The sequence below is a fragment of the Alishewanella sp. BS5-314 genome, assembly GCF_025377695.1.
Taxonomy (GTDB): Bacteria; Pseudomonadota; Gammaproteobacteria; order Enterobacterales; family Alteromonadaceae; genus Alishewanella; species Alishewanella aestuarii.
Genome location: NZ_JACEHJ010000002.1, coordinates 1633347 through 1690557, shown reverse-complemented (window position 1 = coordinate 1690557; position 57211 = coordinate 1633347). Strand labels below are relative to the sequence as shown.

Annotated in this window: 51 protein-coding genes and 4 tRNA genes (2 of these 55 only partly in view); 34 read left to right on the top strand and 21 right to left on the bottom strand. The window is 51.1% G+C overall.

What is annotated here, in order from left to right; genetic code table 11:
- Positions 1–1777: the 3' portion of a methyl-accepting chemotaxis protein gene (locus H1D31_RS12275; protein WP_261259164.1), read on the top strand. 152 nt of this gene lie to the left of the window's left edge; the window shows 1777 of its 1929 coding nt (coding positions 153–1929); its start codon lies off the left edge, out of view; the stop codon is at positions 1775–1777.
- 224 nt (positions 1778–2001) lie between these two features.
- A complete protein-coding gene (gene adk / locus H1D31_RS12270; protein WP_261259163.1) occupies positions 2002–2646 on the top strand; it encodes an adenylate kinase in 645 nt (214 codons plus the stop codon).
- Between the two features lie 48 nt (positions 2647–2694).
- Here adk and tpx read toward each other — a convergent pair whose 3' ends face one another.
- Positions 2695–3312: a thiol peroxidase gene (gene tpx / locus H1D31_RS12265; RefSeq protein ID WP_261259162.1), complete on the bottom strand. Its 618-nt coding sequence runs from the start codon at positions 3310–3312 to the stop codon at positions 2695–2697.
- Positions 3313–3375: 63 nt separating this feature from the next.
- Here tpx and H1D31_RS12260 point away from each other — a divergent pair, with 63 nt between their 5' ends.
- Both H1D31_RS12260 and H1D31_RS12255 read left to right on the top strand, forming a co-directional pair.
- Entirely contained in the window at positions 3376–4395 is a 1020-nt protein-coding gene (locus tag H1D31_RS12260) for a response regulator (RefSeq protein WP_261259161.1), read from the top strand.
- The gene (locus tag H1D31_RS12255) at positions 4392–5360 is read left to right on the top strand and encodes a diguanylate cyclase (RefSeq protein WP_261259160.1); all 969 of its coding nucleotides are present in this window, start codon (positions 4392–4394) and stop codon (positions 5358–5360) included. Before H1D31_RS12260 ends, H1D31_RS12255 begins: the two co-directional genes overlap by 4 nt.
- Before the next feature lie 10 nt (positions 5361–5370).
- Here H1D31_RS12255 and H1D31_RS12250 read toward each other — a convergent pair whose 3' ends face one another.
- The 4 genes from H1D31_RS12250 to H1D31_RS12235 form a co-directional block, all read right to left on the bottom strand.
- The gene (locus H1D31_RS12250; RefSeq protein ID WP_261259159.1) at positions 5371–6882 is read right to left on the bottom strand and encodes a SpoVR family protein; all 1512 of its coding nucleotides are present in this window, start codon (positions 6880–6882) and stop codon (positions 5371–5373) included.
- A gap of 14 nt (positions 6883–6896) precedes the next feature.
- Entirely contained in the window at positions 6897–8162 is a 1266-nt protein-coding gene (locus tag H1D31_RS12245; protein ID WP_261259158.1) for a YeaH/YhbH family protein, read from the bottom strand.
- Positions 8163–8175: 13 nt separating this feature from the next.
- Positions 8176–10098, bottom strand: coding sequence for a PrkA family serine protein kinase (locus H1D31_RS12240; protein ID WP_008951430.1), 1923 nt, complete (start codon positions 10096–10098; stop codon positions 8176–8178).
- 300 nt (positions 10099–10398) lie between these two features.
- Positions 10399–10983, bottom strand: a complete 585-nt coding sequence (locus tag H1D31_RS12235) for a Fe-Mn family superoxide dismutase (RefSeq protein ID WP_008607450.1) — start codon at positions 10981–10983, stop codon at positions 10399–10401.
- Between the two features lie 227 nt (positions 10984–11210).
- On the opposite strand from H1D31_RS12235, the gene H1D31_RS12230 reads away from it, so the two are divergent.
- Complete coding sequence (locus tag H1D31_RS12230) at positions 11211–11555, top strand: Grx4 family monothiol glutaredoxin (protein ID WP_008607452.1); 345 nt, start codon at positions 11211–11213, stop codon at positions 11553–11555.
- Positions 11556–11581: 26 nt separating this feature from the next.
- Here the strand turns inward: H1D31_RS12230 and rnt are convergent, their stop codons facing one another.
- A complete protein-coding gene (gene rnt, locus H1D31_RS12225) occupies positions 11582–12304 on the bottom strand; it encodes a ribonuclease T (RefSeq protein WP_261259156.1) in 723 nt (240 codons plus the stop codon).
- Positions 12305–12429: 125 nt separating this feature from the next.
- Between rnt and H1D31_RS12220 the strand changes: the two genes are divergently transcribed.
- Positions 12430–13311 carry a flagellar protein MotY gene (locus tag H1D31_RS12220; RefSeq protein WP_261259155.1) on the top strand — a complete coding sequence of 294 codons (882 nt, stop codon included), beginning with the start codon at positions 12430–12432 and terminating at the stop codon, positions 13309–13311.
- Positions 13312–13388: 77 nt separating this feature from the next.
- Here H1D31_RS12220 and H1D31_RS12215 read toward each other — a convergent pair whose 3' ends face one another.
- Genes H1D31_RS12215 through H1D31_RS12205 form a run of 3 tightly spaced genes read right to left on the bottom strand, consistent with a single transcriptional unit; the run spans position 13389 to position 15862 of the window.
- Positions 13389–13733: a hypothetical protein gene (locus H1D31_RS12215; RefSeq protein ID WP_008607455.1), complete on the bottom strand. Its 345-nt coding sequence runs from the start codon at positions 13731–13733 to the stop codon at positions 13389–13391.
- A 52-nt stretch (positions 13734–13785) separates the two neighbouring features.
- Positions 13786–15687, bottom strand: coding sequence for a bifunctional tRNA (5-methylaminomethyl-2-thiouridine)(34)-methyltransferase MnmD/FAD-dependent 5-carboxymethylaminomethyl-2-thiouridine(34) oxidoreductase MnmC (gene mnmC / locus H1D31_RS12210; protein ID WP_261259154.1), 1902 nt, complete (start codon positions 15685–15687; stop codon positions 13786–13788).
- The gene (locus H1D31_RS12205) at positions 15653–15862 is read right to left on the bottom strand and encodes a hypothetical protein (RefSeq protein ID WP_261259153.1); all 210 of its coding nucleotides are present in this window, start codon (positions 15860–15862) and stop codon (positions 15653–15655) included. Before H1D31_RS12205 ends, mnmC begins: the two co-directional genes overlap by 35 nt.
- Positions 15863–15896: 34 nt before the next feature.
- On the opposite strand from H1D31_RS12205, the gene fabB reads away from it, so the two are divergent.
- The 10 genes from fabB (at position 15897) to purF (ending at position 28146) form a co-directional block, all read left to right on the top strand.
- Entirely contained in the window at positions 15897–17111 is a 1215-nt protein-coding gene (gene fabB / locus H1D31_RS12200) for a beta-ketoacyl-ACP synthase I (RefSeq protein WP_008607458.1), read from the top strand.
- 156 nt (positions 17112–17267) lie between these two features.
- Positions 17268–18380 carry a 4-phosphoerythronate dehydrogenase gene (locus tag H1D31_RS12195; RefSeq protein WP_261259152.1) on the top strand — a complete coding sequence of 371 codons (1113 nt, stop codon included), beginning with the start codon at positions 17268–17270 and terminating at the stop codon, positions 18378–18380.
- A gap of 16 nt (positions 18381–18396) precedes the next feature.
- Entirely contained in the window at positions 18397–19416 is a 1020-nt protein-coding gene (locus H1D31_RS12190) for an aspartate-semialdehyde dehydrogenase (RefSeq protein WP_261259151.1), read from the top strand.
- Between the two features lie 220 nt (positions 19417–19636).
- On the top strand, positions 19637–22261 hold the full coding sequence (locus H1D31_RS12185) for a FimV/HubP family polar landmark protein (protein WP_261259150.1): 2625 nt from the start codon (positions 19637–19639) through the stop codon (positions 22259–22261).
- Between the two features lie 52 nt (positions 22262–22313).
- On the top strand, positions 22314–23102 hold the full coding sequence (truA, locus tag H1D31_RS12180) for a tRNA pseudouridine(38-40) synthase TruA (RefSeq protein ID WP_261259149.1): 789 nt from the start codon (positions 22314–22316) through the stop codon (positions 23100–23102).
- A 150-nt stretch (positions 23103–23252) separates the two neighbouring features.
- A complete protein-coding gene (gene accD, locus H1D31_RS12175) occupies positions 23253–24113 on the top strand; it encodes an acetyl-CoA carboxylase, carboxyltransferase subunit beta (protein WP_008607463.1) in 861 nt (286 codons plus the stop codon).
- 16 nt (positions 24114–24129) lie between these two features.
- Positions 24130–25410, top strand: a complete 1281-nt coding sequence (gene folC / locus H1D31_RS12170) for a bifunctional tetrahydrofolate synthase/dihydrofolate synthase (RefSeq protein ID WP_065955168.1) — start codon at positions 24130–24132, stop codon at positions 25408–25410.
- Positions 25407–26069, top strand: coding sequence for an SPOR domain-containing protein (locus tag H1D31_RS12165; RefSeq protein WP_065955167.1), 663 nt, complete (start codon positions 25407–25409; stop codon positions 26067–26069). Before folC ends, H1D31_RS12165 begins: the two co-directional genes overlap by 4 nt.
- A gap of 59 nt (positions 26070–26128) precedes the next feature.
- Positions 26129–26617, top strand: a complete 489-nt coding sequence (locus H1D31_RS12160) for a CvpA family protein (protein ID WP_065955166.1) — start codon at positions 26129–26131, stop codon at positions 26615–26617.
- Between the two features lie 17 nt (positions 26618–26634).
- Positions 26635–28146 (top strand): amidophosphoribosyltransferase, encoded by a 1512-nt coding sequence (gene purF / locus H1D31_RS12155; RefSeq protein WP_065955165.1) that lies wholly within the window; start codon positions 26635–26637, stop codon positions 28144–28146.
- A 79-nt stretch (positions 28147–28225) separates the two neighbouring features.
- Here the strand turns inward: purF and H1D31_RS12150 are convergent, their stop codons facing one another.
- Entirely contained in the window at positions 28226–28825 is a 600-nt protein-coding gene (locus H1D31_RS12150) for a Yip1 family protein (RefSeq protein WP_008607470.1), read from the bottom strand.
- 204 nt (positions 28826–29029) lie between these two features.
- On the opposite strand from H1D31_RS12150, the gene miaE reads away from it, so the two are divergent.
- On the top strand, positions 29030–29842 hold the full coding sequence (gene miaE / locus H1D31_RS12145) for a tRNA isopentenyl-2-thiomethyl-A-37 hydroxylase MiaE (RefSeq protein ID WP_261259148.1): 813 nt from the start codon (positions 29030–29032) through the stop codon (positions 29840–29842).
- Here the strand turns inward: miaE and H1D31_RS12140 are convergent.
- The 3 genes from H1D31_RS12140 to H1D31_RS12130 form a co-directional block, all read right to left on the bottom strand.
- Positions 29803–30738 (bottom strand): sensor domain-containing diguanylate cyclase, encoded by a 936-nt coding sequence (locus H1D31_RS12140; RefSeq protein ID WP_261259147.1) that lies wholly within the window; start codon positions 30736–30738, stop codon positions 29803–29805. The two genes, miaE and H1D31_RS12140, sit on opposite strands and share 40 nt — an antisense overlap.
- Before the next feature lie 62 nt (positions 30739–30800).
- Positions 30801–31547: a UDP-2,3-diacylglucosamine diphosphatase gene (locus H1D31_RS12135; protein WP_261259146.1), complete on the bottom strand. Its 747-nt coding sequence runs from the start codon at positions 31545–31547 to the stop codon at positions 30801–30803.
- Between the two features lie 15 nt (positions 31548–31562).
- Positions 31563–32060 carry a peptidylprolyl isomerase gene (locus tag H1D31_RS12130; RefSeq protein ID WP_261259144.1) on the bottom strand — a complete coding sequence of 166 codons (498 nt, stop codon included), beginning with the start codon at positions 32058–32060 and terminating at the stop codon, positions 31563–31565.
- Between the two features lie 135 nt (positions 32061–32195).
- Between H1D31_RS12130 and cysS the strand changes: the two genes are divergently transcribed.
- Positions 32196–33575, top strand: a complete 1380-nt coding sequence (cysS, locus tag H1D31_RS12125) for a cysteine--tRNA ligase (protein ID WP_065955174.1) — start codon at positions 32196–32198, stop codon at positions 33573–33575.
- Between the two features lie 72 nt (positions 33576–33647).
- Here the strand turns inward: cysS and folD are convergent, their stop codons facing one another.
- Positions 33648–34508, bottom strand: a complete 861-nt coding sequence (folD, locus tag H1D31_RS12120) for a bifunctional methylenetetrahydrofolate dehydrogenase/methenyltetrahydrofolate cyclohydrolase FolD (protein ID WP_008951449.1) — start codon at positions 34506–34508, stop codon at positions 33648–33650.
- Positions 34509–34706: 198 nt separating this feature from the next.
- Here folD and H1D31_RS12115 point away from each other — a divergent pair.
- The 12 genes from H1D31_RS12115 (at position 34707) to H1D31_RS12060 (ending at position 46990) form a co-directional block, all read left to right on the top strand.
- A tRNA-Pro gene (locus H1D31_RS12115) sits at positions 34707–34783 on the top strand.
- Between the two features lie 122 nt (positions 34784–34905).
- Positions 34906–34982 (top strand) — tRNA-Arg (locus H1D31_RS12110).
- A gap of 25 nt (positions 34983–35007) precedes the next feature.
- Positions 35008–35083, top strand: a tRNA-His gene (locus H1D31_RS12105).
- 13 nt (positions 35084–35096) lie between these two features.
- Positions 35097–35173 (top strand) — tRNA-Pro (locus tag H1D31_RS12100).
- A gap of 772 nt (positions 35174–35945) precedes the next feature.
- The gene (gene proB, locus H1D31_RS12095) at positions 35946–37067 is read left to right on the top strand and encodes a glutamate 5-kinase (RefSeq protein WP_065955160.1); all 1122 of its coding nucleotides are present in this window, start codon (positions 35946–35948) and stop codon (positions 37065–37067) included.
- Positions 37064–38317 (top strand): glutamate-5-semialdehyde dehydrogenase, encoded by a 1254-nt coding sequence (locus H1D31_RS12090; protein WP_261259142.1) that lies wholly within the window; start codon positions 37064–37066, stop codon positions 38315–38317. Before proB ends, H1D31_RS12090 begins: the two co-directional genes overlap by 4 nt.
- A 255-nt stretch (positions 38318–38572) precedes the next feature.
- Positions 38573–39883 carry a trigger factor gene (gene tig / locus H1D31_RS12085; protein ID WP_261259141.1) on the top strand — a complete coding sequence of 437 codons (1311 nt, stop codon included), beginning with the start codon at positions 38573–38575 and terminating at the stop codon, positions 39881–39883.
- Positions 39884–40016: 133 nt separating this feature from the next.
- Positions 40017–40622, top strand: a complete 606-nt coding sequence (gene clpP, locus H1D31_RS12080; RefSeq protein WP_008607512.1) for an ATP-dependent Clp endopeptidase proteolytic subunit ClpP — start codon at positions 40017–40019, stop codon at positions 40620–40622.
- 50 nt (positions 40623–40672) lie between these two features.
- Positions 40673–41953, top strand: a complete 1281-nt coding sequence (gene clpX, locus H1D31_RS12075; protein ID WP_008951451.1) for an ATP-dependent protease ATP-binding subunit ClpX — start codon at positions 40673–40675, stop codon at positions 41951–41953.
- Positions 41954–42061: 108 nt separating this feature from the next.
- A complete protein-coding gene (gene lon / locus H1D31_RS12070; RefSeq protein WP_261259140.1) occupies positions 42062–44458 on the top strand; it encodes an endopeptidase La in 2397 nt (798 codons plus the stop codon).
- 210 nt (positions 44459–44668) lie between these two features.
- Entirely contained in the window at positions 44669–44941 is a 273-nt protein-coding gene (gene hupB, locus H1D31_RS12065; protein WP_008607515.1) for a nucleoid-associated protein HU-beta, read from the top strand.
- Positions 44942–45082: 141 nt separating this feature from the next.
- Positions 45083–46990, top strand: a complete 1908-nt coding sequence (locus tag H1D31_RS12060) for a SurA N-terminal domain-containing protein (protein ID WP_261259139.1) — start codon at positions 45083–45085, stop codon at positions 46988–46990.
- Positions 46991–47048: 58 nt separating this feature from the next.
- Here H1D31_RS12060 and H1D31_RS12055 read toward each other — a convergent pair whose 3' ends face one another.
- From H1D31_RS12055 to pspF, 7 genes are all read right to left on the bottom strand, one after another.
- Positions 47049–48242, bottom strand: coding sequence for a PDC sensor domain-containing protein (locus tag H1D31_RS12055; protein WP_261259138.1), 1194 nt, complete (start codon positions 48240–48242; stop codon positions 47049–47051).
- A 105-nt stretch (positions 48243–48347) separates the two neighbouring features.
- Complete coding sequence (locus H1D31_RS12050) at positions 48348–49112, bottom strand: ATP-binding cassette domain-containing protein (protein ID WP_261259137.1); 765 nt, start codon at positions 49110–49112, stop codon at positions 48348–48350.
- A complete protein-coding gene (locus tag H1D31_RS12045; RefSeq protein ID WP_065955153.1) occupies positions 49109–50104 on the bottom strand; it encodes an oligopeptide/dipeptide ABC transporter ATP-binding protein in 996 nt (331 codons plus the stop codon). Before H1D31_RS12045 ends, H1D31_RS12050 begins: the two co-directional genes overlap by 4 nt.
- The gene (locus H1D31_RS12040) at positions 50104–50997 is read right to left on the bottom strand and encodes an ABC transporter permease subunit (protein ID WP_008607520.1); all 894 of its coding nucleotides are present in this window, start codon (positions 50995–50997) and stop codon (positions 50104–50106) included. The genes H1D31_RS12045 and H1D31_RS12040 overlap by 1 nt, the downstream gene beginning before the upstream one ends.
- A 1-nt stretch (position 50998) precedes the next feature.
- Entirely contained in the window at positions 50999–52015 is a 1017-nt protein-coding gene (locus tag H1D31_RS12035) for an ABC transporter permease (protein WP_261259136.1), read from the bottom strand.
- On the bottom strand, positions 52012–53622 hold the full coding sequence (locus tag H1D31_RS12030) for an ABC transporter substrate-binding protein (RefSeq protein ID WP_261259135.1): 1611 nt from the start codon (positions 53620–53622) through the stop codon (positions 52012–52014). Before H1D31_RS12030 ends, H1D31_RS12035 begins: the two co-directional genes overlap by 4 nt.
- Positions 53619–54710 (bottom strand): phage shock protein operon transcriptional activator, encoded by a 1092-nt coding sequence (pspF, locus tag H1D31_RS12025; RefSeq protein WP_261259134.1) that lies wholly within the window; start codon positions 54708–54710, stop codon positions 53619–53621. Before pspF ends, H1D31_RS12030 begins: the two co-directional genes overlap by 4 nt.
- A gap of 187 nt (positions 54711–54897) precedes the next feature.
- On the opposite strand from pspF, the gene pspA reads away from it, so the two are divergent.
- The 4 genes in view from pspA to H1D31_RS12005 are tightly spaced (at most 30 nt apart) and all read left to right on the top strand, a layout consistent with a single transcriptional unit that may run on beyond the window.
- Positions 54898–55563, top strand: a complete 666-nt coding sequence (gene pspA / locus H1D31_RS12020) for a phage shock protein PspA (protein WP_008607528.1) — start codon at positions 54898–54900, stop codon at positions 55561–55563.
- A gap of 30 nt (positions 55564–55593) precedes the next feature.
- Positions 55594–55833 (top strand): envelope stress response membrane protein PspB, encoded by a 240-nt coding sequence (gene pspB / locus H1D31_RS12015; RefSeq protein WP_008607529.1) that lies wholly within the window; start codon positions 55594–55596, stop codon positions 55831–55833.
- The gene (pspC, locus tag H1D31_RS12010; protein ID WP_008607530.1) at positions 55823–56239 is read left to right on the top strand and encodes an envelope stress response membrane protein PspC; all 417 of its coding nucleotides are present in this window, start codon (positions 55823–55825) and stop codon (positions 56237–56239) included. The genes pspB and pspC overlap by 11 nt, the downstream gene beginning before the upstream one ends.
- Before the next feature lie 21 nt (positions 56240–56260).
- Positions 56261–57211 carry the 5' portion of a YcjX family protein gene (locus H1D31_RS12005; protein ID WP_261259131.1) on the top strand. 435 nt of this gene lie beyond the right edge of the window, so the window shows 951 of its 1386 coding nt (coding positions 1–951); the start codon lies at positions 56261–56263; its stop codon lies off the right edge, out of view.

The following is a 57211-nucleotide window of genomic DNA, read 5'->3' as shown; positions in this document are numbered from 1 at the left end:
TGCGGCAGAGCTAAATGCCCAGGCTTTTACGGATTGGCTGCTGGTGCGACAGGAAGAAATGCGCTTTCTGGCCACCTTACCGTCCGTCCAACAACTTGAGTTGCCGCTGGCAACTGAGTTGATGCAGCAATTGGCGCAAAATAGTGGTTTTTATGACACCATCTTTGTCGTTGGCCCCGATGGGATCGGTATGGCTGGTGTCAGCTTTGCCAACGGTCAGGCAAAGGCCCTGACAGAAACCGAAGCCAACAATTTTAATGTGGCTGATCGCGCCTGGTTTAAACAGGCGATTGCCGGTCAGAATACCTTTTCACAGCCAGTTGTGTCACGCGCGACCGGCCAGACAGTCAGTACCGTGGCTATCCCTATCCGCCAGCAAAATCAGATTGTCGCCGTCATGCGCGGCGCGGTCAAGCTGGATACTATCTTTGCCAAAGTCAATGAGCTTAGCCGCAACAATTACACCGAGATTTACCTGCTGGATACAGCGGGTAAGGCGATTATCACCGCACCCTCAGTACCAAAAGATACTGAGTTAACGACTCAGGCTGCGGCGGCGACTAAACAGCAACAAAGTGGGGTTGGCTTATATCAAAATGCTGCCGGCACAGCGGTGATTGGCAGTTATCAGTTTATGCCAATGCTGGGTTGGAGCCTGGTGCTGGAAAGCCGGCAGCAGGAAGCACTGGCAGAGGTGCGGGCGATGTTTTGGACACTGGTGATTGCCGCCATGTTGGTATTAGGGGTAGCAACTATCGTCTGTCTCTGGTTAGTGAAAAAAGTAACCCGCACCCTGGGTGGCGAGCCGGAGTATGCCGCTGCTGTGGTACAGCGGGTGGCAGAGGGAGATCTGAGCGGCAGCATCAATTTGGTGAGCGGTGATCAGCAAAGTTTACTGGCGGCAATTAGTCAGATGCAGCAACGCTTAAAACAAATGCTTGCAGATGTCAGCAATTACTCGGATCAGGTCGCGGCGGCGGCGACTGAGTTGTCACAGATTAATCAGCAAACCAGCGCCGGTATGCAGCAGCAAAATACAGAAATCAGCAGTGCTGCCGTTGCAATGAACGAAATGACCAGCACCCTGGAGGAAGTGTCACGTAACACCCAGCAAGCGGCGGATGCGGCTGCGATGGCCGAGCAACAAAGTAACACCGGGCGTCAGGTGGTGAGTACCACGCTTCGGGATCTGGCTGAATTATCGGGTAATGTCAGCAGTGCGGCAGCTATTATTCGTTTGTTAAAGCAAGACAGTGATCAGATCGGTAATATTTTGCAGGTGATCGAAAGTATCGCTGAGCAGACGAATCTGTTGGCGCTTAATGCAGCCATTGAAGCTGCGCGCGCTGGTGAAAGTGGTCGCGGTTTTGCGGTAGTGGCCGATGAGGTCCGTACTCTTGCCAGCCGGACTAAGGATTCTACGACTGAAATTAAACAAATGATTGATAAGTTGCAGCAAGGTACTGAAAATGCCGTGAAAGCAACAGAGAATAGCGAGAAAGCGGCGAAAAACACCGCAGAACGCGCCACTGCGGCTGATCAGGCGTTAGCGGCAATTTATGAAGCGGTTGAGCTGATTAGCAGTACCACCCATCAGATTGCCACGGCAACCGAACAACAAACCATCGTCTCACGGGATATTAATCAAAATTTTCATAGAATCAGTGATGTAGCCTATCAAACCAATGACAATGTCAGTCAATCGGCGCAGGCCAGTAATGCGCTGTCGACGCTGGCAGAACAACTGCAGGAGCTGGTAAAACGCTTCAGACTTTAGTCGCAGAACCAGGCTGGCGAAGGCAACAAAATAGCCATTTTTTGCCCTTTGCCAGCGATTCACTGCTGAATTGGCTGCTCTGCTCAAGCTATCGACTAAAGGCGAGGATTGGCGCAGTGTCAGGTAGCACCAGTTGACAAATTTCTTGTTTCACCCGGCGCATTATGCAAAGATTAGACCCGGTAAAAATTACAGATTAATCCCAGGATAAGAGGGTAAAGGCTATGCGCATAATTTTGTTGGGCGCCCCGGGTGCCGGTAAAGGAACTCAGGCACAGTTTCTGATGAGTAAATACGGTATCCCACAAATTTCGACTGGCGATATGTTACGGGCCGCGATTAAAGAAGGTTCGGAACTGGGATTAGCGGCGAAAAAAATTATGGATGCCGGCCAGTTAGTATCGGATGATCTGATTATTGGGCTGGTAAAAGAACGTGTAGCCAAAGCCGATTGCGCCAAGGGTTTCTTGTTAGACGGTTTTCCCCGTACTATTCCGCAGGCTGATGCGATGCAGGAAGCCGGTATCAAGGTTGATCATGTTATTGAGTTTGATGTACCGGATGATGTGATTGTAGAGCGGATGAGTGGTCGTCGGGTGCATCCGGCATCGGGGCGGGTGTATCATCTGGTGTATAACCCGCCGAAAGTGGCAGGTAAAGACGATGAAACCGGTGAAGACTTAGTGATCCGGGCGGACGATGTCGAAGAAACGGTACGCAAACGGCTGGCCATTTACCATGAGCAAACCGAATTATTGGTCGGTTACTATCGTAAAGCGGCTGAGCGGGGTGAAACCCGTTACCATCACCTGGATGGCACCCAACCGGTTGAACAGGTTAGTCAGCAACTGATTAGTCTGTTGGGCTAGGCGCCTGGCGCTTGAGCAGAAACCCGGCTGACGCCGGGTTTTTTGTTGTTAGTTAGGTAGTACTTTACGTAAGGCCTGTAGTGCCGCGTCATAGTCTGGCTCTTGTGCCAGCTCCGGCACGAGTTGCTGATAAGCGACTTTACCCTGCTGATCAATGATAATAATCGCCCGGGTCAGCAACCCCATATCTTTAATCAGTAAGCCATAGCTACTGCCGAAATCACGCCACACTGCGTCCGACAGCACCGCCATACTTTCTACCTGTTCCTGCTGACAAAAACGCTTTTGGGCAAAGGGCAGATCGGTACTGATCGTTAATAGCCGCACTGAGTCCGGTAACTTGGCGACTTCGTCATTAAAACGTTTGGTTTGCAACGAGCAGATACCGGTATCAATACTGGGCACTACGCTAATCAGCACCGGCTTGCCGCGATAGTCCGCCAGCGATACTGCTTTGAAATTATTGTCAACTACCCGGAAGTCCGGTGCCGTTTGCCCGGTTTTAAGTTCGTCTCCTAACAGCACCACTTGTTGGCCGCCAGCCGTGACATTACTGATCCGCGCCGGTAACTTAGCAGTCAGATCCACAGCCAGCGCGGCCGGCTGGCTAATGAAAAAACACAGTGTTACTAGTAGCTTGGTATTAATCAGATTTTTTTTAAACATTTTGCTGCTCCATGGATCAATCAAGGCTATGATAGTTTCAGACCGCCCAGATGCGAGAAAGTTATGACACCAGCCGTGTTAATTTGTGATGACTCAAATTTGGCCAGAAAACAGTTGGCCAGGATCTTACCACAGCAGTGGCAAGCTGCCATTCAATTTGCCGGCCATGGTGCAGATGCGCTTGCGACCTTAAAAAAGCAGCCTATTGATTGGTTATTCCTGGACCTGAATATGCCTGTTATGGATGGTTATCAGGTGTTAGCGGAATTACAGAAACTACAATTGCCGCTGCAAATTGTGGTGGTGTCAGGCGATATTCAACCCGAAGCGCACCAGCGGGTAATGGCAATGGGAGCCCGGGCTTTCCTGAAAAAACCAGTTGATCCGCAGCAACTTGCCGCTCTGTTACAAAGTGAAGTTGCGCCAGCCTCTGAGCGCAGTAAGGTGGTCACTCCTCCCTGGGCCTCTGATTTACAACAGTTAGATCCGCAATTACGCGATGTGTTTCAGGAGATTACCAACGTCGCGATGGGGCAGGCTGGTGATTTGCTGGCACGGCTGCTGCAGGTATTTGTCAAGCTGCCGATCCCGAATGTGAATTTAATTGAAGTTAGCGAGCTGACAATGGCGCTGGCTTCCATAGCACCGGATAGTCAAACCTCAGGCATTTGTCAGGGTTTTATTGGCAGTGGTATCGCCGGTGAAGCCTTATTGATCCTGACAGATTCCAGTTTTAGTGATATTGCCCGTTTATTAAATTATCAGGGCGAACTCACCACAGCGGTTGAACTGGAGCTGTTGATGGATATTGCCAATATCCTGATTGGTGCAGTGTTAAAAGGTATCGCCCAGCAGCTGGATATCAGCTTTAGTCAGGGCCACCCTGTGGTATTAGGGCAGCATGCGCCTGTCAGCGAATTAATTAAAGCTAACGCCAAACGCTGGCGCAAAACCCTGACGATTGAGCTGAGTTATGGTATCGAAGGCTTTGATATTCATTGTGATTTGCTATTGTTATTTACCGAAGACAGCCTGAAAACCTTCCGCTACAAGTTGGCTTTTTTATTGGATGATGCAGAATGACACAACAAGATTTTGGTGCCTCTGAGCTGCACTGGTTGATGGATATGCTGCAGACCGTCGATGTCGGGCTGGTTGTAGTCAATAATAACTATCAGATCCAGTTGTGGAATGGTTTTATGGAAAATCACAGCGGGCTGATGCCAAGGCAGGTGCGGGAGCGCAGCTTATTTGACTTGTTTCCGGAAATTGATGAAGAGTGGCTGCGGCGAAAATGCGATCCGGTTTTTTTGCTAAAAAACCGTGCCTTTACCATCTGGGAGCAGAAACCTTATATTTTCCGCTTTAAAAATTACCGCTCCATTACCGGCCATGCTGACTATATGTATCAGGATAGCACCATCTTTCCTTTGACCAATACCAGGGGCGAGGTTAGCCATCTGTGTTTTATTATTTATGATGTCACAGATGCCGCAGTCAGTAAGCTGGAGTTGCAATCAATGAATGGGCAGTTGCGTCAGCTATCGACCACCGATTACCTGACACAGATGCGCACTCGCGGTAACTGGGAAGAAAGCCTGAAGCAGGAATTTAACCGCTTACAACGCTATCCACAGCATAGCGGCACCCTGATCATGTGCGATATCGATCATTTTAAACGCATTAATGACAGCTATGGTCATGCTGCTGGCGATCTGGTGATCAAAAGTGTGGCAGAAGTGATCCGTAAGAGTTTGCGTAGCACAGACATCCCTGGCCGCTATGGTGGCGAAGAATTTGCCATTCTGTTACTGGATACCAGCGCCGATCAGGCGAACTATCTGGCGGAGCGGATCCGGCGTAAAATCGAACAATTGGAGCTGAATTATCAGGGCCAGTCTATCCGTTTAACCATGAGTTTTGGCCTGGCTGAGCGGCAGGTCGAGTTGCAGGACTACCTGCAATGGCTGGATGCCGCTGACAAAGCGCTCTATACCTCTAAGGCAGAGGGCCGTAATAAGGTCAGCCGTTATCAGGGTAATGTGTAAACGTCTTAAACTACTGCTGTGCCGGGCAACTGGCCAGCAGTTTACAGCTACCATCCTGTTGTAGTTGCTCCAGTTTCACGTCAAAGCCCCATAAGCGGTGTAAATGCCGCATCAACTGGTCGATAGCACCGCCCAATGGGATTTCGTTATGCGGGGTATAGCGCAGCGTTAAAGCCCGATCACTGCTGATATTCACTTGCTGCACCTGAATATTTGGCTCCAGCTGGCTCAGATTATATTGCGCCGACAGCATTTGCCGGATCTGTTGATAACCTTCGGCATTATGGATCGCACTGACTTCCAGGCTGCTGTCCTGGCTATCGTCAGTAATGGCAAACAGATGAAAATCCCGGATCACCTTAGGTGACAGATACTGGCTGATAAAGCTCTCATCTTTAAAGTTTTGCATTGCAAAATGCAGGCTTTCCAGCCAGTCGCTGCCGGCCAGTTGCGGAAACCATTCACGATCCTCCGCAGTGGGCTGTTCACAGATGCGCCGCAGATCGGTAAAGATGGCAAAACCCAGCGCATAGGGGTTAATGCCGGAATAGTATTTACTGTTGTAAGGCGGTTGCAATACTACGCTGGTGTGGCTGTGTAACACTTCCAGCATAAAGCGATCACTGACCCGGCCTTCATCATACAAATGCTGCAGCAAGGTATAGTGCCAAAACGTCGCCCAGCCCTCGTTCATTACCTGGGTTTGTTTTTGCGGGTAAAAGTATTGCGAGATCTTGCGTACGATACGCACCAGTTCACGCTGCCAGGGTTTTAACAGTGGTGCATTTTTCTCGATAAAGTACAGGATATTTTCCTGTGGTTCGGCTGGAAAACGCGCCTCGGCCGGATTGCTGTTGGCCTTTGCCGGTAGCGTGCGCCAGAGTTCATTGACCTGGGATTGCAAAAAGGCTTCCCGCTCCTGCTGCCGGCGCTGCTCTTCGGCCATTGAGATCTTCTGTGGTCTTTTGTAGCGATCCACACCATAGTTCATCAGCGCATGGCAGGAATCGAGAAAATCCTCCACCTCGCCAATACCATATTTTTCCTCACACTGGCTGACATAGTTTTTCGCAAATACCAGATAATCGATAATGGAGCTGGCATCGGTCCAGGTGCGGAATAAATAGTTGTTTTTGAAAAACGAATTATGACCATAACAGGCATGGGCCATCACCAGTGCCTGCATTGGCAAGGTGTTTTCTTCCATCAGATAGGCAATGCAGGGGTCGGAGTTAATAACGATTTCATAGGCCAGCCCCATATAGCCTCTTTTATACTGTTGCTCACTTTGGATAAATTTCTTACCAAAAGACCAGTGATGATAACCAATCGGCATGCCGATACTGGAATAGGCATCCAGCATCTGCTCGGCGCTGATCACCTCGATTTGATTGGGGTAAGTGTCCAGCTGATAATAGGCCGCGACCCGGGCGATCTCCTGCTGATACTGGGTTAACAGTTCGAAACTCCAGTCTGGCCCGTCTGGCAGACAAGGCCCTTTGCTTAAGGCGACACTACGCATTTTGCCTCCCTCGATCAGGCTGCCTGTTTCTTAAATAGCTCCCGGAATACCGGGTAGATATCGCTCACCTCACGGATATGCTGCAGCGCCAGCTTGGGCTGACTTGCCCGCAGGCGTTCATATTGCTCCCACAGCGACTGGTGCGCCCGCGGGGTAATTTCGATATAGGCATAATAACGTACCGCAGGCAGGATCTGTTTACTTAGCAGTTCGGCACAAAGCGGACTGTCTTCTGCCCAGTTATCGCCATCTGAAGCCTGGGCGGCATAGATATTCCACTCTTGCGGATTAAAGCGCTTGGCAATGATTTCCTGCATCAATTTTAAGGCCGAGGAAACAATGGTACCGCCGGTTTCCTGGGAGTAAAAAAACTCCTGCTCATCCACTTCCTTAGCTTGCGTATGGTGACGGATATAGACCACTTCGACATTTTTATAGCTGCGGCTTAAGAACAGATATAGCAGAATATAAAAGCGTTTGGCCATCTCTTTGGTGGCCTGATCCATTGAGCCAGAGACATCCATCAGGCAAAACATCACCGCCTTGCTGGTTGGCTCCGGTTTTTTCTGGTAGTTACGAAAGCGCAGGTCAAAGCTATCAATAAAGGGTACTGCCGCAAGTCGCTGTTTTAGTTCACTGATCCGCTCCAGTAGCGCGCGTCGTGCCAGTTCATCCGGCACCGCGGCCTGTTCCAGCTCGGCCAATTCAGCCTCGGCTTGCCTTAGCTGTTGCTTTTTATTGGCAGACATGGCGATGCGGCGCGCCAGCGAACCACGTAACGAGCGCACGATATCAATATTGGCCGGTACCCCCTCGGCCCGGTAACCAGCGCGGACCGTTTTATACTGTACCAGTTTATCCAGTTGATTATGTTTTAAATCCGGTAGCGCCAGATCTTCAAACAACAGATCCAGATATTCGTCCTTGGAAATGGCAAACACAAAGTCATCGCTACCTTCACCATCGGCGCTGGCATCACCTTTGCCACTGCCGCCTGCACCGCCTTGTGGTCTGGGAATGCGATCGCCGGGGCTAAACTGGTCGTTGCCCGGATGCACCCGTTGCTTTACGCCGCCCTGGCCCTGATGAAAAAACGGCTCAGTAATGTCGCGTGCCGGAATACTGATACTCTCGCCACTGCTCAGGTCAGTTACGCTGCGTTTACTGATGGCGTCCGATACGGCCTGTTTAATCTGCTGTTTATAGCGCCGGATAAAGCGCTGGCGATTTACCGCGCTTTTATTCTTACCATTTAAACGGCGATCGATAAAATGCGCCATACACCCTCCGGAGCTACTGTGATTTACGTACCCGTAAATACCATTCCGACAGTAGCCGGACCTGTTTACGGGTATAGCCTTTCTCCATCATCCGGTTAACAAAGTCGTCGTGTTTTTTCTGATCCTCGGTACTGGTTTTGGCATTAAAGGAAATGACAGGTAACAGTTCTTCGGTGCTGGAAAACATTTTTTTCTCAATCACCGTGCGTAGTTTTTCGTAACTGGTCCACAGCGGATTCTTACCATTGTTTTTGGCCTTGGCCCGCAGCACAAAATTGACTATTTCGTTGCGGAAATCTTTTGGATTACTGATGCCGGCTGGCTTTTCAATTTTCTCCAGCTCGGCATTCAGCGCCGCCCGATCAAACAGTTGACCGGTTTCCGGGTCCCGGTATTCCTGATCCTGGATCCAGAAATCGGCATAGATAACATAGCGATCAAAGATGTTTTGCCCATACTCCGAATAGGATTCCAGATAAGCGGTTTGAATTTCTTTACCAATAAATTCGACATATTTCGGGATCAGATAGCCTTTCAGGTGCTCCAGATAGCGTTCGGCGGTGTCTGCCGGAAATTGCTCCCGTTCAATTTGCTGTTCCAACACATAAAACAGGTGTACCGGGTTGGCGGCAACTTCGGTTGAGTCAAAATTAAAAACCCGTGACAGGATCTTAAAGGCGAAGCGGGTCGATAAACCGGTCATACCCTCATCGACACCGGCAAAATCGCGATACTCCTGATAGGACTTGGCTTTAGGATCGGTATCTTTCAAGCTTTCGCCGTCATACACCCGCATTTTGGAGTAGATACTGGAGTTTTCCGGCGTTTTCAGTCGGGATAATACCGCAAACTGCGCCAGCGAGCTCAGAGTGCCGGGGGCGCAAGGCGCCTGACTGAGCTCACTGTGCTCCAGCAGTTTCTGGTAAATTTTCATTTCTTCACTGGCGCGCAAACAATAAGGTACTTTGACAATATAAACCCGGTCCAGGAAGGCTTCGTTATTCTTATTGTTGCGGAAGGTTTGCCATTCGGACTCGTTACTGTGTGCCAGAATAATGCCATCAAACGGCAGGGCCGCCAGCCCTTCGGTGCCATTGTAGTTACCTTCCTGGGTCGCGGTCAGCAGTGGATGCAGCACCTTAATTGGCGCTTTGAACATCTCCACAAATTCCATCAGGCCCTGATTGGCACGGCAAAGCGCACCGGAATAGCTGTAGGCATCGGGATCGTTTTGGGCAAAGTGCTCCAGCTTACGGATATCGACCTTACCGACCAGGGCGGCAATATCCTGATTGTTTTCATCTCCCGGTTCAGTTTTGGCGATGGCGAGTTGATCCAGAATAGAGGGATTGCGTTTCACCACCCGGAATTGACTGATATCGCCATTGAACTCATGCAATCTTTTACTGGCCCAGGGTGACATAATGGCTCGCAGATAGCGTTTGGGGATGCCATATTCCTGCTCCAGCAGGGCGCCATCCTCCGCTGCATCGAACAGACACAGCGGGTGGTCCTGTACCGGCGAGCCCTTCAGGTAATAAATCGGGACTTGCTGCATCAGGGCCTTTAGCTTTTCGGCCAGCGAGGATTTACCGCCACCCACAGGCCCCAGTAAATAGAGGATTTGTTTGCGCTCTTCCAGCCCTTGCGCCGCATGCTTGAGATAGGAAACGATTTGTTCGATGGCCTCTTCCATACCGTAAAATTCATGGAAGGCGGGGTAGCGGGCGATCAGACGGTTTGAAAACAGGCGGCTGAGCTTAGAGTCCTGCGAAGTATCAATCAGCTCGGGTTCGCCAATCGCCTGCAGCAGACGTTCAGCGGCACTGCTGTAGCAGCTTTTGTCTTTTTTACACAGCTGCAGAAACTCCTGCAGGCTCATTTCCTCTTCTTTGGTGGTTTCGTACCTGGTTCTGAAATGCTCAAAGATCCCCATAAATACCTCCAGCCCATCGTCCGGCATGACAACTTTTACGCTAGTTGGGCAGCCGTATTAGTTACCCGTATTGGCAGCTAACGCCCAAACTACTCACTTTAAGGGTAGACACTAAAGCGCTGTTTTGCCCAATGTTTCAGTAAAAAATCGTTACTGGGTAATGGTACGCTTTGTCTCGATAAAGGGTTCAGTTGCTTTTTTGAGCTAAAGTGTTGGTAAAAGGTTCAGCCCGAACGGGGCAGGAGCGCAGATAAAAAAATACCCGGCAGTGGCCGGGTATCAGAGGCAGGAATTGCAGCGTTACTTAGCGAAGTTCGCTGCAGCAAATTCCCAGTTCGCCAGGGCCCAGAATGCATCCAGGTAAGTTGGGCGGGCATTGCGGTAGTCGATGTAGTAAGCGTGTTCCCACAGGTCAACTGTGATAATTGGCGTTACTGCAGCGTCCTGAATTGGTGTGCCGGCGTTGCTGGTATTGACAATATCCAGGCTGCCATCAGCCTTTTTCACTAACCAGGTCCAGCTGGAACCGAAGTTATTGACCGCTTTGTCATTAAAGGCAGCTTTAAAGGCATCGAAAGAGCCCCACTTAGCGTTGATGGCATCGGCCAGGGCGCCAGTTGGTTGTCCGCCACCATTTGGTGATAAGCAGTGCCAATAGAACGTATGGTTCCACACCTGAGCTGCGTTGTTAAATACGCCACCTTCGCTGTTACGGATAATTTCTTCTAATGACTGGCTGGCAAAAGGCGTGCCTTCAATCAGACCATTCAGCTTAACGACGTAGGTGTTGTGGTGCTTACCGTGGTGATATTCCAGGGTTTCAGCAGAAATATGCGGCACTAAAGCATCTTTTGCGTATGGTAAGGCGGGTAATTCAAAGGCCATTGTAGCTCTCCGTTCGTTGTTTAAAGTGTCTGCATGGCGTAGACTACAAAACCTGACTAAAATACTCAAGTTTTATACCTGCCGGCCTGCGTTTGCCTGCAATCATTATAGCCGCAGGCGCTGTTGTTGGTTCAGACAATATTGGGCACTTTCTGCAAATCTCAAGTGCGGGCGAGGGGCAGAAGGAGTAAAATAGGCCAACTTTCATCTTAATCCGAGAGGTAGTAATGGAAACGTTAGACAAAATCAAACAACAAATCGCCGACAACCCGATCCTGTTGTATATGAAGGGTTCGCCAAAATTCCCCAGTTGTGGCTTTTCGGCTCAGGCGTCACAAGCGCTGATTGCCTGTGGTGAGCAGTTTGCCTTTGTCGACATTCTGCAGCATCCGGATATCCGGGCCGAGCTGCCAAAATACGCCAATTGGCCGACTTTCCCGCAGCTGTGGGTAGAAGGCGAGCTGATTGGTGGTTGTGATATCGTGCTGGAAATGTTTCAGCGCGGTGAGTTACAACCGCTGATCAAAGCCACGGCTGAAAAGTTTAAAACCGAACAGCCAGCGGCGGAATAAACCTTCAGTAAGACACGGCAGATCCTTTATGCCGTGTCTTCAGTCTCTTCGTCCTGTTCCTCATCGGCCGGTAGCGCATTGCTTAGTGGCCAGCCTCCCAGTTGCTGCCATTTATTCACGATGTAACAGAACAGCTCCGCGGTACGCTCGGTGTCATACAGAGCGCTATGGGCTTCTTTGGCATTAAAGGCAATTCCCGCCTGTTGGCAGGCTTTGGCCAGGACCGTTTGCCCCAGCGCCAGCGCCGCCAGGCTGGTGGTATCAAACGAAACAAAAGCATGAAACGGCGAGCGTTTATAATTTAAGCGGCTGATGGCGGCATTAAAAAAGCCTTGGTCAAAAGCCGAATTATGCGCCACCAGGACAGAGCGCTGACAGCCGGCGTCTTTTTGCGCTTTGCGCACGGCCTTACAAATTTCAGTAATGGCTTCACGCTCAGGCACGGCACCGCGCAGCGGGTTAAAGGGATCGATGCCGTTAAATGCCAGTGAGCTGGCGTCCAGATTGGCGCCGGCAAAAGGGTCAACATGAAAATGCAGGGTTTTGCCGGGCTTTAACTGGCCCTCGGCGTCCATTTCCAGCAGATTTACCGCAATTTCGAGCAAGGCATCGGTTTTTGGATTAAAGCCTGCCGTTTCGACGTCGATAACAACAGGGTAGTAGCCGCGAAAACGCCGGGCTAACAGGGAAGCGCTTTTAGTTGCGCCTGAAGTCGTAGCCTTTGTCGCAGCAGAAGGTGTTGAGGTCATAGAGTCACCGTAGCAGTCAGAGGCCGGCATTATGCCAAAAAAAATGCGACAGGTCTTGTTTTGGGCATAATGCTTGCTATGGTCGTTAGGACGCTGGAGTTTTTTTGCAAACAATGGGGCAGTACATGCGGGCGATAACGCTAATCTTTAGTATCAGTGCAGTTTTGACGGCAGGCCAGCTGGCAGCAATTCCCAGCCAGTGGCGTCAATATTCTGCCACTATTGAGCAATCGCGTTGGCAACTAAGTAGTAATACGCCTCTGCAATGCCAGTTGGAGCATGAGATCCCGAATTTTGGTAAGGCGGTGTTTCGCAGTGCTGCCGGTAAAAGTCTGAATATGGACTTTGAATTACAAATGCTGCGCCGGCCTGATAGTTATGGCTTAGCGGAGGTACTGTCAGTACCCCCGCAGTGGCGTGCCGGCGAAAAAACCAAAACCCTGGCCAGTATGCGACTGTTAAAGCAGTTTAATGGTGATTTACCGAAGAAAACCGCCTGGACCTTGCTGACCGAACTGGAGCAGGGTTTTAGTCCGACCTTTTATTATAGTGATTGGTACAGCCCCTATGATAAGGTGGTGGCGGCTCTGAATCCGGTGCAATTTCCAACTCAGTATCAGGCCTTTAGCCACTGTATCGCCGGTTTGTTACCCTATAACTTTGAAGATATTGCGTTTACGGTATTAAGTTATGAGAGCGGTGGTGATCAACTAACCCGAGAATCACGTCGTCGTTTAAGCCAGATCGCGGAGTATCTGAAGTACGATCAGGAAATTGAGTCGATTGATCTGCAGGGCTATACCGACAGCTTTGGCGGACGTTGGATGAACGAGCAGTTATCGGTACAGCGGGCGCAGAAAATTAAAGATTTCTTAGTTGCTGCCGGCGTCGCGCCAGAAAAAGTGCAGATTGAAGGCTTTGGTGAGCGTCGTCATGCCGCGCCGAACGACAGTGCTCTGGGGCGGGCAGTTAACCGCCGTTTAGTATTGCAAATGGCAAAGCCCTAAGGCGTGTTAACCTTGACAACAATATTAAGCTGCAAGCGTCAATAAGCCCTGATGCAGGCTTCGACCTTGCCGTCTGTTTAACGTCGCTCCACCATCAAGGATACATCGCGCCAGCCATTGCGCTCGGCGATAATCACCCGGATTTGCTCACCGTTACGCGGAAAATTTAGCTGTAGCTGACCCGCCACGACTTTTTGCTGGCTTGGTTGCCCGAGATGTTGCAGGTAAAAGCTGAGTAATTCTTGCTGACTGGCGCGGCTGTAAAAGTGCAGCACGGCCGGCAGCTTTTGTTCCAGTCTCAGCTGTTCACGGGCATCCGCTGGTAGTGGGATACGCTGAAACTCAGCTGCCTGCGTCATTCCGATATTGAGCAGGCTGCTTGCCAATACCAGCACGGCTAAACCTAACTTACGACCAGACATAGCAATTCCTTGATTAGTTTCCTGTAATAAAAACTCTAGCAAATAATTGGGGTTAAGTCGCCGCTTTTTTATTAAAGCGTGCCGGGCTCAGTAAGTTCGCTGTGCTCTGGCTAAGTGGCCGCGGTTCACCACTGATTACAGCGGCTAAGTACTCAGCCAATAACGGTGCAAATAACAAGCCGCGGGCACCCAGACCGACATTTAGCCAAAGTGGTGCCGGCGCGGCATTGTTGTGGTAGCGACCACAGAGTGGCAGATGATCCGGTACTGTCGCCCGAAAAGCGGCTTTCGCCGAGTTAACCATTAAACGCTGACTCCAGTCAGGTGCCTGTAACTGTTGCCGCAGCTCGGCAATATTTTGGGTATCGTCTGTATCCATTAACTGTGCCGTATCTGCTGTCCGGTCAAAGGTGGCGCCAATACAGTGCAGTCCTTGCCAGGCAGGCGTCAGATAACCTTTATGACAAATTACAGTGCGCAATGGCGCCAGATCCGGCGCTTCGACATGGCTAACCTGACCGCGTACCCGATTTACCGGCAGAGCGGCAAAGGGGGCTAAGCGGGTTAGATCGGCACCGTTAGCGACCAGCAGCTGTTGTGCGGTGAGTGTCGTTGTCGCGGTATGCAGTCGCCAGCCATCTGCATGGGCACTTAACTGTTCTACGCGGCAATTAAACTGGCTGCTAAAGCCCGGCTGGGTGCTAAGGTAGCGCCACAATGCGTGGCAAAAGGCTTGCGGTGCCAGCCAACCGGCCAGCGGCAAAAAGATGCCGCCCTGCTGCAAACTCACACCAGCGAGCTCAGTGGCAGCTGCCGCATCGACAAACTGTAGTAACTCAGCTGGCCAGACCGCAGCCTCTGCCATTTTTTGTTGCCGCTCAGCCAGTTGCTCTGTGCTGGCCAGATGCAGCACACCACAGTAATCCAGCGGAAAGTCTAAGCCCAGTTGCTGACAGTGCTGATAAAACTGCCGCGCTTGCCAAAAGGCCTGACAGTGAAATAACCCTTGTGGCGTTAGCTTAACTGGCAGATTTGGATAAAGCGCACCCTGGCGATTATGTGAAGCACCCTGAGCAACTTCGGCATCGGCGCAGAGTAGCGTTACAGCAATACCCCGACGCAGCAGGGCGCAGGCGGTGGTTAAGGCTGCCAGACCACCACCGATAATGGTGACAGGAGCACTAACAGGATCGCTGTGCTGCCTGTCGGGGGATAACGACTCAGCCGGCTGTGGATGCCAGGCAATCAGCATTTCGCGCTTTTTACCAAAGCCTTTTACCTTGGCAAGCTGAAAGCCCGCTGCGCTTAGGCCGCGTTTTACCACGCCGGCACAGGTAAAGGTGGCAAGGCGGGTGCCGGGATAACTTAAGCGAAATAGCTGCTGAAATAATCCCGGCTGCCACATATCAGGGTTTTTCGCTGGCGCAAAACCATCAAGAAAGATCGCATCGACCCGATTCTGCTCCGGAACTGTGGGTAAGAGCGCATTAACATCACCCAGCCACAGATCCAGCATCACCTGGCCCCCATCCAGCAATAATCGCTGACAGCCCGCGGTGGCCGGCGGATAGGCGGCCAATAGCTGTTGGCAAAGTGGGGCTAACTCCGTATGCACACTCAGTGCCTGCGTCAGATCGGCGCGGCTTAACGGGTATTTTTCAAAGCTACTAAAATATAGCCGCTGACAGCGGGCATCCGGATACTGCCGACGATATTCCCGAAAGCGTTGCCAGCAAAGTAAGAAATTGGCACCGGTACCAAAGCCGGTTTCCAACACATGAAACCAGGGGCGAGGGTGGGTGTACCAGCGTTCTGGTAAACCGTTTTGCTGCAAAAACACGTAGTCAGTTTCAGCCAGACCGCCGTCATTGGAAAAATAGATGTCATCAAAATCGGTAGCAATAGGTGTACCCTGAGCATTAAAGTGGATCCGGGCGTGCGATAGGACAGACATAACAAACCTTTGGCAAAATTTCATCTTGTAGTTTACCGCAGCCTGAAGCAAAATTGAAAACAGAGTACAGCTGTGCGCTGAAAGCAGACCAGTTTCGCGGCGAAAGTCCGTAGAATTGCGGTATTAATTCTGCGGCCTGACTGGGCGGCAGCATGACAAAGATAATTTTTAACATTGAGCACCTGTAACGACAGGCATGGGGAGTTAGCATGAAAAGAGCCGTGATCACCGGTTTAGGCATTGTATCTAGTATCGGTAATAATCAGGCTGAGGTATTGGCCTCGTTAAAAGCGGGTAAGTCCGGTATTAGCCGTGCCGAGGAATTCGCAGAGCTGGGTTTAAGATCTCAGGTATGGGGCAATATTAAACTTGACCCCAGCGAACTGATTGATCGTAAAGCGATGCGCTTTATGGGCGATGCTGCTGCCTATGCTTATCTGGCGATGCAGGAAGCGATGCAGGATGCCGGTTTAAGCGATGAGCAGATTTCGCATCCGCGCGTTGGCTTGGTGGTTGGCTCGGGCGGCGCTTCGTCCAAAACTCAGGTTGAAGCGGCAGATATTCTGCGTGAAAAAGGCGTAAAACGGGTCGGCCCCTATGCCGTGCCGAAAACCATGTCCAGCACCTGCTCGGCCTGTCTGGCTACGCCATTTAAAATTAAAGGCGTCAACTATTCCATCAGTTCAGCCTGTGCCACCAGCGCACACTGTATCGGTCATGCGATGGAGCTGATCCAACTGGGCAAACAGGATATCGTGTTTGCCGGTGGTGGTGAAGAAGTGCACTGGACGCTGGCGATGGAGTTTGATGCGATGGGCGCCTTATCCAGCCGTTACAACGACACCCCTGAGCTGGCCTCGCGTACCTATGATGCCAATCGTGATGGCTTTGTGATCAGTGGCGGTGGCGGTATCGTCGTGGTCGAAGAGTTAGAGCATGCGCTGGCGCGTGGTGCGACCATCTATGCTGAAATTGTCGGTTATGGCGCGACGTCAGATGGTTATGACATGGTGGCACCAAGCGGCGAAGGCGCTGTACGTTGTATGCAAATGGCGATGCAAGGCGTGGACGCACCTATTGATTATCTGAATACCCATGGCACCAGTACGCCGGTGGGTGATGTCAAGGAGCTGGGCGCGATCCAGGAAGTCTTTGCCGGTAAAACGCCGGCCATCAGTGCGACTAAGGCAATGACCGGTCATGCGCTGGGTGCGGCCGGTGTGCATGAAGCCATTTACTCGCTGCTGATGCTAAAGCATAACTTTATTGCGCCGTCGATCAATATCGGTGAGCTGGATGAAGCGGCTAAAGGTCTGGATATCGTGACCCAAACCCGCGATGCGGTATTAAATACCGTAATGTCAAACAGCTTTGGCTTTGGTGGCACCAATGCCACCCTGGTTATGCAACGTTACAAAGGGTAATGCAGCGCTACAAAGCGTAATGCCACGCTACAACGGCTAACTGCAGCTGTTATAACTTAAGGCGCTGACATCAGCGCCTTTTTTCTTGCTCAAGTTCAGTTCTTGCGACACGACTTTTCTTGCTAGAATGCACGCATCCGAACAACGGGGCCGATAATGAAAATTTACGCTGATGAAAATATGCCGCTGGTGCGCGAGTTTTTCGCCGACCTTGGCGAGGTAACGACCTTTGATGGCCGTAACGCACAGGCTGAGGCATTACGCGAGGCCGATATCCTGCTGGTGCGTTCGGTGACGCCAGTCAATGCCAGTTTGCTGTCACAGAATAACCGCTTACGTTTTGTCGGCACGGCCACTATCGGTACTGAACATGTTGATACTGACTATTTAGCCTGCCGGCAGATTAGCTTTAGTTCGGCGCCCGGCTGCAATGCCCAGTCGGTGCTGGAATATGTGCTGAGCAGTTTATGGTTTTTGGCTGAGCGTTATCAGTGGTCATTGCAGCATAAAGTGCTGGGTATTGTCGGGGTCGGTAGCATCGGCCAGCGTTTAGCAACCGCGGCAAAGGCGCTGGGGATCCCGCTGCTGCTCTGCGATCCGGTGCGAGCTGAGCGCGAAGCGGATTTTCCACATACCGATTTTGCGACCTTGTGTCAGCAGGCCGATATCATTAGTTTTCATACCCCGCTTGAAAAAAACGGGCCTTATCCCAGCTACCATTTATTGGATGCCGAACACCTGGCGCTGTTAAAGCCCGACTGTGCCCTTATCAACGCCTCGCGTGGCGCCGTGATCGATAATCAGGCGCTGCTAACGGCGCAACAACAGCAGCGTCGGCCGCTGGTGCTGGATGTTTGGGAACAGGAGCCGGATATCTTGTTACCGCTGCTGCCTTATTGCGATCTGGCTACAGCTCATATTGCCGGCCATAGTGTCGAAGGCAAGGCGCGAGGTACTGAAATGCTGTATCGGCGTTGCTGTGAACTGCTGCAACAGCAGCCCCGGGTGAGTCTGGCCGCGCTCTTACCGGTACCAGCAATGGAAAAACTACAACTTTCCGCTAATTTTGGGCTTCCAGATGTCCAAAATCTCGCCAGGATGTTATATGATGTGCGGCGGGATGATGCCTTGTTCCGGTATCATATAACAGGTAACGGGTTTGACTGGCTCAGAAAGTCTTATCCTGCGAGGCGCGAGTACAGTGCGCTACAACTGAGTGGCCCGGCCTTACCGGTCTGGCTAGACTCCTTAGGCTTTAGTCGTCAGTAATAAGAGGATGCACCGCATGGCGTCGCAATATAATGTCGCAGTTTTGGGCGCGACCGGTCTGGTCGGCCAACATTTAATCGAAATTCTGGAGCAGCGTGATTTTCCGGTTGCGCAACTGTTCCCGCTGGCCAGCAGCCGCTCGGCCGGTGGTACTGTGACCTTTAAGGGTAAAAAGCTGACAGTGCTGGATGCTGAAACCTTTGACTGGAGCCAGGCACAGATTGGTTTATTCTCGGCCGGTGGCAGTGTCTCGGCGATTTATGCCCCTAAAGCCGCGGAAGCTGGCTGTGTGGTGATTGATAACACCTCGCATTTTCGTTACGAGGCGGATATTCCATTAGTGGTGCCGGAAGTTAACCCAGAGGCCATTGCCGATTACCGTAACCGTAATATTATTGCCAACCCCAACTGTTCAACGATTCAGATGTTGGTGGCGTTAAAGCCAATTCATGATGCCGTTGGTATCAGTCGGGTCAATGTGGCGACTTATCAGTCGGTCAGTGGTGCCGGACAATCGGCAGTAGAAGCCCTGGCCAGCGAAACTGCACAGCTGATGAACGGCCGGCCACTGGATGAGAAGGGACAGTTTGCCCGGCAAATCGCTTTTAACGTGATTCCGCAGATTGATGTGTTTCTGGAAAATGGTTACACCAAAGAAGAAATGAAAATGCACTGGGAAACCCAGAAAATTCTGGGCGACAGCAGCATCGCCGTTAATGCCACTGCAGTGCGGGTACCGGTATTCTATGGTCACGCCGAAGCGGTGCATATCGAAACGCGGATGCCGATTTCGCCAGAGCAGGTAAAAGCTCTGCTGGCCAATGCGCCGGGTGTGGTATTACTGGAAAATAATGCCGACTTCCCAACCCAGGTTTGCAGTGCTACCGGCAAGGATGAGGTCTTTGTTGGCCGCATCCGTCAGGATTTATCACATGAAAATGGTATAAATATGTGGGTTGTGGCCGATAACATTCGTAAAGGCGCTGCGACTAACAGTATTCAGATCGCAGAAGTGCTGATCCGCGATTATCTCTGAGTCGCGTTTCACTGTAACAGGCCGCTTTTGCGGCCTGTTTTTGTTTTGGCGGTGATAACGGCAACGGTGCTTGATAACAGAGGCTCGCCTCTGGTCAGTTTCGTGCATCTGCATTATAGTTGTCGGGCTGACTTTGAGAATGATGGAACGCTGTTTGCATAACTCTGAAATAAAGTTTGGCTTAATGACGTGAGTCTGGTTGCTCGGCTAAGGAAAACTGATGCCCGTTCGTATTTTATTAGTATTGTTGCTTGTCAATTTTTCGACGTTTGCGTTCTCGCAAAGTACGCCAACGCAGATCCGTGGCCCGAAAAGCAGCGATAATGCCTTTATCCAGCAACAGTTTGGCCCGCTAACGGCCAGCGATACCCTATGGCGGATTGCCGAGCAGGTTAAGCCCAACGACAGTGTGACCACCTATCAGGTGATGTACGCGCTTTTTCTGAAAAACCCTGGTGCCTTTAATGACGCTAACTTTAATCATTTACGGCCGGGCGCGATCTTAATCCTGCCAGATTTGCGGGAAATTCGCAGTGTCGATGCCGAGCAAGCCAGACGTAAAGCCGAACTGGATGATCAGGCTTGGGCGGAGCGTACCCGCCGTGAAGCAGAGGCCAGAGCCCGGGCGCGCGAGCAAGCCGCTAAACCTAATCAGGTGCAACAACAAGCACTGACCGAATTAAATGCGCTAAAAGATAACTATCAAAGCTCAATGCTATTGATTGAAGGCATTGCCCGCGAAAACGAACAATTACGCAGTTCTCTGGGGCGGGTGCAGCAAGAGTTAGAGGGGTTAAAAGCGCAGTTAGCGGAAGATAGCCTGTTACAGCAGCAACTGAACCAGTTACTGGAGCAACAGCAGGCAATACTGGCTGAACAGGAAGCCCGTCGTCTGGCAGAGCTGGCAGCAGCACAGGCGCAGCAACAGGCAGCCAGTGCTTCCTGGCTGAATAACCCGCTGATTTGGGCTTTGGCGGCCTCTTTCCCGGCAATTCTGGCATTAGTCGGTTTGTTGTTCTGGTTTAAACGTCGTAGTCAGAAGACCGAAGAAGTGATCAGTGCTGCGACGAAAGAGCCGGTTGCGCCAGCCGGTTATCAATCACCGGTACCGCCACTGGATAGCAGTCAGGACTTTGACGATAGTCTCTTTACACTAGACGATAGTTTACTGGACGACGCCTTTGAGCCTACCCCGGTAGCAAAAGCCAGCACCAGTGCCGCCGTAGAGGATGGACTGAGTGATTTTAGCGACGATATCTTGCTGGACGATTTGGATGTCGATGTGTTATCGACAGATGTCTTAGATGTGCCGCAGGACGATCAATTAGATTTTTCACTGGACGATGTCTCCGATGCCGAAGTCACGCCAAGCAGTGATGATTTAACTTTACCGGAGAGCGCAGATTTTAATTTTGATGCCAACAATATCTTATCTGATACTGACCTGGCCTCGCTGTTAGCGGCCGAGGACGAACCAGAAGCAGAGGAAATCATCGAGTTTGCCGAACCGGAAGCGGCGGCCGCACCGGAACTTACCCCGGCTCAGGTGGAGCGAGAGCAAACTGAGTTCACTGATCAGGATGATATTGATAATTTGCTTGAGGAAATTGAGCTGGACTGGCCACAAGATCCCGATACGCAAGCAGCAGAGCTTGCCGTTGTCGCAGAACCGGAGATCACGCCAGACGAGTTTGATGCCGGGCTGGAAGAAGACAGTCTGCAGCAAGCTGACCTCCTAGCGTCGGAGAGTATTGAGGAAATTGCCGGTGCTGAGCCCCGCTTTGATAGCTCAGAGTTAGAAGCCTTTGCCGAGCAACTCGCCGCCGAAGGTGCACAACAGGACACGACAAGTCTGGATGAGTTGTTAACCGAAGACGAAGAGCGGTTGCAGAGCGAGCTGGACGATATACTGATTCAGGCTGCAGAGCAAACTGCCATTGCCGGGCAGCATAGTGCATCAGATGAGGAAGATCACAGCACCGAGTTGTCAGACGCCGCTATCTTAGATGAGGAATGGCTGGCGGAACAGGAAGCAGAGCAAGAATTACCGCTCGTCACAACCAGCGAAGCAGAAGCCGATTTACTGGATACCATGGCTGCGCCGGAGATCGAGTCTGACGCTGAAGAGGTGCCAAGCGTTGATTTGACTGAAGCCGAAGATTTGTCGGTACAACAACCTTCAGAAGCGATGCTGGCCGTTGAGAATCCCAGCGCGGTACTGGATACCTATCCGGAACTGGATTTGTCTGATTTTGATCCGGAAGATGAGCAACAGCTTGCTTTGTTATCGCAGCAGTTGGAAAATCTGACGACGGATCCGGACGCTGAGCAGCTTGATACAGCGGTAAATGAGCTAACACCAGAAGAGCTGAATCTGACCGATTTGGAAGATAGTCAGTTTGAGCAATTATTGGATGAACTGGAGCACATAACGCCGCCAGCGGCTGAGCAGGATGAGCCTGAAGCGCAACCTGACTTAGGTAGCGCTGAGACGGAACAGCAGCAGACTGAGGTTACGCCCTCATCCGATGAGGTCTTGTCTGATACCGATTTTGTTGAAATTGATAATTTATTATCGGCGCTGGAACAACCTGATAACGACGAAAGCCGTTTTGAACAGCTGAATGTGGATGTTGGCTTGGATGAATTTGCCGATATTATCGGTGAACATACCAAGATGGATGTTGATCAGGAAGATAATGGCTTCGCCGCCAAGTTAGATTTGGTACGGGCTTATATCGAGATGGATGAACCTGAAAGTGCAACCCTGCTGATTGATGAAATCCTGACCTCAGTGGCACCTGAACATGTTAAGGACGAAGCACGTCAGCTGCGGCCAGAGTAGGTAACTGACGCTCGCTGGGTTATACTAGCCCCGAAATTTAGTAGGGGCCAAGATGCGGATAGCCTTAGGAATCGAATATGACGGCAGCAGCTTTTATGGCTGGCAACGTCAGCGCGAAGTTAATAGCGTGCAGCAGGAACTGGAAACAGCACTGGCCAAAGTGGCCAATCAGCCAGTAGAACTCTTTTGTGCCGGCAGAACCGATGCGGGTGTGCATGCCACCGGTCAGGTAGTGCACTTTGATACCGACGCAGTGCGGGATGAAAATGCCTGGGTCATGGGCACCAATGCCCAGCTGCCGGATCAAATTGCCGTGCGTTGGGCCAAGGTTGTACCGGACGATTTCCACGCCCGCTTCAGCGCGACAGCGCGCCGTTACCGTTACGTAATTTACAATCATAAACATCGTCCGGCTATTCTGCGCGCCGGGCTAAGTCATTATCATCAGCAGCTGGATATTGCACTGATGCAACAAGCAGCGCCGGCCTTGTTGGGGGAGCAGGATTTCAGTGCTTTCCGTGCCATCCAGTGCCAATCAAAAACGCCGTTTCGCAATGTGCATCATCTGCGCATTGAACGCTTTGGTGACTATATTGTCCTTGATATCAAGGCCAATGCCTTTTTACATCATATGGTGCGTAATATTACCGGTAGCTTATTAGAAATCGGCATGCGGCGGCAGCCACCTGCGTGGCTGGCGCAACTGCTGGCCAGCCGGGATCGTACCCAGGCGGCAGCAACGGCGAAAGCAGGGGGCTTGTATCTGGTGGAGGTCGATTATCCCGCGCACTATGCGATACCGCAGGTTGAGCTGGGGCCGTTATTTTTGCCACCGACCTGAACGCAGGGTAGCGTCGCGCACTACTAAGACCAGTTTTCTGTATTCTGCCCTGCTTGATTTGTGTTTTAATAGCCGCATTTTCGCCATTTCGATGGTTTTAGCGTATTTTTTGCCCGCTTCCGCCGGCAATTACCAAATTAGGAAAAGGTTATGAGTTGGTTAGAAAAGATTCTGCCCAGAACGTCATCGTCAGATCGCCGTAATATTCCGGAAGGGGTGTGGACCAAGTGCACGTCTTGCGATGCGGTACTGTATAAAGCCGATCTGGATCGTAATCTTGGGGTTTGCCCAAAGTGCGATCATCATATGCGGATCTCTGCCCGCAGCCGTTTACAGCATTTTTTTGACACGCACTCAACTACCGAGCTGGCAGCTGAGTTAGAGCCGCAAGACTTATTAAAGTTTAAAGACAGTAAGAAGTATAAAGATCGGATCGTCGCTGCCCAAAAAGAAACCAATGAAAAAGATGCGATGGTAGTGATGCACGGTACTCTGCATGGTATGCCAGTGGTAGCGGCGTCTTTTGAATTTGAATTTATGGGCGGTTCGATGGCTTCTGTCGTCGGTGCTAAGTTTGTCGCAGGCGTTGAATATGCGCTGAAACATAAAATCCCCTTTGTCTGCTTTTCTGCCAGTGGTGGTGCCCGGATGCAGGAGGCCTTGTTCTCATTGATGCAAATGGCGAAAACCAGTGCTGCGCTGGCCCGGATGAGTGAGCAGGGGCTGCCTTATATTTCGGTATTAACTGACCCTACCATGGGTGGCGTTTCGGCCAGTCTGGCGATGCTGGGTGATATCAATATCGGTGAGCCCAAGGCACTGATTGGCTTCGCCGGTCCGCGCGTGATAGAACAAACCGTACGCGAGAAACTACCGGAAGGTTTCCAGCGCAGCGAATTCCTGTTGGAGCACGGCGCTATTGATATGATCGTTGACCGGCGGAAAATGCGCGATACAATTGCCCGACTTTTAGCGAAGTTTATGCAGTTACCTGCTCCGCAGTCGGAGTAATGCATTCCGGAGAGTTATGTCTGTCCAGCCGTTGACCAGCCAATCGTGCCATACCCTGGCCGATTGGCTTTGTTATATTGAACAAAGCCATCCTATTGATAAAATTGAACTGGGTCTGCAGCGGGTAACCGAAGTTGCCAGCCGCGGTAACTTAGCTGCTTTGCCTGGCAAGGTTATCCTGATTGCCGGCACCAACGGCAAAGGCACCACAGCGCGCACCCTGGAGCAATTGCTGCTGGCACAGGGCTATCGGGTAGGCGTATACAGCTCACCGCATTTACTGCGCTTCAATGAGCGTTTGCGGATCGATGGCCAGGATGTGGCAGATGATGCCTGGCTGAGTGCTTTTCAGCAGGTCGAAAGCTTACGCCAGGAGATTCCGCTAACTTACTTTGAATTTACCACCCTGGTAGCCTTTGCCATTCTGCGTGCGGCGCAGCCGGATTTTTGTTTGATTGAAGTCGGCTTAGGCGGCCGCCTGGATGCCACCAATATTGTGGCGCCCGATATCAGTGTTATTACCACCATCGACTTGGATCATCAGGCATTTCTGGGGCCGGATCGGGAAAGTATCGGGCGTGAAAAGGCCGGAGTCTTCCGCGCTGATAAAGTCGCTGTTTGCGGCGACCTGCAGCTACCGCAAAGTGTCAGTGCCGTTGCACTGCAGACGCAGGCTAAGTTGCTGCTGATCAACCGCGATTATTATTATCAACAGCAGGCCGATAACTGGAGCTGGCAGGGACAGCAGCAGCGCAGCGGTTTACCGATACCGGCGGTGCCACTGCAAAATGTCGCTACGGCGCTGACAGTATTGGAGCAACTGGGCGTATTACCTGAGTCAGCACTATTGGCAAAGGCGTTACCCGGGCTTAGCCTGCCCGGACGTATGCAGTGGCTGCAACAGCAACCGGCAATTCTGCTTGATGTGGCGCATAATCCGCAGTCGGTGGCTTATTTGGCGAGCCAACTCCAACAACTGCGCCAACGCTATCCGCGGCTGATTGGCCTGGTGGGTATGCTGAAAGATAAGGATTTGCCCCAGGCACTACTGCCCTTGACGACCTGTATCGATGAGTGGCATCTTGTCAGCCTGCCCGGTAATCGGGGAGCCAGTAGTGAGCAACTGGCAGCGGCGCTAAATACGGTATTACCGACCGTACAGGCAACGCAACATCAGGATGTGGCCCAGGCCTTTACCCAGCTTCGTGATGCCATGGCCGCGACGGATTTGCTGGTTGTTTTTGGATCTTTTGTTACTGTTGCCGGCGTATTGGCGCTGTCGCGGGAGGAAGAATGAGTGCAAAATTTAAACATCGCTTGCTCGGTACCAGTATTTTACTGATGCTGGCGATTATATTTTTGCCGGACTTGCTGGACGGTCAAAAGCAGGTGGTGAAGGACGATTTCCAGGTCATTCCGGAGCGCCCGGAGTTTGCAGGCGTGCAGCAGGTTGCACCCTTTGATGACAGTGCCTTGACGCAAGCGCAAGTCGTCTCCGAGCAACAGCCAGAGCAGGGTGAGGTGCCGCTGGACGAACAAACGGCCAGTCGGCCAGAGTTGCCATCACAGCAATTTGCGACTGTGACTGTTGATGCGGCAGGGCAAGCGCAAACCCAGACTGCAACAACTCCGGCACCTACTACGGTAAGTCAGCCGGCGGCGGCTAACCCGCCATCAGCTACTACGCCAGCACTGAATCAGGCTGCCTGGGTTGTCAGAGTGGGCAGTTTTAGTAACCGTCAAAATGCCAATGCTCTGGTGACCAAGTTGCGCCAGGAAGGTTTTACCACCTTTACCCGCGACATTACCAATGCTAGTGGCCAGCAGTTAACCAGTGTCTTCGTTGGCCCGGAAATTCGCCGTGAAAAGCTGGAGCAGGGATTACCTAAGCTACGCCAGCTTACCGGCGTAGAGCGGTTGGTGATTAGCAATTACCAGCCAGCGGAAAATAATTAGCTATTGCACGGCGCAATTTGGTAGAATGCGCGCCGTCAATAAGCATCCTTTGGTAGCAAATGAGTTGGATTGATTTCACCATTCTGGCGATCATTGCCTTATCCGCCGTGATAAGTCTGGTCCGGGGCTTCGTAAAAGAGGCTATCTCGTTGACCGTCTGGATCGCCGCTTTCTTTATTGCCAGCTCTTACTATCCGCATCTTGCCAGCTTTTTCACTAACCTTACCGACGACACCATCAGAAACGCTGTAGCGATCGCCATTTTGTTTATCAGCGCACTGATTGTTGGTGCTTTAATTAACTATCTGATTAGCAAGCTGGTGCAATCGACGGGACTGTCTGGCACCGATCGGCTGCTCGGGCTGATTTTCGGTGCGCTGCGTGGCGTGTTAGTCGTCAGTGCGCTATTGTTTTTCGCTGATGCCTTTACCCCGGCTGCCAGCAGTGACTGGTGGCGACAATCGGTATTGATCCCCGAATTTGGTTTTATCATTGAATGGTTTTTCGAGTATTTGCAAAGCCATTCCAGTTTTATGCAAAAGCCCTAGCCGGCGAGGAAATTTCAATGTGTGGTATTGTTGGTATCGTAGGTAAGTATCCGGTCAATCAGGCCTTATATGATGGTCTGACAGTGTTACAGCACCGTGGGCAGGATGCGGCCGGTATTGTTACGGTGGATAATAATACCTTGCGCTTACGCAAGGCGAATGGCCTGGTTAAAGATGTTTTTGAAACCCGCCATATGCAGCGCCTGGCCGGTAAAATTGGTATTGGTCATGTTCGCTATCCTACCGCGGGCTCTTCCAGCACGGCGGAAGCACAGCCATTTTACGTCAATAGCCCTTTTGGTATCGCTCTGGCGCACAATGGTAACCTGACCAATGCGCATGAACTGAAAGACGAGATCTTCCGGCTGGCGCGCCGCCATGTAAATACCACCTCTGACTCCGAGGTATTATTGAATGTGCTGGCGCATGAACTGGCAGTGCAAAGTAGTATGCAGCTGGAGCCAGAGCAAATTTTTAAAGCCATTGCCAATGTGCACCGTAAGGTACGCGGTGGCTATGCAGCAGTCGCCCTGGTGATCGGTCATGGCCTTATTGCCTTCCGCGACCCGAACGGCATCCGACCACTGGTAATGGGTAAGCGGGAAACACCAGCTGGCACTGAATATATGGTGGCATCAGAGAGTGTGGCGCTGGATGCGGATGGCTTCTCCGTGTTGCGTGATATTTCGCCGGGTGAAGCGGTGTATATTACCGAGCAGGGCGAGCTGCACAGCCAGCAATGTTCAGAAAACCCAAGCTATACCCCCTGTATCTTTGAATATGTGTATTTCGCGCGGCCAGACTCGACGATGGATAATATCTCGGTGTATGCCTCCCGCGTGGCGATGGGGAAATATCTGGGCGAGAAAATTAAACGCGAGTGGTCGCATCTGGATATCGATGTGGTGATCCCTATCCCTGAAACCAGTAATGACGCAGCGCTGGAAATTGCCAGTGTCCTCGGTTTACCGTATCGCCAGGGCTTTGTGAAAAATCGCTATATCGGCCGTACCTTTATTATGCCAGGACAAACGCAGCGCAAGAAATCGGTAAAGCGCAAGCTGAATGCGATCTGGCAGGAGTTTAAAGGTAAGAATGTATTATTGGTTGACGATTCGATTGTCCGCGGTACTACCTCTGGCCAGATTATCGAAATGGCGCGGGAAGCCGGTGCCAAAAAAGTATACTTTGCCTCTGCCGCGCCGGAAATTCGTTTTCCGAACGTCTATGGTATTGATATGCCATCGGCTAATGAGTTGATTGCGCATGGCCATGACGTCGAAAGCATCTGTCAGATCATCGGTGCCGATGGCCTGATTTTCCAATCACTGCCGGATCTGATCGCCGCAGTACGTAGCGAAAATCCGGATATCAAACGTTTTGAAACCTCAGTGTTTGATGGCCATTACGTCACCAACGATATCGACCAGGATTATCTGAACCGGCTGGACCAGATGCGTAGTGACGATGCTAAAGTGGCTTCAGTTATGTCAATGGCCTCACATCTGGAAACCTATAACGAGGGTTGAGTCCGGCGCTAAGCAAACAAAAACGGCTGCCACTGGCAGCCGTTTTTTTACCTTGTCGTAGCTTGTGTGTCTTTATCGGTTAGTGTGTAAAGGCAGGGCCAAAACCCGAGCTCCATAGAATCGCTGTGGCAGCCAGTACCACCACTAACAGCACCAGACCGCAGGTCACCACTGAACTGGCATAAATAAAACCACGTTCTTCCGGGATGTGCATCAGGATCGGTACCCCGACATAGAGCAAATACACCGAATAGGCTAGCCCGGCCAGACCAACCATCATTACAAACCACAGCTCAGGATACAGCGCGGCTAAACCCACCATAAACAGTGGCGTTGAGGTATAGGATGCCAGCTCCAGCGTTTGGGTATAAGTGGGTTCAGCGCCAAAGGTATGGGCCATCCAATGTGCTAATAAGCCCAGTGCAAAGACACCGGCAATCAGGGCGATATACATTGCCACCGCCATCAAGCGTGCGCTTTCGGCGGTTAAAAAGATTCTTTCACCCACACCGATGCTCCAACCCAGATGCACCGCTGAATAATAGGCACACAAAGAGGGGATCAGCGCGATCAATAAAATGTGAATCATGCTGTAGCGGAAACTTTCGTGTCTGGCATCAATCGTATGCCACTCTTCTTTCGGGTGGGCATACAAGCCCCATAAATGGTTTAGTATCATAATTATTATCCTTATTACTGCAAAACTGCACCCTTGTCCGGGCAATAACGCAGTTGCCCGTAGTTAAGTTATGACTGATGGTCAGAACTTCGTCAAGCCTGGCGTTGAATTTTTAAACACCAGCGAAGCAGGCTATCGGAAGCTGCTGGCGGCGCTGTAACCTATTCGGTATACTTTGCCGCTGATTTTTAGAGCGGTTATCTGATGCAAAGTTGCGAATATCAACAGCTGTTGGCACCGATCCAGCAGTTTCTTGGCTGTGTTACCCCTGATGCCTGGTTAGTACAAGCGGCGAGGCCCGAGTCTTTACCGGTATTGCTGACGGATCATCTGATCTGTGAGTTAAAAGCGGCACAATCAGCGATGTTTTTGATTCGTCGCTATGCGGTAGACGAACAAAGCGCTGAAGCCTTATTGCAATGGCTAAAGCCATACGAAGATTTTACCTACCGCCAGCTTGGCGACTGGCAGCAACTGGCCGAACATAAGCTGAAAAAGTCGATGCTACCCAAAGCCAGCTCGGCCTACGGGCAGGATTTAATTGATAAAATGGTGCTGCTGATTAAAGAAGAGCTACACCATTTTTATCAGGTACTGGAGATCATGCAGCAGTTCGGCGTAGCCTACGACAAGATCACCTCCAGCCGTTACGCCAAAGGCTTGCTCAGGCATGTCAGTACTTTTGAGCCAAATGCGCTGGTCGATAAACTGATTTGTGGTGCCTTTATCGAAGCGCGTTCCTGTGAGCGTTTCGCCCGCTTAGCGCCTTTATTGCCTGCTGCAATTGGTGATTTTTATATTTCGCTACTGCGTTCGGAAGCGCGTCATTATCAGGATTATCTGAGTCTGGCACAGCAGATTGCCGGTAGCGATATCAGCGCGCGGGTGGCATTCTTCGCTCAGATCGAAGCTGAACTGATTTTAAGTCCCGACCCCGATTTCAAATTCCACAGTGGTGTTTACAGTGGGCCGGGGTGTCAGGGAAGCAGTATCGCCGCTGCCGCAAGTGCCACCTGATTGCGGCCAGAGTGTTTGGCCTTGTAGAGTGCAGTGTCTGCCTCCTGATAAAGAGACTCAAAAGATAGGTTGTAGCCAGTTGCAACGCCGATCGAAACCGTAACAGTTAATTGCTGACCGGCCGCACTGAACGGCGAACTGGCAACCAATTGGCAGAGTCGCTCGGCGACGGCCAGCGCGGTTTTTTGATCGGTTTCTGCCAAAAATACACCGAATTCTTCGCCGCCAATCCGGCCAAAGATGTCATATTCCCGCAATGTTGAGCTGACCAGTCTGGCTAGCTGTTGTAGCACTTCATCGCCGGCCTGGTGGCCGAAGTTGTCGTTGATGCTTTTAAAATGATCGATATCCAACAGCAGCAGCGCTATATGACAATTCAAGCGTTCACAGCGGTTTAGTTCTGACTGAACTGACGCTACAAAACTGCGGCGATTGGCAATGCGGGTTAACTCGTCGGTTAACGCCAGATCATTTAGCCGTTGTGCCCGCTCATTCAGGTGCTGTTCCAGAATTTTTTGCTTAGTGATGTCTTTGGTTTGTAGCAATATTTCACCACTGACCAGCGTTTGTTCTGAAAACAAAAACCAGCGACCATCGATCAGGTCAACTTCAAACAATCGGAACTCGCGCTGACGTCTAACCTGCTGCGCCCGGGCAAGCCATTGCTCAATATCCTGAGTTTCTATTTTTGGGCCTGTTTTTTCCTCAAAAGCCAGCCGCATAATATCGGTAAAACTTTTACCCAGCAGCTTGGTAGCACTTTGGTTAAAGGTGCCTAAGAATGCTTTATTGGCACAGACCAGAACATCATGTGCGGAAAAGATGGCGTATCCATCATGGCTTTGCTCAGCAAAGCGGGCCAGTAATTCTGCGTAGTGCTGAAACGTCGATACCATAAGTTACCCAAGCTAAGTGACCGGTTTTTAAGCATAGCTTAGTGTGATACGAATGAGATCGCTTAATCGCAAACTGCCAGTGGCTGAAACACCAACTGCCAGTGTTCAGGGCTGACTTTCAGATAGCTACTTTGCGTATACCAGTCACCCAGCACATAACGCTCTGCTGCCTGACCATTAACTTGCAGCTGATGTACTGCCGGTCTGTGGGTATGACCATGGATCAGTTTCTGCACGCCAAATTGCGCCATCACTTTTGGTACTTCTTCTGGTGTCACGTCCATAATACTGGCGGCATCTTGTCGCAGATATTGCGCTTTCGCTTTAGCACTTTTTTCGCGGGCTTTACGGGCAATCCGCTGTCGTATGCTAAGTGGTAACGACAACATCAGCGTCTGCCACCAGGGCTGATTCCACCAGCGGCGGAATTTCTGATAGGCTAAATCCAGGGTGCAGAGGCTATCGCCATGCATAATCAGCGTAGGGGTACCGTAGAGATCAATCACCTGCTGTGGCGGCAATAAGGTGATGCCGGCCTGTTTGGCGTAGCGCTGTTTTAACAGAAAATCACGGTTGCCGTGAATAAAGAATACCGGCAGCTGCTTACTAACCGCCTGCAGTGCCGCTGCAACCTCTGCCAGTAACGGTTCCGGATTGTCATCACCAATCCAGACTTCAAATAAATCACCAAGAATATAAAGCGCATCGGCTTGCTGCGTTTCAGCAGCGAGGAAATGCAAAAAGGCCTGAGTAATATCAGGCCTGTCTGCTGCCAGATGAAGATCGGCAATAAAAAGCGTATACGCCATCTGCGCCAATACCGCTTAGGCGTTATGCAGCTCAGCGCGCTCGATTACGACCGGCTCGACTGGTACATCGGCATGGCCGGCAAAGCGACCAGTACGCACTTTACGGATCTTATCAATCACGTCCATGCCTTCGATCACTTCACCAAATACACAGTAACCCCAGCCTTGCATGCTCTCTGAGCTGAAATCGAGGAAGTTGTTATCGGCGACGTTGATAAAAAACTGGCAGGTGGCTGAGTGCGGATCGCTGGTGCGAGCCATCGCAATGGTGCCTTTTTTATTTGAAACTTTGTTATTGGCTTCGTTTTTGATAGGTTTCTTGGTGTCTTTTTGATCCATATCCGGAGTAAAGCCGCCGCCCTGGATCATAAAGCCGTCAATGACCCGGTGAAAAATGGTACCGTCGAAGAAGCCATCTTTTACATAACTTAAAAAGTTCTCAACAGTAGCGGGGGCCTTGTCGGCGAACAGTTGCAGTTTAATAACGCCAAAATTGGTATGTAAGCTAACCATAGTAAAGGGTCCTGTCAGGTTAAAGTGCGTCTATTCTAGCGCAGCCGCCGTGATAAACAAAGCAAGGATAGCGGGCCTTGTCCGGCAATGTTACACTATCTCTCTTTTTACCGGGCCAGCAATTACGAGGACAGCATGCTGCAGATTTACAACACCTTAAGCCGTCAAAAAGAAGTCTTTACCCCTATTACGCCGGGCAAAGTGGGCTTATATGTCTGCGGTATTACCATCTACGATTACTGTCATGTTGGCCACGCCCGTACCTATGTCGCTTTCGATGTAATTAACCGTTATTTACGCTTTTGCGGCTATGATGTGACCTATGTGCGTAATATCACTGACGTTGACGATAAAATCATTAAGCGGGCGGCAGAAAATGGCGAAAGCTGTGATGCGTTAACGGCGCGTTTTACCCAGGCCATGCATGCCGACTTTAACGCGCTGGGCTTATTACCGGCGGATATTGAACCCACCGTGACCGGCCATATGCAGGAGATTATCCTGATGGTGCAGCAGCTGCTGGATAAAGGTTATGCCTATATCGCCAAAGACGGTGATGTGCTGTTTGATGTCAGCAAATATGACGCTTATGGCGCACTGAGCCAGCAAAATCTGGAGATGTTGCAAGCCGGTGCCCGGGTAGAAGTCTCGGATAGCAAAGATGATCCACTGGACTTTGTGCTGTGGAAAACGGCCAAGCCGGGTGAGCCTTACTGGCAATCACCGTGGGGCAATGGCCGGCCAGGCTGGCATATCGAGTGTTCTGCCATGAGTGCCAAACATTTAGGCGCACATTTTGATATTCATGGCGGCGGTTCAGACTTACAGTTTCCACATCACGAAAATGAAATTGCCCAGTCGACCTGTGCCCATGGCCATAAATACGTTAATACCTGGATCCATACCGGTATGGTGCAGGTTGATAAAGAGAAGATGTCCAAATCGCTGGGTAACTTCTTTACTGTCAAAGACGTGCTGGCGCAGTACAATGCCGAAGCCGTACGTTACTTCTTATTATCCAGCCAGTACCGCAGTCAGCTGAATTACTCAAAAGAGAATCTAGAGCAGGCACATGCGGCACTGGGCCGGCTATATAATGCGCTGCGGGATATTACGCCGGCAACTCAGGTCGATTTAAATAATGACTATGTCACACGCTTTAAAGCGGCGATGGATGATGATTTTAATACGCCGGAAGCCTTACCGGTGTTATTTGAACTGGCGCGGGAAGTAAACCGTTTTAAAACCACTGAGCCGGCCAAAGCCGCTGAGTTAGCTGCGGTGTTACAAACTCTGGCCGGCGTGCTGGGGATTTTACAGGGTGATGCCGAAGCCTTCTTAAAATCCGGCGCTTCGGATGATGAAGTCGGACAAATTGAAGCCTTAATAGCGAAACGTAACGCCGCCCGTGCGGCGAAAGATTGGGCGGCAGCCGATGCTGCCCGCGCCGAGCTGACAGCGTTGGGGATAGTGCTGGAAGATAAAAACGGTGTCACCAGTTGGCGTAAAGCTTAAAGCCTGTCGCCACAGTCAATAAAAAAACCGCTTTACCGCGGTTTTTTTATTGGCTTGATAAATTAGCGCAGCTTAGCTGGCGTCGTGATAGAGCTCACAGGCTTCCAGCGTATTTTCAATCAGGCTGGCAACGGTCATTGGGCCGACACCACCCGGTACCGGCGTGATATAGCGGGCATGCTTAACTGCATTGGCATAGTCGACATCGCCGACCAGTTTACCGCTATCCAGACGGTTGATACCGACGTCGACCACTAAAGCACCAGGTTTAACCCAATCACCCGGAATAAATTCCGGCCGGCCGACCGCCACCACCAGTAAATCGGCACGCCGCACCTGCTGCTCCAGGTTCTTAGTAAATTTATGGCATACGGTAGTGGTACAGCCTGCCAGTAACAGCTCCAGCGCCATTGGCCGGCCGACGATATTAGAGGCACCAACGACCACCGCATCCATGCCTTTGATATTGACCCCGGTGCTGTGCAGCAGGGTCATAATGCCTTTCGGCGTACAGGGACGCAGTGCCGGCATCCGCTGTGCCAGGCGGCCGATATTGTAAGGATGAAAACCATCGACATCTTTTCTGGGATCAATCCGCTCTAAAATGGCTGAGGCATCTAAACCGGCGGGCAGGGGCAGCTGAACCAAGATACCATCGACGCTTTGGTCGTGATTTAACTGATCAATCAAATCGAATAATTGCTGTTGGCTGGTATCTGCCGGCAAATCATAGGACACCGAGTGAAAACCCACTTCTTCGCAGGCTTTACGCTTGCTGCCGACGTATACCTGCGACGCCGGATCCAGACCGACTAACACCACTGCCAGACCTGGTGCACGCTTACCGGCGGCAACCCGTGCCCGAACCTGTGCTGCGACCTTATCTTTTGTTGCCTGGGCAACGGCTTTACCATCAATAATTTGTGCTGTCATGCCTGCTGAATTCCCGCCAGTTTTGAAAGCAGTATTTTCGCACAGCAGCCAGTTTTCTGCCATCCTTGATCGGCAACCGCCGCTTTTTCTCGCTTTAGGTTCAAATAATCGCCAATCGGCTGAAATTAGCAAAAAATAGTTTGACGCTACAGGTCGCGGGCGTTAATATTCCGCCCCGTTGCAGCAGTGCAGCATAGTCGGTGATTGGCGCAGCTTGGTAGCGCACTTGGTTTGGGTCCAAGGGGTCGCAGGTTCAAATCCTGCATCACCGACCAATTTTAAAACGGTTAGGTAGCGCACTTGGTTTGGGTGCTCTCGATCCAACGGGTCGAAGGTTCAAATCCTGCATCACCGACCATTTTAAAAAGCACAAATATCCCAGATAGGCGTACATTATGCGCCCGTAGCTCAGTTGGATAGAGCAACGGCCTTCTAAGCCGTGGGTCATAGGTTCGAATCCTATCGGGCGCGCCATTTGGCGAAAAGTTTCTAAAATGTGGTGGTTGTAGCTCAGTTGGTAGAGCCCCGGATTGTGATTCCGGTTGTCGTGGGTTCGAGCCCCATCATCCACCCCATCCCCCTTTAAGTCGGTGATTGGCGCAGCTTGGTAGCGCACTTGGTTTGGGTCCAAGGGGTCGCAGGTTCAAATCCTGCATCACCGACCACTTTATTTTCCCGCATTATTCACGTTAAAAATCACTTACAGTTCAGCTCCATCGTCTAGATATTCCAATCTAATATATTGTGTTCTGTGAAATCCAAATTTCGTTATTCAGCGTCTGGAGCAGTGCATCCGGCGGCCAAACGCGCCGTACAACTTTCCTGGGGCACGCCGTGAACCCATCCCTGGGGGCTCCCCTTTCGCATCCATGCGAAAGACGTCCCCAGAAAAGTGTACTCTGCGTTTACCGCCTAGTTCACTTTTTGCGAGTCGTCATGATTCAACGATGTTCGTTTAGCCCTTGGCTGCGGTAGAATTTTCGTAACAGCAGCAGGGATGCTGCGGAGGCTGAAAGGGCACAGGGATGTGATCCTTGAAGCCGGTGGAGAAAATTACTACCCAGCTAAGGGCGTTGCATTGATCTGGACGCTGCATGGTCAAACAAAACGAAAGTCTGCCCGAGCACTTTAGTGACTCAATGCTGCAACTCACTCCACACCGCTATACCCAACATTTCGCAAATTGATACCAGACTAAGCTGCCCACCGATCCTAGGCGGCACTCAGCCCGCAACATAGCCACTAAATTTGTAATTTAATTACAGTTTTTCGCTATTTCTATCGTCTATTAAAACAGCAAATATTTTGTGTTTTGATGCTAAATTTATGAATAATAATGCTTATATTAAAACGTGAACGCGATGCAAATTGTAACCAAAGTGGTGCCGGGTTACAGTTTTTGCTAGAATAGCCGGCGGAACAACCAATGGAGGAGTTATGCTTAAGCCATCCTGGCGCAGGGTAGTACTGAAAGTCGGCAGTGCCCTGATTGCGCCGGACCAAGATGGATGCAGCGAAAGATATTTGCGTCCTATTGCCGAATTTATTCAACAATGTCGTCAACTTAACCGGGAAGTGATCCTGGTTTCTTCAGGTAGCGTCGCTGCCGGTCGCCATCATTTTCAGTTTCAACATCAGCGGGTGCCAATCGCACTGAAACGGGCTATGGCTGCTGTTGGTCAAACCGAAATGATGAATTTCTGGAGCCGCTGCTTCGATTTCCCCTGTGCCCAGGTATTACTGACCCATGGCGATCTCAGTGATCGGGTGCGGCATATTAATGTTAAAAATACCCTGAAGCGGCTGTTAGATCATGGTGTTTTACCGATCGTTAATGAAAACGATACTATCGCTACCGATGAGCTGAAAGTCGGTGATAACGATAACCTGGCTGCGATGGTCGCCAGTGTGGTTCAGGCTGATGCCTTAATTATTTGCTCAGATGTGAATGGTTTATATACCGCCGATCCAAACAAAGATCCCGCCGCCAAACTGATCCCGGAAGTAAGGCAAATTACCCCGGAGATCTATGCGTTGGCAGGTGGCGCCAGCTCGCGGGTCGGTACCGGCGGTATGCGCACCAAAATTGAAGCGGCAGAAAAGGCCACCGCTCAGGGGGTGGATACTCTGATTGTCGATGGTCATCAGGCAGCAACCTTTCAGTGTCTTTTAGCGGGTAACAATCCGGGCACTATTTTCTATGGTCAGAAAATACCCTTACCGGCTAAAAAACATTGGGTTAGACATACCCTGCGTGCCAAAGGCGAAATTTGGGTCGATGATGGCTGTGTTAACGCCCTGTGTAGTCATGGCGCCTCATTATTGAGCAGTGGTATAGTGCAGGTAAAAGGTGACTTTGCGCCAGGCGATGCGGTGATTGTGCGTTGTTCGGTTAGCAAGCGCTCGATAGCTAAAGGTGTCAGCCGCTTTAGTGCCAGCCAGTTGTTTTCGATTAAAGGCCAGCACAGTGAAAAAATTGCCTCTTATCTGGGTTTTTGCCCCAATGGCAGTAATGCGGTGATCCACCGCAGTGAAATGATGTTACTGGAGAAATTATGACTAGCGATGTTGCGGCCAGTTTAGCCGCCGGTGCCGCTCAGGCCGCCAAAGCGGTTGCGACCTTGAGCACTGCTGAAAAAAATACAGTATTACAAGCTTTTGCCGACAAGATCCGCCTGGCTACGCCTGCCATTCTGGCAGAAAACCGTGCTGAAGTTGCCGAAGCGGCCGCGAATGGCACCAGTGCCGCTATGCTGGATCGCCTGACGCTCAACGAGCAGCGTATTGAATCGATGGCGGCGGCCATTGAACAAATTATTCAGTTGCCGGATCCGGTCGGGCAAAGCCGCTTTATCGAGCAGCGGCCAAATGGCATTAAAATTAGTAAGCGCCGTATTCCGCTGGGCGTAATTTGTATGATTTACGAAGCTCGGCCTAATGTCACTGCCGATGCCGGGGCCTTGTGCTTTAAAGCCGGTAATGCGGTGATCCTGCGTTGTGGCCGCGAGGCGATTAAAACCAGTCTGGCGATTGCCAGTGCGATGCGTCAGGCATTAACCGAGCATCAGTTGCCGCCTGAGGTACTGACGATAGTACCGGATCCGGATCGTAACCTGCTGTTAGCCTTATTAAAGCAGGAAGAGTATATCGACTTAGTGATCCCACGCGGTGGCGAGGGCCTGATCCGCTTTGTCACCGAGCAGAGCCGGATTCCGGTGATCCAGCATTTTAAAGGTGTCTGCCATCTGTATGTTGATAAGGCAGCTGATCCGGCTATGGCGCTTAAGCTACTGCTAAACGGTAAAGTACAGCGTCCCGGCGTCTGTAACGCGCTGGAGGGCTTGTTAGTGCATCAGGCGGTCGCGGCCGACTTTTTACCATTGGCTGCGCAGGCACTGGCCGAACATCAGGTCAAGGTGCATGCTTGTCAGCGCAGTTTGCCTTACTTTAATGGCGCTTCGCCGATTGCCGATGACGAATTTGGTCAGGAGTATCTGGCTCCGGAAATTGCGGTGCGGGTAGTGGATGATTTGGCTGCTGCTTTGGCGCATATTGATCAGTTTGGCAGTCAGCATACTGAAGTAATTTGCACCGCTGATCAGGCCGCAGCTGACCGCTTCCTCGCCAGTGTAGATACGGCGGTGGTCATGCATAATGCGTCGTCGCGTTTTTCTGATGGTGGTGAGCTGGGGCTGGGCGCAGAGATTGGCATTTCTACCAGTAAATTACATGCCTATGGCCCGATGGGGCTGGAAGCCCTGACTACTGAAAAATTTGTGGTACAGGGTGAGGGACAAACCCGCAGTTAACTGGCCGAAATAAATCTGACTTTTTGTCGCAAAAAATGCAGAAAGAACGGGCTTTTCGTTTAACGAAAGTCCGTTTTTTATTAGTTCTTACAAACACTTAAATACAGTAAATTGAAGGGCTCGACTCGCGGCTTCTAGCCCGCTATAATGCCGCGTCCAATTATTAACAGGTCAGGTTCATCCTAAGTTTGTCGACACCCGGCCAAGACAGTACGGCGTATCCAAGGCGCCTGACATTGAATTTGAGGTAAAACGATGCAAGTTTCTGTTGAAACCACCCAGGGTTTAGAGCGCCGTGTAAATATTACTGTGCCGGCAGCTACATTAGATAACGAAGTGAAGAACCGTTTACGTGACGTGGCAAAACGTCAGCGTATCGATGGTTTCCGTCCTGGTAAAGCGCCTATTTCAATCATCCAAAAACGTTTTGGCCTGGCGGTACTGCAGGAAGTGGCGTCTGAGCAAATGCAGCGCGCTTTTTACGAAGCCATTATCGAACACAAATTAACCCCAGCTGGCGCGCCAACCTTTGCACCAGAAGCGCTGGAAAGCGGTAAAGATTTGGCTTTCACTGCCACCTTCGAAGTGTATCCGGAAGTGACTGTTGCTGCACTGGATAAAGTGGAAGTGACTAAGCCAGTGGTTGAGATCTCTGAAGACGATCTGAGCAAGATGCTGGAAACGCTGCGCAAGCAACACGCCAAGTGGGAAGCCTCTGACGCCGCTGCTGCTGCCGGTGATCGCGTAACGATTGATTTCGTTGGTTCTATCGACGGTGAAGAGTTTGAAGGCGGTAAGGCCTCTAACTTCGTACTGGAGTTAGGTCAGGGCCGGATGATTCCTGGCTTTGAAGATGACATCATCGGCAAAAAAGCCGGCGAAGCCGTTACCGTTAACGTGACCTTCCCGGCAGAGTACCACGCTGAAAACCTGAAAGGTAAAGCCGCCAGCTTCGCCGTAACAGTAAACAAAGTTGAGCAGCAAGTTCTGCCTGAACTGAACGACGAGTTTGCCGCACTGTTTGGTTTAACTGAAGCCACTGTTGACGCACTGAAAGCTGAAGTGCGCAAAAACATGGAACGCGAGCTGAAGCAAACCATTAAAGGTAAAGTGAAAGAGCAGGTCATCAAAGGCTTACTGGCAACTAACGAAGTTGAAGTACCAAAAGCCCTGATCGCCAGCGAAGTTGACGTACTGCGTCAGCAAGCAATGCAGCGTTTTGGTCAGAATGTAAATCCAAAGCAATTACCAGAGCTGCCAGCTTCTCTGTTCGAAGAGCAGGCGAAAGATCGCGTTAAAGTCGGTCTGTTACTGGGCGAAATCATCAAGACTAATAGCCTGAAAGTTGACGAAGCTAAGGTACAAGAGCTGATCGATAACGTAGCGTCTGCCTACGAAGATCCGGCTGAAGTCGTGGCGTACTACAAAGGCAACAAAGAGCTGATGCAAAGCATGCGTAACGTGGCTTTAGAAGAGCAGGCGATCGAAGTAGTGCTGGCATCTGCTAAAGTAACCGAACAAGCTGCTGCTTTCGATGAGATTATGAACCCGAAGGCTGCTAACTAAGATTGACTTCTTAGGCTGGCACGGTTTTAATGGCTCGGACACCTGTTCGGGCCATTTTATTTTGCGGCACCGCTATTTCGACACCTTACAGCTTTAAGAGAAGGGATCCCAGATTATGCCAATGTCTCGTGACATGAATGAGATTGTCAACGCCTTAGTACCCATCGTCATTGAACAAACCGCCAAGGGTGAACGCTCTTTTGATATTTACTCGCGCCTGCTAAAAGAGCGGGTAATTTTCCTGACTGGCCAGGTCGAAGATCATATGGCGAATCTGATTGTCGCCCAATTATTGTTCCTTGAATCTGAAAATCCGGAAAAAGACATCTATATTTATATCAATTCACCGGGCGGTTCGGTCACGGCGGGTTTATCGATTTATGATACGATGCGTTATATCAAGCCGGATATCGCTACTGTGTGTGTTGGTCAGGCAGCCAGTATGGGCGCTTTCCTGTTATCCGGTGGTACCAAGGGTAAACGTTACTGTTTACCTAATGCCCGGGTGATGATTCACCAGCCGTTAGGGGGCTTCCAGGGCCAGGCAACGGATTTTGAGATCCATGCCCGGGAGATTTTAAGTATTAAAGAGAAGCTAAACCGCTTAATGGCGGAACACTCAGGCAAGAGCTATGAGCAAGTGTGCAAGGATACCGAGCGCGATAACTTCTTAAGCGCGCAGCAAGCCTTGGATTATGGCCTGATCGATGCCATATTAACGCAGCGGGATGCGAAATAATTTAAAGCAGGCCGGGTTTTGGCCCGGCTGGTTGAACAAGAGGTAGTTACATGTCTGATCACCGCACTGACGGCGATAAGAGCGGCAAATTACTGTACTGCTCTTTTTGTGGCAAATCACAGCATGAAGTGCGTAAGTTGATCGCAGGGCCACAAGTTTATATTTGTGATGAATGCGTTGACCTATGCAACGATATCATTCGGGAAGAGATTAAAGATATCTCGCCGAAGCGTGATACCGAAAAGTTGCCGACGCCGCGCGAGATCCGCAAACATCTGGACGATTATGTGATCGGTCAGGAGCATGCGAAGAAAGTTCTGGCGGTAGCGGTCTATAACCACTACAAACGCTTGCGAAGCATCCAGCAAAAGCAGGATGTGGAACTGGGTAAGAGTAATATTCTGTTGATCGGTCCTACCGGTAGCGGTAAAACGCTGCTGGCTGAAACCCTGGCGCGTTTACTGGATGTGCCTTTTACCATGGCCGACGCCACCACATTAACTGAAGCCGGTTATGTTGGTGAAGACGTGGAAAATATCATTCAGAAACTGCTGCAAAAATGCGATTACGACGTCGAAAAAGCGCAGCGCGGTATTGTCTATATCGATGAAATCGACAAGATCTCCCGCAAGTCTGATAACCCGTCTATTACCCGTGATGTGTCCGGTGAGGGGGTACAGCAGGCGCTGTTAAAGCTGATTGAAGGCACCATTGCTTCGGTACCACCACAAGGTGGTCGTAAGCACCCACAGCAGGAGTTTTTGCAGGTTGATACCTCAAAGATCCTGTTTATCTGTGGTGGCGCCTTTGCTGGCCTGGACAAAGTTATTGAACAGCGGATGGCGAAAGGCTCAGGTATTGGTTTTGGCGCTGAAGTGAAAAGCAAAGAAAGTAGCCGCAGCCTGACCGAAAGCTTCCGCGATGTAGAACCGGAAGACTTAGTGAAATACGGCCTGATCCCGGAATTTATTGGCCGCCTGCCGGTAGTTGCTACATTGACCGAGCTGGACCTGGATGCGCTGATGCAGATCCTGAGTCAGCCAAAGAATGCGCTGATCAAGCAGTTTGCTGCCTTGTTCGCGATGGAAGAGGTCGATCTGGAGTTTCGCGATGATGCCTTAAAAGCCATCGCCCAAAAAGCCATGGATCGCAAAACCGGTGCCCGGGGTCTACGCTCTATCGTCGAAGGCGTGTTGCTGGATACCATGTACGAATTACCGTCGATGCAGGATGTCAGCAAGGTTGTTATCGACGAGACAGTGATCCGCGGTGAGAGTCAGCCCATACTTATCTACGAGAGCAGTGAGCCGGCGGTAGCCGAATCGCATTAAAAAAGGGAGCTGCAAAGCTCCTTTTTTATCTGATGAATTGAAGTTTCCGGAAAAAGCCCCATATACTGGCTTATATCGCCTGCAGTTATTAATTTCGAGAGCTATTTCATGACCACAGAACACCAAGAAACCTTGCATATGCCGGTATTGGCATTGCGGGATGTCGTTGTTTACCCGCATATGGTGATCCCACTTTTTGTTGGCCGGGCGAAGTCTATCAAGTGTTTAGATGCGGCGATGGACAATGATAAGCAGATTTTTTTAGTGGCACAAAAAGACGCCACTCTGGATGATCCTACCGAAAAAGATTTGTATCAGATCGGTACCGTTGCCACTATTCTGCAACTGTTAAAACTACCGGATGGCACCGTGAAGGTGTTAGTTGAAGGCGGTAAGCGTGCAAAACTGAGTAAATTTACTGAGACCAAAGACAGCTTTGCGGCCTATGTCGAGCTGGTGCCAACTCAGGATATTGATAGCCGTGAGCAGGAGGTATTCCTGCGCTCGGCAATTAACCAGTTTGAAGGCTATATCAAGCTAAATAAAAAGATCCCGCCTGAGGTACTCACTGCGCTAAGTGGTATCGATGATGCCGCTCGTCTGGCTGATACGATGGCGGCGCATATGCCGCTGAAAGTCGAAGACAAACAAAAGGTACTGGAGCTGACGGATGTGACCGAACGGCTGGAGTATCTGATGGCGATGATGGAAAGCGAGATCGATATTCTGCAGGTCGAGCGCCGCATCCGCAGCCGGGTAAAAAAGCAGATGGAGAAAAGCCAGCGCGAGTACTATCTGAATGAGCAGATGAAAGCGATTCAGCGTGAGCTGGGCGAGCTGGAAGATGCACCGGATGAGTTTGAGACGCTGTCGAAAAAAATTGCAGAAGCGAAAATGCCGGCTGAAGCAGAAGCCAAGGCTAAGGCAGAGCTGCAAAAGCTGAAAATGATGTCACCGATGTCGGCAGAGGCTACAGTGGTGCGCAGCTATATCGACTGGTTAACTCAGGTGCCGTGGCAGACTCGCTCTAAAGTGAAGAAAAACCTGGCGGCCGCTGAGCAAATCCTGAATGCTGATCACTATGGCCTGGAGAAGGTCAAAGAGCGGATTATGGAATATCTGGCGGTGCAGCAGCGGGTTAACAAGTTAAAAGGACCGATTCTGTGTTTAGTTGGTCCGCCGGGTGTCGGTAAAACCTCGCTCGGACAATCGGTTGCCAAGGCAACCGGCCGCAAATATGTGCGGATGGCCTTAGGCGGGGTGCGGGATGAAGCAGAAATCCGTGGTCACCGCCGTACCTATATCGGTTCTATGCCGGGCAAAATTATCCAGAAAATGGCTAAAGTCGGGGTGCGTAACCCGCTGTTCCTGCTGGATGAAATTGACAAGATGGCATCGGATTTCCGCGGTGATCCGGCAGCAGCGTTGTTAGAGGTGCTGGATCCGGAGCAGAATGGCGCCTTTAGCGATCATTACCTTGAAGTTGACTACGATCTGTCTGATGTGATGTTTTTCGCCACCTCGAATAGCCTGAACATTCCGCCGGCCCTGCTGGATCGGATGGAGGTGATTCGGTTATCTGGTTATACCGAGGATGAAAAGCTGAATATTGCCAAACAGCACCTGGTACCAAAACAGGTTAGTCGCAATGGCTTGAAGCCGTCCGAAGTGTTGATTGAGGATAGCGCCATTATCGGCATTATCCGTTACTACACCCGTGAAGCCGGGGTGCGTAGCCTGGAACGGGAAATTTCGAAACTATGTCGTAAGGCGGTAAAGCAAATTCTGCTGAATAAAGGCCTAAAACAGGTAGTGATTAACGACGCTAACCTGGAAGAGTTCTTGGGTGTACATCGCTTTGACTATGGTAAAGCGGAAGACAGTAATCGCATCGGCCAGGTTACCGGCCTGGCCTGGACTGAAGTTGGCGGCGACTTACTGACCATTGAGGCGGCAGCTGTTGTTGGTAAAGGTAAGCTGACTTATACCGGCTCGCTCGGTGATGTGATGAAAGAATCCATTCAGGCGGCGATGACGGTGGTGCGTAGCCGCGCAGAGGGGCTGCGGATAAACGAAGATTTTTACGAGAAGCGCGATATCCATGTGCATGTGCCGGAAGGGGCAACGCCAAAAGATGGCCCCAGTGCTGGTATTGCGATGGTCACTGCGCTGGTTTCCAGTTTAACCGGTAATCCGGTGCGGGCTGATGTGGCCATGACCGGTGAAATTACGCTGCGCGGTGAAGTGTTACCTATTGGTGGCTTAAAAGAGAAGTTACTGGCCGCACATCGTGGCGGCATCAAACGGGTGCTAATACCTTTTGATAACGTTCGCGACTTGAAAGAAATCCCGGAAAACGTGAAAAGTGCGTTGCAAATCACGCCGGTAAAATGGATTGAAGAGGTGCTGGAAGCCGCATTACAAGAGCCTTTGGCACGGGTAACAGTGCCAAATACGGCAAAAAATGCAGCAAAAAGCAAAAAAACCGAAAAAAATCCGGTTTAGGGGCTTTTCATTCCCGTTGGCTGTGCTAAGTTATGGACAGTTTCGGCTAAGCCCTTGTGTTGCAAGGGCTACAGCCTAAGCCAAAAAAGATTAGTTTTAATGTTTCTGCTGCTTGCAAGCAACGTCTTTGCTTGTTATAACAAGCAGGCAAGGATTAAACCTAATAGCTTGTAGTTGTAGAAAATAATAACAATTGAAGGGGATGATATTGTGAACAAGTCTCAACTGATCGACAAAATTGCTGCGAATGCAGATATCTCTAAGGCCGCAGCAGGTCGTGCTTTAGACGCGTTCATCGACGCTGTTACCGAAGCTCTTAAGGAAGGCGACTCAGTAGCTTTAGTTGGTTTTGGTACTTACAGCGTACGTGAGCGTGCAGCCCGTACTGGCCGTAACCCACAAACCGGTGCTACTATCCAAATCGCTTCTGCGAAAATTCCTTCTTTCAAGCCGGGTAAAGCGTTAAAAGACGCAGTTAACTAATAGAATTTCCATCCGGCGCGCCGGGGGAGTTCCACAAGCCGGTAGCTTAGCTCAGGCTTCTATAAAAAAGGCGCATCTGTTAAGATGCGCTTTTTTTTTAACACAACTTTTGTGTCACGACATAACAGAGAAAGCGCAACGATGTTAGAACGAATCAGAGAAGGCTCACAGGGTATGACCGCCAAGATCATTCTTGGCCTGGTGATCCTGACATTTGCATTAGCAGGCGTCGGCGGTTACCTCAGCTCACCCCGTGAGGCGATAGTTGCCGTGGTGAACGGCGAAGAAATCAGTCAGGCACGCTTCGAGCAAGCACTGCAAAGTGAACGCTCGCGGATGCAGCAGCAGTTCGGTGAAATGTACGACATGCTAGCTGCTGACCCAAGCTATATGGCAAATTTTCGTAGCGAAGTGTTAGAGCGGTTGATTGACGATACCTTGCAAAAGCAGTTTGCCCGTCGTTTGGGTTTGCGGGTTGGCGATGATCAGGTGCGCGATGCGGTGGTGAATCTGCCGGAATTCCAGGTCGATGGCGTCTTTAACAATGACCGTTTTATTGCCATTCTGCGTCAAGCGGGCTATCAACCAGCCGAGTTCCGTGAACTGATCCGCGAAGATCTGTCAGGCAGTCAGCTGATGCAAGGCCTGCTGGGTAGTGAGTTTGGTTTAGCCGGTGAGATTAATCAATTGCTCGCCCTGCAGCAGCAAACCCGCGACATCCGCTATTTGACGATACCGGCTGAACGTTTCCGTAGCCAGTTAAACCTGAGCGAAGAACAAGTTCAGAGCTATTATCAGCAGCAAATTGCGCGTTTTATGACGCCTGAGCAAGTGGCGGTTGAGTATGTGGAGTTATCAGCAGCAGCTCTGGCAGCGGATATCGAAGTGACTGAGCAGCAGGTGGCTGACTACTATCAGGCTAATCAGGCGCGCTTTGGCAGCGCCGAGCGGCGCGAAGTGGCACATATTATGTTGGAATCCGAGCAGGATGACAGTGCACTCGAGCAACAGGCTCAGGCTTTGTTAGCTGAGTTAAAAGCAGGCGCAGACTTCGCTGCTCTGGTAAAGCAGCATTCAGCTGATACCTTCTCCGCCCAAAACGGCGGTGAATTAGGTCCGCTGGTTGCCGGCCAGATGGATGCGGCCTTTGAAGCGGCGGCGATGGCATTAGCGGCAGAAGGTGAGCTCTCTGGTGTGGTACGTAGCGAGTTTGGTTATCATATTATCAAACTCAGTAAATTTACCCCTGCGACAACCAAGACCTTGGCTGAGGTAGCAACTGAAATCCGTAATCAGTTACAGGCCGACCAGGCAACAGCACTGTTTTACGACTTGCAGCAGCGACTGGCGCAAACGGCTTTCGAACAACCGGATAACCTGGAAGATGCAGCCGAAGCTATTGGTGTGAAGGTCCAGCACACGACCTTATTTAGCCGCGACACTGCACCTGCCTTATTGGCGCAACCCGCGGTATTAAGCCGCTTGTTTAATCCGACCTTTATTGCTGAGCGTTTAAACAGTGATGTGATTGAACTGGCGCGGGATCAGGTATTGGTTGTGCGGGTGAAAGAGCATCAGGTTGCCCGCACCCTGCCACTGGATGAAGTACGCCCAGAAGTTGAAGCAGCGGTACAACAGCAAGAGCTGGCCAGATTAACCGCGGCCTATGCGGCTGATTTACTTGCAGCGAAAACGGATCTGGACAGTCTGGCAACTCAGGTTGCGGTAACCATTAATGACCATCCGGCAACCCCGCGTTTTGGTGGCGCTCTGGGTACTGAGATCCGTGCCAAAGCGTTTGCTATGCCAAGACCAGAGAGTGGCGCTACCAGTCTGGATTCAGTACAACTGGCCAATGGTGATGTGGCTCTGGTAGCGGTATCAGCAGTAACGGACGCTGAGATCAGCAGTGTACCGGATGCTGGTCAGTTGGAAGCTATTGCCCGTCAGCAGGCAGAGCAAAATTATCAGGCGTTACTGGCAGTACTGCGGGCTGATGCGAAAATCAGCCGTCAACTTCGCAATACTACCCAACCTGACGATATTTAAATCTCAGCTAGTACAAGCCCCGGATATCCGGGGCTTTTTTTTGCTATCACACACTCTGCTATTGAGTGTCGCAGCTGCCGATACTATCACCGTTTAGTTGGCAATACTGCAGACTAGTTTCAACATCCAGTCCCAGAGTAAGGACGCCAAGCTGACGGCCATCAGCAGCGATTACCGGGATACTAAGTTGGGTCAGAAAGCGTGCGGTTGAGGCATCAAACTGTACCTCATCCAGAAAGTAGCTTTGCTTAGTGCCGAAGACTTGCTGATATTTCGCTTCGTCACCCTGCCAGAAATCTGAGGTGATCTCGCTGATGGCGACATTACGCCCCTGCACATCCATCAGGATAATCTCCGCAATCTGCCCGGCAAAACTGTGTTGGAACTGTTGTAGTTGCAAGGAAAGTGGGCTTAGTAACATTTGCTTTGCCAGGGTCGCGATACCCAGTTCCACTTCTTCGATCCATTGTTGATCCTGTTGCAGGATCTGCTGTTCAGTCCACAGCTGCTGCTTGGCAGCGCCTAATGCCTGCTGCACATCCTGACGGCGGCTTAGTGCCTGCGCCTGCGGCAAAAAGCGTTGCAGTATTAACTGCTGTTCCTGCGGTGAGAGCGCAAAACTCTGTTGGCTGCAGCCCGCGATCAGGGCGTTAAAGCGGTTGAGAAACTGTGGTCTCAGTTGCAAAAACTGATTTGAGAAATAAACCCCCAACGGCACATAACGGAAAAAGCTTAGCTGGTAGTCGCTTTGATTCAGACCCAGGCGTTCAGCGTTTAATTGAAATGCCTCTAAATCCATCAGGATCCGATCGACGCGTTTTAATTGCAGCAGGCGGACCAGTTCCTCATCGGTATTGACTTCGGTAGTGACGGTTTCTGTCATCAATTGAAACCATTTTTGCTGATGACTGCCGCGCACCGCCCCCAGCGCCTTTTCCTGACCGGCCAGTTTTACCGACTGAAGATGTTCAATCCAGTACCAGTTTTCCAGATACAGCGGCGCTGAGAGTTCGCCAAAGGGCTCCATTTCGCTGAGCAGAATAGCGCTAAAATAGCCGTCAAGGCGATTTAGCCGGACTTCCTGCCGCGCCCTGAGCCAGGGTAAGCTTAATAGCTGGTAGGGCTGTTGCATGCGTTGGAAAATACAGTCGATCTGCCGTCGGCTGGCATCCTGATTATCCAGTGGCATATTAGTGGCCATTTGCGCCGGTGTTATGGTCTGGATGCTGAAAATGAAAAGTGCCGTGAGCATAAAGTATCCTGCAAGCGCAACTATCCCTGAGTTGTAGTAGGGCGTGTTAACGTTTGCTGCTTGTTTTTGCAGCAAACGTTAACACGCCCTAATTATAGCCGTACTTTAGAGCAAGCTATTAAGTAATTTACGGGTATAGTCATGGCGTGGCGCACGAAAAACCTCGGCCGTGGGGCCATAATCGGTTGTTTCGCCCTCTGACAATACCAGCATATCATCACTCAGATGCTGTACCAGCTGTAGATTATTGGTAATCAACAGATAGGCCAGATCGTTTTTTTGCTGTAATTCCAGTAGCAGATTAACGATTTGGGCACGCAGGGATGGGTCCAGTGCCGACAGTGCCTGATCAAGGATTAACAACTTGGGATCGAGGATCAGGGCCCTGGCCAGTGCTACCCGTTGTAGCTGCCCGCCGGAAAACATATGTGGATAAAACTCCGCATGTTCGTCTAATAAACCAAGCTGACGCAGTGTCTGGCGGATCTTGGTGCGACGTTGTGTCGGGTCAAGAATGGTGCTGAACCGCAGTACATCTTCCAGCATCTGGCCGACTTTCTGCAGTGGGTTCAGTGATTGACTGGCATCCTGAAAGATAAAGCGGATCACATGGTTATACTTTTTATAGTGGCTGATCTCCACCGGCTCGCCAGCCAGGCGGATCACCCCGCTATCCGGTTTTTCGATCCCAACCAGTAACTTCGCCAGGGTGCTTTTACCAGAGCCGGTTTCGCCGACTATCGCCAGGGTTTTACCAGACTGCAAACTAAAGCTGATATCGTGTAACGCCTGGAGCCGTTTACGCCGGAATAAACCTAAATGCTTGACATAGGTTTTAGACAGCTGTTCAACTTCGAGTAAGTTACTCATTTCTCACCTTTACCCAGCAGCGGAAAATGGCAGCTAAAAAAATGATTTTGTAAGCGTTCCTGCTGCGGTGTCTTTACACATTCCTTGCGGGCATTCGGACAGCGGGGGCCGAGGCGGCAGCCAATGGGTAAATGCTGTAACGTTGGAATGCTGCCATGTAGCGCATAGAGCGGACTTTTGGGAGCCAGTTCAGGTTGAAACTCCGGTACGCTTTTAATCAGGGCATCGGTGTAGGGATGCAAAGGCTGTTGCAGCAAACTGGCGGTGTCACCACTTTCGACCAGTTGCCCGCAGTACAGGACGCTTAAATTTTGGGTATACCGGGCAACGCTTTCCAGTTCATGACTGATCAGCAGCACTGCCATACCTTTTAACTGATTAAAACTGGCCAGTAACCGAAATAGCTGTGCCTGGGTGGTGCTCTCCAGTGCCGTGGTGGGTTCATCGGCAATTAATAGTTTCGGGTTTTTCGCAATCGCCATCGCGATCATAATTTTTTGACACACCCCTTCTGATAACTGAAACGGATAACTTTGCATCACATTTTGGTGATCGCGGATCCCGACTTTGTGCAGTAGGGCAATAGCGCGTTTTTTACGCTCAAAGGGTCTTTGCCACCAACGACTCTCCAGCAGATGGCTTGGAATCGCCTCTTCCAGCTGCTCACCGATTTCTGCGGTCGGATCCAGGCTGCGGCTTGGCTCCTGATAAATCATGGCGATGTCGCGGCCGATAATCTGTCGCCGCTGCTCGCTGCTGATCCTGAGTAAGTCTTGCCCTAACCAGTTAAAACGGTCAGCATGCACATGCCAGCGCCGGTTTAACACGCCGACAATGGCCTTGGCCACCAGACTTTTTCCCGAGCCGGACTCACCGACCAGGCCACGGGTTTCGCCCTCTTTTAATGATAGACTGACCCGGTCAACAGCCCGGATCAACCCATCCGGGGTTTCCAGCTCTATGGTCAGGTTTTTGATATCCAGTAGTAGCATCAGCCTTCCCGCCTGCGTTGCATCGCGATTTTCAGGCCATCGCCGACCAGATTAACGGAGAGTACAGCAGTAAAAATCAATAAGCCTGGGATCGCAACGCTGGCTGGTGCCAGATAAATCAGATCCAGCGAGTCATTGATCATCGCCCCCCATTCCGCAGTTGGCGCCTGGGCGCCCAGGCTGAGAAAGCCCAGCGCCGCGATATCTAAAATGGCGGTGGATAAGGCCATGGAACACATAATGGTGACTTTTTCCCAAATATTCGGGATTACCAACCGGGTCAGGACCTGCCAGTTATTGGCGCCGTCCAACCGGTAGGCGGTAACATAGTCCTGCTTCAGTTGTTCAGCAATAGCATTACGAATGCCGTGCACAAATTGTGGCAGTAGCGCCAGACTAACAGCCCAGGCGGTGTTCGCCAGGCCGGGGCCTAATACCGCGACAATAATAATCGCCAATAGTAGCGACGGGATGGTCAGGATTAAATCAAGTAAATGATTGAAAAAGCTTGATTTAACGCCACGGCTCATTCCTGCCAGTGCGCCCAGTGCCAGACCGGCGATTAAGGCTCCCAGTACCGTGACCAGCGCCAGACCGAAGGTATAGGTGGTGCCCTTAAGCATTCTGGACAGCAAATCCCGCCCTAAATCATCGGTACCAAAGGGATACTGTACCAGACCTTGTTCTGACCAGGACGGCGGTAACAGTAATAAATGGTCGGCCTGCAGATAGGGGTCATGCGGTGTCAGTAGCGGCGCCAGAATACTCAGTAATAAAAAACCGGCAAACAAGGCCAGGCCAAACAGGGCACTGTGCTGGCGTGCAAATTCACGCCAAAGCTGCACCAGAGGGGAGCGGTTGTTTTCTTCAAAATACAAGCGAAACTTCTGCATCTTAACGCTTCCTGGCCAGCGGGTTAAAGAAGGTGTGCAGGATTTCGGTCAGCATATTAACCGTAATCACCAGTACCGAAATAATCATTAACCCGGCCTGGATCGCCGGGAAATTGCGCTGATAGATGCTGTCGATCAGCCAGCGGCCAATACCAGGCCAGGAGAAGATCACTTCGGTTAGCATGGCAAGTGTGATCAGGGTGCTAAACTGCAGGCCGATTTGCCGGATCACCGGTAACAGGGCATTGCGCAGACCATGGCGGTACAGCACCTGCAAGCGGCTTAACCCCTTGGCTTTTGCGGTTTTAATATAGCTTTGCTCCCAGACATCCAGCATCGCATCGCGCACAAAGCGGATCATCACAGTGGTTGGAAAGGTCGCCAGCGCTAGTGTGGGTAACAGCAAATGCCGCAAGGCATCCTGCAGCGCCGCCTGGCGGTAGCTGACATCGGACAACAGAATATCGATCAGCATAAAACCGGTTTGCGGCGGGATCTCGTAGAGCACGCCAAGGCGGCCACCGGATGGAAACCAGCCCAGCCCGACCGCAAATACCATAATCAGCAACAACCCCCACCAGAATATGGGCAGCGAATAGCCGGTAATGGCGATAGCCGAGATCGCTTTACCGATCACACCATCTGGTTTGATTGCTGCCAGAATACCAAGCGGTATGCCGAAAAAAAAGGATACCAGCAGGGCGTAGCTGGTTAGCTCCAACGTTGCCGGTAATACCTGCCTGATCTCAGTTAACAGCGGTTGCTGGCTGGCGAGAGAGAGTCCCCAATCGCCGTGCCAGAGACGCTGAATAAAAGCCAGATACTGCTGTAAATAGGAGCCGTCGAGCCGGTATGCCAGGGTCAGCTGTTCACGTGTGCTGTCATCCAGATAGCGTAAACCGGAGAAGTTTTGCAATGGCTCGCCGGGAAACAGGTAGCCGAGGCTAAAGGCGAAAATACTTAAACCCAGTAATACGGTGCCAAGTAAAAACAGCCGGCGCAGCAGGTAAATGGTCATGGTTGCACCCGTCTGGCCTGAAATAAGGCAATACCACCATAGGGGTTAATGCTGACGCCCTCTACCTGCGAGTTCAGCGCCTGGATCCGCTGCGAATGCGCCATAGCAACCAGAGGGAGCTCGTTATGCAGATATTGTTGGGCTGCCAGGTAGTAACTACGTCTTTGCTGCTGATCGCTGGTCAGCAGCGCCTGATTAATCATGCGGTCAAAGACCGGATCACACCACAGGGCCCGGTTAGAGCCGCTGTCTGCGGCGGCACAGCTAAGCAGTGGCCGGAAAAAGTTATCCGGATCGGCATTGTCCGCGGCCCAGCCAATCAATACTGAATCATGCTCGCCCTGGCTGAGCCGGCGGCGGAAAGCATTCCACTCGTAGCTGACAATGCTGGCATTAACCCCTATCTGCGCCAAATCGGCCTGCAGCAACTCAGCCATTTTCAGCGCATTGGGGTTGTACAAACGTTGTACCGGCATCGCCCAGATGTTCATATTAAAGCCATTGCCATAACCGGCCTCAGCCAGCAGCTCGCGCGCCCGTTGTGGGTTATATTCATGTAACGGAATTTGTGGGTTAAAGGCCCAGGAGGTTGGCGGCAATACGGAGCGGGCAGCGGTGGCCTGATTAAAATACACGGCTTGCAAAATCGCCCGTTGATTGATCGCCAGCGATAACGCCTGGCGTACCTTAACATTGTCAAAGGGCGCTTTGCGGGTATTAAAGGCCCAGAAACCGACATTCATACTGGTGCTTTCCTGCACCCGGACATCAGGCCGCTCGGTGATTAGCGCCAGCTCGGCCAGTCGCGGGTAAGCAATAATGTCGCACTCATGGGTTAACAACTTGGCCATTCGTCGGGCGTTATTCGGCACTATATCAAATACCAGCTGTGCCATCGCCGCTTCCCCGCGCCAGTAGTTGGCATGCCGGTAAAAGCGCACCAGAACATCCTTTTGGTACTCGCGAAAGAAAAACGGCCCTGTACCAACCGGCAGACTATCAATTTGTGTCGGCCGGCCGCTGGCCAGTAACTGCCCGGCATATTCAGCCGACAGAATAGCGGCAAAATCCGTGGCCAGATTGGACAGGAAAGAGCTGTCGGGCCGGCTAAGCTGAAACTGCACGGTAAGCGGACCCGTTGCCCGCACTTCGGTTACCAGAGCTGTCCAGTCAACACTTTGAAAATAGGGATAGACAGCACCACCGACAGCATGGAAAGGATGGTCTGGCTGTAAAATACGATTAAAGGTAAAGACGACATCAGCTGCCTGCAATGGTCTGCCGGGGGTAAAATAATGTGTCTGATGAAACTGCACATCGGGCCTTAGCTGAAACTCATAGGTTCTGCCGTCGGCGGAGCGCTGCCAGCTGCTGGCCAGAGCCGGCAGCAGATCGCCGCTTTGCGGGTCAATATCCAGCAGCCGGTCGTACAGTTGCTGGCTGATAATATCAATGGTGGTGCCAGAGGTCACCCGCTGTGGATTAAAATGCTCCGGCGAGCCTTCTGCGCAATAGACTAAACCGCCCTCACGCAGCGGGCCCTGGTCCCGGCTGCAGCCGCTGAGCAGGGCAACACAAAGCAGGCTTAAACAAGACAGATATTTCACTGCTGACTATCCAGTAACTGATATTTTTTCATATAACCCCTGAGCTGATGATAGGTCAGTCCCAGCACATCGGCGGTTTTTTTCTGATTATACTGACAGGCCGCCAGTGCTTGCTTAATTAAGCGCACCTCAAAGTCCTGCGATAGCGTTTTAAAATCCAGGTTGCCGGAAAAATCAAATTCAGCGGCAAGGTTAGGTACCGCCGCTGTACCGGGCTGTGCTGCCGACGGCTGGGGTTGCGCTGCCTGCGGTACCGGCTCAGATAGCACCCGGCTCACTGGTGCTTTGATCCTTTTCTGGGGCCGGTAGGCTGATTCAAAGGGGTCGAGCTGAATAGTATGTACCGGCACATAGCCATTATTGTTGCGGTATACGGCGCGTTCAACCACGTTTTTCAATTCTCGCACATTACCGGGCCAGTCGTAATCCAGTAGCGTTTTCTTGGCTTTTTCGGTAAAGCCGCTGAATAACTCCAGCCCCAGCTCGCGTGCCATGTTGATGGCAAAGTGCTCCGCCAGCAGCAGGATATCCTCCCGGCGCTCGCGCATCGGCGGCAGGGTAATCACATCAAACGCCAGGCGGTCCAGTAAATCCGCCCGAAATTCGCCTTGCTCTGCCATCGAGGGCAGATCTTCATTGGTGGCGCAGACCAGACGCACATCCACCCGCACCGGCCGGCTGCCACCAACCCGCTCAAATTCACCATATTCGATAACCCGCAGCAATTTTTCCTGCACCATGGCCGGGGTGTTGGCTAATTCGTCCAAAAACAAGGTGCCGCCATTGGCGCGCTCAAAGCGACCCTCATGGCGTTTACTGGCGCCGGTAAAGGCACCGGCTTCATGCCCGAACAGTTCGCTTTCTAATAAATTTTCGTTTAAGGCGGCACAGTTCAGCGTAAGATATTGTTGATCCCAGCGCTGCGACAGAAAGTGCAGGCGGGCGGCAATCAGTTCTTTACCGGTACCGCGCTCACCAATGATCAGCACCGGCTTATCCAGCGGCGCCAGTTGTGACACCTGATCCAGCACGTTTAAAAAACTGTTGGCCTGGCCTAGCAGGTTATCTTGTTGGAACTTCCTATTCATGAGCAGCCATAAGTTAGCGAAAATTACTAATAAATAGTGTATTTCATAACGTGACTGAGCGATAGTTGAATTTTAAAATAAAAAATAATGTTATATTTCAATGTATTAATATGATTTTGCAAGTTGGCAAGAAACCTGAATAACAAAAGGTGTCGATGTCAGTCATCATTAAACAGAGGTAATTATTATGGGTATTTTTTCACGCTTCTCCGATATCGTGAACTCCAATATCAACGCTTTACTGGATAAAGCGGAAGATCCGGAGAAAATGGTCCGCCTGATTATTCAGGAAATGGAAGATACACTGGTCGAAGTCCGCTCTTCTTCAGCGAAAACCATCGCCGAGAAAAAAGAGTTACAACGCCTGATCAACCGGCTGCAGGAAGAAGCTGCAGACTGGCAGGCGAAGGCCGAACTGGCACTGTCAAAGGAACGTGACGATTTGGCCCGCTCTGCCCTGATTGAACGCGAGAAAGCCAGCGAGCAAGCCGATGCAGTGGCCCGTGACATTGCTAATCTGGACGAGCATATCAGCAAGTTACAGGACGAAGTCGCGCAGTTACAGGAAAAGCTGGCCGATGCTAAGGCTCGGCAGAAGAGCATGTTAATGCGCCGTCAGACCGTCGCTAACCGCCTGGAAGTGAAGAAAACACTGGATAGCAACAAAATTAACGATGCGATGTACAAATTTGAGCGTTACGAGCAGAAAATTGATACGCTGGAAGCTCAGGTTGAAGCCTATGATTTAGGTAAGAAATCGTTAAAAGACGAATTTGCTGAGCTGGCCGCGCAAGACAAAATTGACCAGGAACTGGCTGCTCTGAAAGCCAAAATGCAGAACAAAGACGCCTGAGTGCAGGCGTCCTTTTTGAAGGACTAACGAATGGATATTCATGAGATTATTTTTGTGCCACTGATCCTGTTTATGATCTTTGTGGCACCGCTGTGGGTGATTATGCACTACCGCAGTAAAAATAAGATTAAACAGGGCCTGAGTGACGCTGAGTTGAACCAGTTGAACGAGTTGACCGTCAGAGCCGAAAAAATGGCCGAGCGGATCAAAACCCTGGAAGCCATTTTAGATGCCGACAGCCCAAGATGGAGGAATCAGCATGGTCAGTAAAAAGCGTGAACTGTTACGGGACGACGAGAACGGCAAAATCGCCGGGGTCTGTGCCGGTATTGCGGATTACTTCGGCTGGGAATTGTGGCTGGTACGGATCATTACTGTCTCGGCGTTCTTCCTCGGCGGTGGTGGCATTGTACTGGTGCTCTATATTGCGGCCTGGGTGGTGCTGGAAAAAAAGTCGAAAGCGGCTTTCGCCGCCGGCTCGACTGAGGCTAGCCAGGATTATGCCAATAAGCCGGTGGAGTTAAAAACCCGGGTTTGGCAGCGTGGTGAATCGCCACGTCAGGCGTTGCAACACCTGAATCATCAGTTTAACAGCATGGAGCTGAAATTACGGGATATGGAGCGGCATGTCACATCCAGCCGCTTTCAGCTAAACCGTGAATTTAATAACCTGTAACCACTGACTGTCGGACTGCGCATGAGTTGGTTGGAAAGTATTCAGTATCACGGCCGGCAACTTGGCCATCGCACCCTGGACCGGCACCTGCGGCTTGGCGTTACCGGGCTGAGCGGTGCCGGCAAAACCGCCTTTATCAGTTCACTGGTGCATCAGTTGACCGTCGGCGACCAAATAGCGCATCTGCCTTTTTTTAGCGTGCTACAGCAGGGGCGTTATCTCGGTGGCCGGCTGGCACAAAACCAGCCGCTGGCGATCCCCCGCTTTCCGTATGAGCAGAATTTACACTATCTGAGCGCCGAACCGGCGCAATGGCCACCGTCAACCACCGGCTGGAGCCAGCTTAACCTGAGCTTACGCTACCGCCCGCAGGGCGCTATTCGGTCACGGTTGCAGCAACATAGCGAGCTGCAGCTGGAAATTATTGATTACCCGGGAGAATGGCTGCTGGATTTGCCGCTGCTACAGCAGGATTACCGGCAATGGTCAACATTTTGCTGGCAACTGTTTCAACAGCCACACCGCGAGGCCAGCAGTGTGGCGTTTAAAGCACTTTTGCAGCAGTGTGATTTACAGAGCCTGTCTGAGGTACAACTGCAAGAGCTGACTGAGAGTTACCGCAGCCTGCTGCTGCAATACAGTCAGCAGAGCGGTTGTTATCTGCAGCAACCTGGTCGGTTACTGATCCCCGGCGAATTGGCCGGCGCGCCGATGCTACAACTATTTCCGTTATTGCCGGAGCAACTGGAAACAGATTCGCCGCTATTGCGCCGCCTGACCGAGCATTATCAAAGCTACTGTGATTATGTGATCAAACCTTTTTACCGGCAGCATTTTTCAAGGCTCGATCGTCAGGTGGTGCTGGTGGACTGTCTGGCTGCATTAAACGCCGGTTATAGTGCGGTACAGGAGTTACAGCAGGCGCTCGGCTTGATAATGCAAAGCTTTCGCTATGGCCCGGCCAGCTTGCTA

What these genes read in the sequence shown, in the direction of transcription:
- adk (WP_261259163.1), top strand. Translation starts at nt 2,002, where the DNA reads ATGCGCATAATTTTGTTGGGCGCCCCGGGTGCCGGTAAAGGAACTCAG.
- tpx (WP_261259162.1), bottom strand. Translation starts at nt 3,312, where the DNA reads ATGTTTAAAAAAAATCTGATTAATACCAAGCTACTAGTAACACTGTGT.
- H1D31_RS12260 (WP_261259161.1), top strand. Translation starts at nt 3,376, where the DNA reads ATGACACCAGCCGTGTTAATTTGTGATGACTCAAATTTGGCCAGAAAA.
- H1D31_RS12255 (WP_261259160.1), top strand. Translation starts at nt 4,392, where the DNA reads ATGACACAACAAGATTTTGGTGCCTCTGAGCTGCACTGGTTGATGGAT.
- H1D31_RS12250 (WP_261259159.1), bottom strand. Translation starts at nt 6,882, where the DNA reads ATGCGTAGTGTCGCCTTAAGCAAAGGGCCTTGTCTGCCAGACGGGCCA.
- H1D31_RS12245 (WP_261259158.1), bottom strand. Translation starts at nt 8,162, where the DNA reads ATGGCGCATTTTATCGATCGCCGTTTAAATGGTAAGAATAAAAGCGCG.
- H1D31_RS12240 (WP_008951430.1), bottom strand. Translation starts at nt 10,098, where the DNA reads ATGGGGATCTTTGAGCATTTCAGAACCAGGTACGAAACCACCAAAGAA.
- H1D31_RS12235 (WP_008607450.1), bottom strand. Translation starts at nt 10,983, where the DNA reads ATGGCCTTTGAATTACCCGCCTTACCATACGCAAAAGATGCTTTAGTG.
- H1D31_RS12230 (WP_008607452.1), top strand. Translation starts at nt 11,211, where the DNA reads ATGGAAACGTTAGACAAAATCAAACAACAAATCGCCGACAACCCGATC.
- rnt (WP_261259156.1), bottom strand. Translation starts at nt 12,304, where the DNA reads ATGACCTCAACACCTTCTGCTGCGACAAAGGCTACGACTTCAGGCGCA.
- H1D31_RS12220 (WP_261259155.1), top strand. Translation starts at nt 12,430, where the DNA reads ATGCGGGCGATAACGCTAATCTTTAGTATCAGTGCAGTTTTGACGGCA.
- H1D31_RS12215 (WP_008607455.1), bottom strand. Translation starts at nt 13,733, where the DNA reads ATGTCTGGTCGTAAGTTAGGTTTAGCCGTGCTGGTATTGGCAAGCAGC.
- mnmC (WP_261259154.1), bottom strand. Translation starts at nt 15,687, where the DNA reads ATGTCTGTCCTATCGCACGCCCGGATCCACTTTAATGCTCAGGGTACA.
- H1D31_RS12205 (WP_261259153.1), bottom strand. Translation starts at nt 15,862, where the DNA reads ATGTTAAAAATTATCTTTGTCATGCTGCCGCCCAGTCAGGCCGCAGAA.
- fabB (WP_008607458.1), top strand. Translation starts at nt 15,897, where the DNA reads ATGAAAAGAGCCGTGATCACCGGTTTAGGCATTGTATCTAGTATCGGT.
- H1D31_RS12195 (WP_261259152.1), top strand. Translation starts at nt 17,268, where the DNA reads ATGAAAATTTACGCTGATGAAAATATGCCGCTGGTGCGCGAGTTTTTC.
- H1D31_RS12190 (WP_261259151.1), top strand. Translation starts at nt 18,397, where the DNA reads ATGGCGTCGCAATATAATGTCGCAGTTTTGGGCGCGACCGGTCTGGTC.
- H1D31_RS12185 (WP_261259150.1), top strand. Translation starts at nt 19,637, where the DNA reads ATGCCCGTTCGTATTTTATTAGTATTGTTGCTTGTCAATTTTTCGACG.
- truA (WP_261259149.1), top strand. Translation starts at nt 22,314, where the DNA reads ATGCGGATAGCCTTAGGAATCGAATATGACGGCAGCAGCTTTTATGGC.
- accD (WP_008607463.1), top strand. Translation starts at nt 23,253, where the DNA reads ATGAGTTGGTTAGAAAAGATTCTGCCCAGAACGTCATCGTCAGATCGC.
- folC (WP_065955168.1), top strand. Translation starts at nt 24,130, where the DNA reads ATGTCTGTCCAGCCGTTGACCAGCCAATCGTGCCATACCCTGGCCGAT.
- H1D31_RS12165 (WP_065955167.1), top strand. Translation starts at nt 25,407, where the DNA reads ATGAGTGCAAAATTTAAACATCGCTTGCTCGGTACCAGTATTTTACTG.
- H1D31_RS12160 (WP_065955166.1), top strand. Translation starts at nt 26,129, where the DNA reads ATGAGTTGGATTGATTTCACCATTCTGGCGATCATTGCCTTATCCGCC.
- purF (WP_065955165.1), top strand. Translation starts at nt 26,635, where the DNA reads ATGTGTGGTATTGTTGGTATCGTAGGTAAGTATCCGGTCAATCAGGCC.
- H1D31_RS12150 (WP_008607470.1), bottom strand. Translation starts at nt 28,825, where the DNA reads ATGATACTAAACCATTTATGGGGCTTGTATGCCCACCCGAAAGAAGAG.
- miaE (WP_261259148.1), top strand. Translation starts at nt 29,030, where the DNA reads ATGCAAAGTTGCGAATATCAACAGCTGTTGGCACCGATCCAGCAGTTT.
- H1D31_RS12140 (WP_261259147.1), bottom strand. Translation starts at nt 30,738, where the DNA reads ATGGTATCGACGTTTCAGCACTACGCAGAATTACTGGCCCGCTTTGCT.
- H1D31_RS12135 (WP_261259146.1), bottom strand. Translation starts at nt 31,547, where the DNA reads ATGGCGTATACGCTTTTTATTGCCGATCTTCATCTGGCAGCAGACAGG.
- H1D31_RS12130 (WP_261259144.1), bottom strand. Translation starts at nt 32,060, where the DNA reads ATGGTTAGCTTACATACCAATTTTGGCGTTATTAAACTGCAACTGTTC.
- cysS (WP_065955174.1), top strand. Translation starts at nt 32,196, where the DNA reads ATGCTGCAGATTTACAACACCTTAAGCCGTCAAAAAGAAGTCTTTACC.
- folD (WP_008951449.1), bottom strand. Translation starts at nt 34,508, where the DNA reads ATGACAGCACAAATTATTGATGGTAAAGCCGTTGCCCAGGCAACAAAA.
- proB (WP_065955160.1), top strand. Translation starts at nt 35,946, where the DNA reads ATGCTTAAGCCATCCTGGCGCAGGGTAGTACTGAAAGTCGGCAGTGCC.
- H1D31_RS12090 (WP_261259142.1), top strand. Translation starts at nt 37,064, where the DNA reads ATGACTAGCGATGTTGCGGCCAGTTTAGCCGCCGGTGCCGCTCAGGCC.
- tig (WP_261259141.1), top strand. Translation starts at nt 38,573, where the DNA reads ATGCAAGTTTCTGTTGAAACCACCCAGGGTTTAGAGCGCCGTGTAAAT.
- clpP (WP_008607512.1), top strand. Translation starts at nt 40,017, where the DNA reads ATGAATGAGATTGTCAACGCCTTAGTACCCATCGTCATTGAACAAACC.
- clpX (WP_008951451.1), top strand. Translation starts at nt 40,673, where the DNA reads ATGTCTGATCACCGCACTGACGGCGATAAGAGCGGCAAATTACTGTAC.
- lon (WP_261259140.1), top strand. Translation starts at nt 42,062, where the DNA reads ATGACCACAGAACACCAAGAAACCTTGCATATGCCGGTATTGGCATTG.
- H1D31_RS12060 (WP_261259139.1), top strand. Translation starts at nt 45,083, where the DNA reads ATGTTAGAACGAATCAGAGAAGGCTCACAGGGTATGACCGCCAAGATC.
- H1D31_RS12055 (WP_261259138.1), bottom strand. Translation starts at nt 48,242, where the DNA reads ATGCTCACGGCACTTTTCATTTTCAGCATCCAGACCATAACACCGGCG.
- H1D31_RS12050 (WP_261259137.1), bottom strand. Translation starts at nt 49,112, where the DNA reads ATGAGTAACTTACTCGAAGTTGAACAGCTGTCTAAAACCTATGTCAAG.
- H1D31_RS12045 (WP_065955153.1), bottom strand. Translation starts at nt 50,104, where the DNA reads ATGCTACTACTGGATATCAAAAACCTGACCATAGAGCTGGAAACCCCG.
- H1D31_RS12040 (WP_008607520.1), bottom strand. Translation starts at nt 50,997, where the DNA reads ATGCAGAAGTTTCGCTTGTATTTTGAAGAAAACAACCGCTCCCCTCTG.
- H1D31_RS12035 (WP_261259136.1), bottom strand. Translation starts at nt 52,015, where the DNA reads ATGACCATTTACCTGCTGCGCCGGCTGTTTTTACTTGGCACCGTATTA.
- pspF (WP_261259134.1), bottom strand. Translation starts at nt 54,710, where the DNA reads ATGAATAGGAAGTTCCAACAAGATAACCTGCTAGGCCAGGCCAACAGT.
- pspA (WP_008607528.1), top strand. Translation starts at nt 54,898, where the DNA reads ATGGGTATTTTTTCACGCTTCTCCGATATCGTGAACTCCAATATCAAC.
- pspB (WP_008607529.1), top strand. Translation starts at nt 55,594, where the DNA reads ATGGATATTCATGAGATTATTTTTGTGCCACTGATCCTGTTTATGATC.
- pspC (WP_008607530.1), top strand. Translation starts at nt 55,823, where the DNA reads ATGGTCAGTAAAAAGCGTGAACTGTTACGGGACGACGAGAACGGCAAA.